At 61.0% G+C, this 40,502-nt stretch carries 40 protein-coding genes and 2 pseudogenes; 25 read left to right on the forward strand and 17 right to left on the reverse strand.

Features of this window, described 5'->3' with window-relative positions:
• The 4 genes and pseudogenes from ACYP01_RS16025 to ACYP01_RS16040 all read left to right on the forward strand — a co-directional run.
• Positions 1-239, forward strand: a pseudogene (locus ACYP01_RS16025) (histidine phosphatase family protein); the annotation flags it as partial.
• 62 nt (positions 240-301) lie between these two features.
• The gene (locus ACYP01_RS16030) at positions 302-1,423 is read left to right on the forward strand and encodes a winged helix DNA-binding domain-containing protein (RefSeq protein WP_459681085.1); all 1,122 of its coding nucleotides are present in this window, start codon (positions 302-304) and stop codon (positions 1,421-1,423) included.
• 133 nt (positions 1,424-1,556) lie between these two features.
• Complete coding sequence (locus ACYP01_RS16035; RefSeq protein WP_459681087.1) at positions 1,557-3,032, forward strand: aldehyde dehydrogenase family protein; 1,476 nt, start codon at positions 1,557-1,559, stop codon at positions 3,030-3,032.
• Positions 3,029-3,766 carry an SDR family oxidoreductase gene (locus ACYP01_RS16040; protein ID WP_285181599.1) on the forward strand — a complete coding sequence of 246 codons (738 nt, stop codon included), beginning with the start codon at positions 3,029-3,031 and terminating at the stop codon, positions 3,764-3,766. Before ACYP01_RS16035 ends, ACYP01_RS16040 begins: the two co-directional genes overlap by 4 nt.
• Positions 3,767-3,848: 82 nt before the next feature.
• Here the strand turns inward: ACYP01_RS16040 and ACYP01_RS16045 are convergent, their stop codons facing one another.
• Complete coding sequence (locus tag ACYP01_RS16045; RefSeq protein WP_058226797.1) at positions 3,849-4,490, reverse strand: TetR/AcrR family transcriptional regulator; 642 nt, start codon at positions 4,488-4,490, stop codon at positions 3,849-3,851.
• Between the two features lie 293 nt (positions 4,491-4,783).
• Here ACYP01_RS16045 and ACYP01_RS16050 point away from each other — a divergent pair, with 293 nt between their 5' ends.
• Positions 4,784-6,133, forward strand: coding sequence for a lipase family protein (locus ACYP01_RS16050; protein WP_058038488.1), 1,350 nt, complete (start codon positions 4,784-4,786; stop codon positions 6,131-6,133).
• Positions 6,134-6,150: 17 nt separating this feature from the next.
• Here ACYP01_RS16050 and ACYP01_RS16055 read toward each other — a convergent pair whose 3' ends face one another.
• The 5 genes from ACYP01_RS16055 to fepB are packed head-to-tail and all read right to left on the reverse strand — an operon-like array spanning position 6,151 to position 10,981.
• Positions 6,151-6,993, reverse strand: coding sequence for a siderophore-interacting protein (locus ACYP01_RS16055; RefSeq protein WP_459681090.1), 843 nt, complete (start codon positions 6,991-6,993; stop codon positions 6,151-6,153).
• A gap of 21 nt (positions 6,994-7,014) precedes the next feature.
• Positions 7,015-7,839, reverse strand: coding sequence for an ABC transporter ATP-binding protein (locus tag ACYP01_RS16060; RefSeq protein WP_030537418.1), 825 nt, complete (start codon positions 7,837-7,839; stop codon positions 7,015-7,017).
• A 25-nt stretch (positions 7,840-7,864) separates the two neighbouring features.
• Complete coding sequence (locus ACYP01_RS16065) at positions 7,865-8,920, reverse strand: FecCD family ABC transporter permease (RefSeq protein WP_459681093.1); 1,056 nt, start codon at positions 8,918-8,920, stop codon at positions 7,865-7,867.
• Positions 8,917-9,975: a FecCD family ABC transporter permease gene (locus tag ACYP01_RS16070; RefSeq protein WP_125052354.1), complete on the reverse strand. Its 1,059-nt coding sequence runs from the start codon at positions 9,973-9,975 to the stop codon at positions 8,917-8,919. The genes ACYP01_RS16065 and ACYP01_RS16070 overlap by 4 nt, the downstream gene beginning before the upstream one ends.
• Positions 9,968-10,981, reverse strand: coding sequence for a Fe2+-enterobactin ABC transporter substrate-binding protein (gene fepB / locus ACYP01_RS16075; RefSeq protein ID WP_459681096.1), 1,014 nt, complete (start codon positions 10,979-10,981; stop codon positions 9,968-9,970). The genes ACYP01_RS16070 and fepB overlap by 8 nt, the downstream gene beginning before the upstream one ends.
• A 105-nt stretch (positions 10,982-11,086) precedes the next feature.
• On the opposite strand from fepB, the gene ACYP01_RS16080 reads away from it, so the two are divergent.
• The gene (locus tag ACYP01_RS16080) at positions 11,087-12,703 is read left to right on the forward strand and encodes a helix-turn-helix domain-containing protein (protein WP_459681098.1); all 1,617 of its coding nucleotides are present in this window, start codon (positions 11,087-11,089) and stop codon (positions 12,701-12,703) included.
• Here the strand turns inward: ACYP01_RS16080 and ACYP01_RS16085 are convergent.
• On the reverse strand, positions 12,691-13,068 hold the full coding sequence (locus ACYP01_RS16085; protein WP_459681100.1) for a VOC family protein: 378 nt from the start codon (positions 13,066-13,068) through the stop codon (positions 12,691-12,693). The genes ACYP01_RS16080 and ACYP01_RS16085 overlap by 13 nt on opposite strands.
• A 100-nt stretch (positions 13,069-13,168) precedes the next feature.
• Here ACYP01_RS16085 and ACYP01_RS16090 point away from each other — a divergent pair, with 100 nt between their 5' ends.
• The 7 genes from ACYP01_RS16090 to ACYP01_RS16120 all read left to right on the forward strand — a co-directional run bounded on the left by ACYP01_RS16090 (position 13,169) and on the right by ACYP01_RS16120 (position 17,886).
• Positions 13,169-13,894: a TetR/AcrR family transcriptional regulator gene (locus tag ACYP01_RS16090; protein ID WP_459681102.1), complete on the forward strand. Its 726-nt coding sequence runs from the start codon at positions 13,169-13,171 to the stop codon at positions 13,892-13,894.
• Positions 13,891-14,328 (forward strand): hypothetical protein, encoded by a 438-nt coding sequence (locus tag ACYP01_RS16095; protein ID WP_459681104.1) that lies wholly within the window; start codon positions 13,891-13,893, stop codon positions 14,326-14,328. The genes ACYP01_RS16090 and ACYP01_RS16095 overlap by 4 nt, the downstream gene beginning before the upstream one ends.
• Positions 14,329-14,416: 88 nt before the next feature.
• Positions 14,417-14,779 (forward strand): hypothetical protein, encoded by a 363-nt coding sequence (locus tag ACYP01_RS16100; protein ID WP_459681106.1) that lies wholly within the window; start codon positions 14,417-14,419, stop codon positions 14,777-14,779.
• A gap of 33 nt (positions 14,780-14,812) precedes the next feature.
• Positions 14,813-14,959 (forward strand): hypothetical protein, encoded by a 147-nt coding sequence (locus tag ACYP01_RS16105; RefSeq protein ID WP_156511705.1) that lies wholly within the window; start codon positions 14,813-14,815, stop codon positions 14,957-14,959.
• A 129-nt stretch (positions 14,960-15,088) separates the two neighbouring features.
• Positions 15,089-15,799: a TetR/AcrR family transcriptional regulator gene (locus ACYP01_RS16110; protein ID WP_459681108.1), complete on the forward strand. Its 711-nt coding sequence runs from the start codon at positions 15,089-15,091 to the stop codon at positions 15,797-15,799.
• Positions 15,796-16,968: a serine hydrolase domain-containing protein gene (locus ACYP01_RS16115; protein WP_459681110.1), complete on the forward strand. Its 1,173-nt coding sequence runs from the start codon at positions 15,796-15,798 to the stop codon at positions 16,966-16,968. Before ACYP01_RS16110 ends, ACYP01_RS16115 begins: the two co-directional genes overlap by 4 nt.
• Before the next feature lie 69 nt (positions 16,969-17,037).
• Positions 17,038-17,886, forward strand: a complete 849-nt coding sequence (locus ACYP01_RS16120; RefSeq protein ID WP_459681112.1) for a DUF4344 domain-containing metallopeptidase — start codon at positions 17,038-17,040, stop codon at positions 17,884-17,886.
• 105 nt (positions 17,887-17,991) lie between these two features.
• Here the strand turns inward: ACYP01_RS16120 and ACYP01_RS16125 are convergent, their stop codons facing one another.
• Genes ACYP01_RS16125 through ACYP01_RS16135 form a run of 3 tightly spaced genes read right to left on the reverse strand, consistent with a single transcriptional unit; the run spans position 17,992 to position 21,493 of the window.
• On the reverse strand, positions 17,992-19,629 hold the full coding sequence (locus tag ACYP01_RS16125; protein ID WP_459681114.1) for an AMP-binding protein: 1,638 nt from the start codon (positions 19,627-19,629) through the stop codon (positions 17,992-17,994).
• Between the two features lie 14 nt (positions 19,630-19,643).
• Positions 19,644-20,108, reverse strand: a complete 465-nt coding sequence (locus tag ACYP01_RS16130; protein ID WP_459681116.1) for a MaoC family dehydratase — start codon at positions 20,106-20,108, stop codon at positions 19,644-19,646.
• Between the two features lie 14 nt (positions 20,109-20,122).
• Positions 20,123-21,493: an MFS transporter gene (locus tag ACYP01_RS16135; RefSeq protein WP_054831393.1), complete on the reverse strand. Its 1,371-nt coding sequence runs from the start codon at positions 21,491-21,493 to the stop codon at positions 20,123-20,125.
• 228 nt (positions 21,494-21,721) lie between these two features.
• Between ACYP01_RS16135 and ACYP01_RS16140 the strand changes: the two genes are divergently transcribed.
• Positions 21,722-22,411: a TetR/AcrR family transcriptional regulator gene (locus tag ACYP01_RS16140; protein WP_007735696.1), complete on the forward strand. Its 690-nt coding sequence runs from the start codon at positions 21,722-21,724 to the stop codon at positions 22,409-22,411.
• Positions 22,412-22,449: 38 nt separating this feature from the next.
• Positions 22,450-23,301, forward strand: coding sequence for a PHP domain-containing protein (locus tag ACYP01_RS16145; protein ID WP_459681120.1), 852 nt, complete (start codon positions 22,450-22,452; stop codon positions 23,299-23,301).
• A gap of 297 nt (positions 23,302-23,598) precedes the next feature.
• Here ACYP01_RS16145 and ACYP01_RS16150 read toward each other — a convergent pair whose 3' ends face one another.
• Both ACYP01_RS16150 and ACYP01_RS16155 read right to left on the reverse strand, forming a co-directional pair.
• Positions 23,599-23,835 carry a CinA family protein gene (locus ACYP01_RS16150; protein ID WP_459681123.1) on the reverse strand — a complete coding sequence of 79 codons (237 nt, stop codon included), beginning with the start codon at positions 23,833-23,835 and terminating at the stop codon, positions 23,599-23,601.
• Positions 23,836-24,576: 741 nt separating this feature from the next.
• Positions 24,577-25,725: a glutamate--cysteine ligase 2 gene (locus ACYP01_RS16155; RefSeq protein WP_459681126.1), complete on the reverse strand. Its 1,149-nt coding sequence runs from the start codon at positions 25,723-25,725 to the stop codon at positions 24,577-24,579.
• Positions 25,726-25,885: 160 nt separating this feature from the next.
• Here ACYP01_RS16155 and ACYP01_RS16160 point away from each other — a divergent pair, with 160 nt between their 5' ends.
• Positions 25,886-26,191 (forward strand): hypothetical protein, encoded by a 306-nt coding sequence (locus ACYP01_RS16160; RefSeq protein ID WP_007735689.1) that lies wholly within the window; start codon positions 25,886-25,888, stop codon positions 26,189-26,191.
• Between the two features lie 57 nt (positions 26,192-26,248).
• On the opposite strand, the gene ACYP01_RS16165 is transcribed toward ACYP01_RS16160, so the two are convergent.
• The 3 genes from ACYP01_RS16165 to mbp1 form a co-directional block, all read right to left on the reverse strand.
• On the reverse strand, positions 26,249-26,518 hold the full coding sequence (locus ACYP01_RS16165; RefSeq protein ID WP_003943161.1) for a DUF7218 family protein: 270 nt from the start codon (positions 26,516-26,518) through the stop codon (positions 26,249-26,251).
• An 87-nt stretch (positions 26,519-26,605) separates the two neighbouring features.
• Positions 26,606-28,774, reverse strand: coding sequence for a catalase (locus tag ACYP01_RS16170; protein WP_459681128.1), 2,169 nt, complete (start codon positions 28,772-28,774; stop codon positions 26,606-26,608).
• 143 nt (positions 28,775-28,917) lie between these two features.
• Positions 28,918-29,154: a microaggregate-binding protein 1 gene (mbp1, locus tag ACYP01_RS16175; protein ID WP_003943084.1), complete on the reverse strand. Its 237-nt coding sequence runs from the start codon at positions 29,152-29,154 to the stop codon at positions 28,918-28,920.
• Positions 29,155-29,334: 180 nt separating this feature from the next.
• On the opposite strand from mbp1, the gene ACYP01_RS16180 reads away from it, so the two are divergent.
• The 7 genes from ACYP01_RS16180 (at position 29,335) to ACYP01_RS16210 (ending at position 36,522) form a co-directional block, all read left to right on the forward strand.
• The gene (locus ACYP01_RS16180; protein WP_459681131.1) at positions 29,335-30,213 is read left to right on the forward strand and encodes a MurR/RpiR family transcriptional regulator; all 879 of its coding nucleotides are present in this window, start codon (positions 29,335-29,337) and stop codon (positions 30,211-30,213) included.
• 163 nt (positions 30,214-30,376) lie between these two features.
• Positions 30,377-31,507 (forward strand): ABC transporter ATP-binding protein, encoded by a 1,131-nt coding sequence (locus ACYP01_RS16185; protein ID WP_459681133.1) that lies wholly within the window; start codon positions 30,377-30,379, stop codon positions 31,505-31,507.
• Positions 31,508-31,556: 49 nt separating this feature from the next.
• On the forward strand, positions 31,557-32,915 hold the full coding sequence (locus tag ACYP01_RS16190; RefSeq protein ID WP_459681136.1) for an extracellular solute-binding protein: 1,359 nt from the start codon (positions 31,557-31,559) through the stop codon (positions 32,913-32,915).
• A gap of 50 nt (positions 32,916-32,965) precedes the next feature.
• Positions 32,966-33,718: a tyrosine-protein phosphatase gene (locus tag ACYP01_RS16195; RefSeq protein WP_459681138.1), complete on the forward strand. Its 753-nt coding sequence runs from the start codon at positions 32,966-32,968 to the stop codon at positions 33,716-33,718.
• 24 nt (positions 33,719-33,742) lie between these two features.
• A complete protein-coding gene (locus tag ACYP01_RS16200; protein WP_285181590.1) occupies positions 33,743-34,636 on the forward strand; it encodes a phosphodiesterase in 894 nt (297 codons plus the stop codon).
• Between the two features lie 9 nt (positions 34,637-34,645).
• The gene (locus ACYP01_RS16205; protein ID WP_459681139.1) at positions 34,646-35,596 is read left to right on the forward strand and encodes a carbohydrate ABC transporter permease; all 951 of its coding nucleotides are present in this window, start codon (positions 34,646-34,648) and stop codon (positions 35,594-35,596) included.
• An 8-nt stretch (positions 35,597-35,604) separates the two neighbouring features.
• The gene (locus tag ACYP01_RS16210) at positions 35,605-36,522 is read left to right on the forward strand and encodes a carbohydrate ABC transporter permease (protein ID WP_459681141.1); all 918 of its coding nucleotides are present in this window, start codon (positions 35,605-35,607) and stop codon (positions 36,520-36,522) included.
• 13 nt (positions 36,523-36,535) lie between these two features.
• Here the strand turns inward: ACYP01_RS16210 and ACYP01_RS16215 are convergent, their stop codons facing one another.
• Positions 36,536-37,000, reverse strand: coding sequence for a hypothetical protein (locus ACYP01_RS16215; protein ID WP_225320190.1), 465 nt, complete (start codon positions 36,998-37,000; stop codon positions 36,536-36,538).
• Between the two features lie 286 nt (positions 37,001-37,286).
• Here ACYP01_RS16215 and helR point away from each other — a divergent pair, with 286 nt between their 5' ends.
• Complete coding sequence (gene helR / locus ACYP01_RS16220; protein WP_459681335.1) at positions 37,287-39,503, forward strand: RNA polymerase recycling motor ATPase HelR; 2,217 nt, start codon at positions 37,287-37,289, stop codon at positions 39,501-39,503.
• On the opposite strand, the gene ACYP01_RS16225 is transcribed toward helR, so the two are convergent.
• A complete protein-coding gene (locus tag ACYP01_RS16225; protein WP_003942865.1) occupies positions 39,465-40,226 on the reverse strand; it encodes an IclR family transcriptional regulator in 762 nt (253 codons plus the stop codon). The two genes, helR and ACYP01_RS16225, sit on opposite strands and share 39 nt — an antisense overlap.
• Positions 40,227-40,295: 69 nt before the next feature.
• On the opposite strand from ACYP01_RS16225, the pseudogene ACYP01_RS16230 reads away from it, so the two are divergent.
• Positions 40,296-40,502, forward strand: a pseudogene (locus ACYP01_RS16230) (2-keto-4-pentenoate hydratase); the annotation flags it as partial.

Consider the following 40,502-nt stretch of genomic DNA (forward strand, 5'->3'; position numbering starts at 1 on the left):
AGTGCATGTGCGAACTGATGGACGATCTCGATCACGATCACATCGTCGTAACCCACGGCTTTGCACACACATTCGTCGTCTCCGCCTGGCTACAGATTCCCTTCGACGCCGCAGGATTTGCGACCTTCGCGACCACCCCGGGTGCAATCACACATCTCCGACACGACGACTACTGGCGCAACCGAACCCTCGTGCAACTAGCTGATACGACGCACCTGGACTGTGGCACGATGGCCTGATGCGCCATGTCTCCGACGACGAACGCCGTGCTCGCATAGGAGTACGTCATGCGCTGGAGCCAATGTTTCACGTCGATTCGCCGGAAGCTGCCACGCGGGCGATGACGGTACTGCACGCCACCGAGTCAGCGACGGTCTATCTGTCTTGCTGGGCGAGGGTTCGGTCCGTGGACGCCGCCGACGTCGACCGCGCCCTGTACGACCAACGCAGTCTCGTGAAGCAATTGGCAATGCGCCGCACACTCTTCACCTTTCCCCGCGACTTTCTGCCGGCCGCGTGGTCGAGTGCGTCCGCCCGCGTCGCGAACACCGAGCGGGCACGAATGGCCAAGGATGTCGTCAAGGCCGGACTCGCCGTCGACGGCAACGACTGGCTCGATCGCGCACGGACGGAAGTGCTGAAGTTGCTCACCGATAGGCCTGAAGGGCTTTCAGCGGTAGAGATTCGTCAGGCCGTGCCGATGACAGACGTCAAGGTCGAGGGTTCGGCAGGTGAAATCTGGTCGGCACCCAGGGTTCTCACGCATCTCGGGGCGACCGCAGACATCATGCGCGGCACCAACACCGCCCGCTTCCCCGTCTCACGCCCACTGTGGACTCTCACTCGACACTGGCTCGACGACGCCCCCTTCGATCTCGAATCTGCAGACGGCTATCGAGAAATAGTCCGCCGTTGGCTCTACACCTTCGGACCGGGCACGGAAGACGACATCGTCTGGTGGCTGGGCTCGACGAAGACGGTCGTCCGGGCCGCCCTCGCCGAACTCGACGCCGTTGCAGTCTCACTCGACGGAGGCGACACCGGCTGGTTGCTACCCGATGACGTCGCCACGGTGCCTGATCCAGGTCCTTGGGTGGCACTCCTACCGGTGCTCGACCCGACGGTCATGGGGTGGAAGAACCGTGACTTCTACCTCGGTCCGCACCGCAACCAACTCTTCGACACCCGCGGTAATGCCGGCGCCACCGCTTGGGTCGACGGTCGCGTCGTTGGGTGCTGGATCCAAGACGAAACCGGTGTGGTGCACGTTCGATTGCTCGAGACCGTGTCAGCGTCTGCGCGACGTTCTCTCGATGCCGAGGCGGCGCGCCTCACCGAGTGGCTGGGCGGCGTCAGAATCGGCACGGGGTACGTCTCACAGGCTATGAAGCAGGCGGCTGAAATTGCTGGAGCCACGCCTTGACGATGTGACCAGAACGCTGTTCTAACTGGTCTTTCTGCTAACGCCATCCATGCGCGGCAAGGCGACCATCGACAAGTGTACGAAACGTACAGTACACTTCGAACTTCACCGATTGACCGATCTAGGAGGATCCATGGAAGGTCAAGCAGTTCGTGAATACGGTGCGTACATCGATGGAGCGTTCCGAGCCATCGGCACATCCACCTTCGAGGCGCGTGACGCCGCTTCCGGCGCTCTGCTCGCCACACTGTCCCGATGCGGGGCAGAAGAAATCAATGATGCGGTCGAAGCCGCCGGACGGGCATTTCCGGCGTGGGCAGGCCTGACGACCGAAGAACGGTCCGCACAAATCTTGCAGTTTGCCGCACTGGTGGAGGAACGAACTGAAGAGCTTGCCCAACTCGAGTGCATGGACACCGGGCGACACATCAGGGAGATGCGAGAAGACTATCGGGCCGCAGTGTCGCACCTACGATACTTTGCGTCAGTTTCGTTGGCGCACCACGGTTTCGGCCGCGAATTGGCCTCGGGGTATCTGGTTGCGAAACGGGTACCATTGGGCGTGTGCGGACAGATCACTCCCTGGAACGATCCCGTTGTGATGACGGCATTCAAGATTGCTCCCGCTCTCGCCGCCGGAAACACCGTCGTAATCAAACCTGATGAAAATGCCTGTGTTTCAGTCATGGAACTGGCGAGGATCGCCGCCGAAGTGTTCCCGAAAGGCGTTCTCAATGTTGTACCCGGCCTCGGCGAAGAGGCCGGCGCAGCCCTGATTGGTCATCCGAAAGTCAGCAAACTCGCTTTCACCGGAAGCACCGAAGTCGGCCGACTCGTGGCACACGCCGCAGCATCCCGGCTGATCTCGACCACTCTCGAACTCGGCGGCAAGAGTCCCAGCATCGTGTTTCCTGATATCGAGGACATCGATGCAGTGGTCGCCGATGCCACCGCGGGTGTCCTCATGTGCAACGGCCAATCCTGCCTGGCCGGAACACGTCTCTTCATCCACGAGGATATCTATGACGCCTTCGTGGAAAAACTCGTCGCAGGATTCCGATCATTGCGAGTCGGGCCGCCACTCGAGGAGGACACCGAACTGAGTGGATTGATCCACAAGGAACATGCCGATCGTGTGATCTCGATGATCAATTCCGGAATCGAAGAAGGCGCACAAGTACTTACCGGCGGCAACCGAACGGTCGTGCCGGGATTCGAAGCCGGAAACTTCGTCGAACCGACAATTCTGGAGGTCACGAACTCGATGCGAATTGCGCAGGACGAAATCTTCGGGCCTGTTTTGTGCGTCCTCAAGTGGAACAATAACGAGCAAGTGATCACAGAAGCCAACGACACTCCATACGGACTCGCTGCTGGGATCTATACCTCAAACCTGAAGAACGCCATGGAAACCGCGGACCGTCTCGATGCGGGCTGCGTCTGGATCAATCAGTACTTCAATCTGGGAGGCGGCGTCCCCTTCGGCGGATTCAAGGAAAGCGGTCTCGGGCGAGAGTTCTGCCTCGAGACGCTCAACGAATACACCCAACTCAAATCCATCACTGTCGCCACGTCGACGCCCACGACAAACCAAGGAAACACACATTGAATATCTCGGGAAATACCATCTTCATTGCCGGCGGAACCTCCGGTATCGGACTCGCACTTGCAGTGGGCCTGCAGAACGAGGGGAACAATGTAATCATCGGTGGGCGGCGATCCGCTCTGCTGCAAGAGATCTCGGACAAGTACTCGGGCATCGGCACTGTCGTCATCGATGTGGACGACCCGAAATCCATTCGAACGGCGTATGAATCCGTAACGGAGGACTTTCCCGATCTGAACGTCCTTGTGACGATGTCGGGAATCATGTACCCGGAGGACCTGAAGAACCCGGACTTCCTCGACGTCGCCGAACGAACGATCACGACGAACCTACTCGGCACTATTCGACTGGTCGGCCAGTTCATTCCGCATCTGTTGACGAAGCCGACCGCCACCATCGCCACTGTGTCATCCGCCGTCGGCTTCGTCCCACTTCCCATCACGCCCACGTACAACGCCACGAAAGCTGCCGTTCATCTCTTCACCGAGAGCATGCGCGTTCAACTCGCCGATACTTCGATCCAGTGCATCGAACTCATCCCACCGGGCGTCCGCACCACACTGATGAACCAGGAGAACTCGGAATCGGCTCTACCCCTTGATGATTACATCGAAGAAACCATTGCTCTACTGAAAGCTGACGACAACGCCACAGAGATTGTGGTCGAAGCGGCCAAGCCACTTCGTCATGCCGAGATCAACGGTGAGTACCAGAACGTGCTGAAAATGCTCAGCTGACAGTGCCGAGTTGACACACATCGCGCAACGCTGGAGAGGGCAGTACCCTCTCCAGCGCAAAGGATTTCAGCGAATATCCCGTTTAGACACCGTTCCGGAGTCCACGAACTGCATGATCGATGATCGAGCGCACCGTGTTGTCGTCGATACTCGCGTGCCCCACCAACATCCGGTAGATCAAGGGACCGAAGAAGAGATCGATCGCTTCCTCGATCTCGATGTCGTCGCGGAAGTATCCGGACTCAACACATCGTCGAATCAGTTCGGCGAAGCCGCGACGACGTTCGTCGAGGAAGAAGGTACGGAAGTATGCAGCCGTCGTCGGGTCGTTGGCACACGCGCCGACAAGTTCGGCAAAGATCGACCCGAGTGGACCTCGGTAGAACCTTCCGATGTCCTCGAGGTAATCGTTCAAATCGTCTTGCGCACTGTTGGTCTCCGGAAACGTCAAGTGCCGGGCCATGAGCACACCGAACGCTTCAGCGGCGATCGCCTGCCGCGACGGCCAGTGCCGATACAGCGTTACTTTGCTGACGCCCGATTGCTCGGAGATCGCATCGATGGTCGCCGCCTTCATTCCCCCGGATTTCAGAAGCGCTTCCGCTGACCGAAGGGCCTTCTCGTGGGCCGCCTCGCTACGTGCACCGCTCGGAGGAGTGAGCAGTCCAGCCTGGGCGCCGGCCGAGTCTCGAAACACGCCGTCATCGGGAGCGCGCTTACCCATGTCCACTCCTTCGTCCTTCAAGACCGTGCAGCACAGAACATTTGCCGGAATCGGACGACCCGGAACAGCCCAAGGCAGCAGCTCGTCGCGACAGCTACTAGTCGTATCGTACACATGGCATCCTGAGCAGAATTATCAAGGCCGCTTCAAAGATCTCAATCACATTGCGTTCATGCATGATTCAAACAACCAGCGCAAGCCTCTCGTTTATTACTCAAAAGTAAGATAGCGTGTGGTCGTCATCACACCAGCCCGTCAAGTACCGAGAGACATACGAAACCGAAGGGTCGATCGTGGCATCAAAGATTCTCTTTCAGGGAGCGGTGGCGCTGACAGCCATTGCACTCACAGGCATCACAGCACCTACTGTCGCCGCGCAACCGTCGGCGGATTCCTTCTATCAGTACGACGGTTCGGCACCGCTGTCGTCGTATCAGCCTGGGGCCGTGCTCAAAACGAGAACCTTGCCCTATCACGTCGTCAACATTCCTACCCCGTTGCAAGCCGTACAGGTGTTGTACCGGTCGACCGACGCTCTCGGCCGGCCGTCTGCGAATGTCACATCGATTCTTCGACCACCCAATGCCCAGCCGGACAAAGTTGTCTCGTTCCAGTCTGCCTACGATTCGCTGAACCCGGAAGACGGACCGTCACGAGCAATCGCGGGGGACACCCCGATCGGCAGCCTTACCGTCAGCGGGCGCAATGTCGCCTTCGGCGGGACTCTCGCTTCCGGCGAAGCCGTCATGTTCGGTCCTCTACTGGCGCTGGGCTACACCGTCGTCATTCCCGACACCGAGGGCCCGAACGCGGACTTCGCGGCAGGACCCGAATACGGAATGATGACTCTCGACTCCCTCCGTGCCGCTCGCAACACATCCGAGACAGGTATTTCCGACTCAGCCGAGATCGGTCTGATGGGATACTCGGGCGGAGCAATCGCCACCAACTGGGCGTCCATCCTCGCGCCGGACTACGCCCCGGACATCAACGAGGACCTGATCGGCGCCGCCCAGGGTGGTCTGTTGGTCAACCCGGCAAACAACCTCCGGTACGCAAACGGAAGCATCGGTTGGGCAGGCGTTGTCGGGATGGCGGTCGTCGGACTTGCCCGTGCCTACGACATAGATTTCGACCCGTATCTCGGCGATCGCGGACGCGAACTCCTACCTCGGATCGAGGATGCCTCGATCGGGAACGTCATCCTGCAGTACCCGGGGGTGACCTGGCAGGACCTTGCCAAACCAGAGTATGCGAACCCCAACTCGGTGCCCGAGTACGTCGACGTGGCCAACAAGATCAACATGGGCAACGCGCCGATACCCACCATCCCGATGTTCATCGCTCAAGCCGCAAACGGAGCCCTCGAGGGCACCCAGCCAGGTGGACCGGGCGTCGGCCCTGGCGACGGAGTCATGGTTGCCGGGGACGTCCGCTCACTCGCCACTCGCTATTGCGACGCAGGTTTGTCCATCCAGTACGACCAGTACGACACCATCAGTCACGTTCCGGGTGGCGCGCTGTGGCTCCCCGGCGCCATCACCTGGCTCAACGACCGTTTCAACGGAAATCAGTTGCCGAACAACTGCTCGAACATCGCACCGGGCAATTCCCTGGCGCCGGAAGAACACGCGGTGGGCTGACGAATCCAACAGTCGCATCAGATACCGATTGCCAGATCGTCGATGTCTGCGAGCGTGCCGCCGTTTTCGAGGATGCTCGTGTAGTTCCGAAGTCGGTTCTGATCTATCTCGGTAGTGCTGACCCCTCGCTTCCAGTACCCGAAGACAACTACATCGTCCTTCGCCAGGCCGACTGTCTTGCGGAAATGCGCTCGAATGGCTCGCATCTCGTCCCGTTCCCCGGCACCCCACACCGCGTAGTCTCCTGGGTTTTCGAGTTCGACGGCGTACTCGGCGAGGCGATCTTCGACATGGTGCAGCTCGAGGCCGGGGATCACGGGCAGTTCCGCGAAGGCCTCGGCGTCACCGGTGGCGACCCAGCCGACGCCGGTCAGTCCCTCGGGCCACTGAAGCAGAATCGAATAGAGGGCAGGTATCGCGGTGTCGTCGGCGAACAGTGCGACGCGGCGCCCGGCGATCTCGGGAACGAGGAAGTGCGGGCGAGGACCGGTGAGTGAGAACGTGTCACCCACACGCAGGTCGGCGGCCCACCTCATCATCGGGCTGGTGTGGCCGTGCAGCACTACGTCGAAGGTCATCGAACTGCTCGGCGCGTTGCAGGTGCGCACCGTGTAGACGCGAGAGACGTCGCCGTACTGCGGACCGAGCTGGATGCGAAATGCGACGTTGGGCCGCAACCAATTCGGGTCGTCCGCCGACGAAGTCAACTGGACGGCGATGCGCAAGATGCTCTCGGTCGGTCGTTCGACGCGTTCGACGACGGCAACCACGTCGTTGAGACCGCGGTCGTGGTCTTCTCCGCGTGGCGCCTTTGCCGACGCAGACGTTTCAGTTTCTTCAGGTCGAGATGCGGTAGTCATTGATATCTCCTGATCGGTGGTTCAGTTGTGGACGGGTAGCTGCCTGACAGGTCTTCGATCACGCGGAACAACAAGTGGCCGTCCGGTTTCCGGGTCTTCGAGAACCAGCGCCTCGAGGTCGAAGACTTCGCGCAGTAACTCAGGGGTGAAGACGTCCGAGGCACTGCCTTGCATGACAATTTTTCCGGACCGCATGGCAACTACATGCGTGGCATATCTGGCCGCGAGGTTCAGGTCGTGCAGGACCGCGACCAATGTTCGACCGGACTGGTGGAGTTGGGAACAGAGGTCGAGAACCTCGATCTGGTGTGCGATGTCGAGAAAGGTGGTCGGTTCGTCGAGCAACAACACCGGGGTGCGCTGCGCAAGCGTCATGGCGATCCATACCCGCTGACGTTGTCCCCCACTCAGCTCGTCCACCAATTGGTCTGCTGCATATCGCATTCCGACTTCATTCAGGGCCTCGGAGACAACGTGCTCGTCTTCGGGTGACCACTGGCGCAGCATGCTCTGATACGGATATCGGCCGCGGGATACGAGGTCTGCGACACTGATCGCTCCAGGCGAGAGCGGGGACTGTGGCAACAGGGCGATTCGCCGGGCGACTTCTTTGGTTCGATAGGACCGAATATCGTTACCGTCGAGCACAACACGACCCGATCGAGGTGTCAGCATTCTGCCGAGCGCACGCAACAATGTCGACTTGCCACACCCGTTCGGTCCGACGACGACGGTGAACCCTCCATCGGGGATCTCGAGACTCAACTCGTCCACGATGGTTCGATCGGCGTACCGTAGTTCGATCTTCTCGGCGCGCAGCCGCGATGTTGGGGTGGCAGTAGTCATGAATCTCTTTCGTAGCGAGTTTTTTTCAGGCCTGACGAGCGAGCAGCCAGATCAGATAGGCACCACCGAGCAGACTGGTGACGAGACCGACCGGAGTGCGGAGACCGACCTCGACCGCTTGCGCGATCAAGTCGGCGCCCGCCAGCAGAACTGCGCCGAGGAGGAAGGAAGGCGCGACAAGAACACCGCTGCGCCGTGCCAACCGTCGTGCGATCTGGGGAGCGGCGAGCGCCACAAATGCGATGGGGCCGGTGGCCGCGGTCGCCGCGCCGGTGAGCGCGACCGCAAGCAGAATGCCGGCAAATCGGTATCGCTCCACGGAGATTCCGAGCGAGGACGCAGCGTCGTCGCCCATCTCCATCATGGTGACGCGCCGGGACACCACGACGAGAGCAGGAACGAGAACACCGACGGCGATCGCAACACTGACCGCGTGTGGCCAACCGCGCCCGGTCAGCGAGCCGGCCGTCCACTGCTGCACAACGGTGGCGTCGTCGATATCCGCACGCACCACCAGGAACGACATCACGGCGCTCAGCATCGCGCCCACGCCGATACCGACCAGGACAAGTCGAAGACCGCCGCTGACGCCGTCTTTGCGTGCCAGCGCGTACACCAGAAGCGCCGTCAGCATGCCGCCGAGAACAGCGGCGCCCGCGGTCTGCAGTACCCCGCCTCCGAAGAAGACGATCTGAACCACGGCTGCAGTCGCAGCGCCGGTGGTGAAACCGATGATGTCCGGCGAGCCGAGAACATTGCGCGAAAGCGTCTGGAAAACCGCGCCGGCCACACCGAGGCTTCCGCCCACGCCGATCGCCGTGATCAGCCGCGGCAGCCTGCGATTCTGGACGGACCGAACCGCCGCTGGGGCGCCTTCGCCGTGCAGGGCGCGCCATACTTCACCCAAGGACAGATCCAGGGTTCCATACATCAGCGTGGCAAACGAGAGCGCCGCCAATGCCGCACTGATTGTCACGGCTACGAACAGCACTCGCGGAACTATCCGCCACGAGTACGACCCGATTCGAACCACCCAACCGCGGAACAGCGGTGGAACCGGCTGCGCTGCAATCGCGTTCACAGCGACGCCACCCGCCGCGAGCGAACGAGCGCAACAAACAAGGGGCCACCGAGCACCGCCACGGCGATCCCCGTCTGCAGATCTCCCGGCGCGGTGGCAACGCGACCGAGAACGTCGGCCAAGAGCAGAAATGCCGGGGCGACAACGAGCACGCACGGCAGAAGAAATCGCAGATCCGGCCCGACGACACCGCGCACGATGTGCGGCGCAGCCAGGCCCACGAATCCGAGCGGTCCAGCCGCCGCAGTGGCGGCCCCTGCCAGCAGGATGACTGCGACAGCGGATCCGACCCGTGCGGGTCCGGTGCTGGCACCGAGCCCTTTGGCGACATCCTCGCCGAGCGCGATTGCGTTGAGTGGACGAATCAGCAACAACGACAACACGATACCGACGATGACGAAGGGCAGAACAGTGACGATCACGTCTCCGCCGCGGCCTTGCAACGAACCCACTGCCCAAAATCGGAACTGATTGAATGCGGCCTCGTTACTGATGAGAACCATGCTGGTGAGAGCCGTGATCGCCGTCGCAACAGCGGCACCGGCAAGCGCCATGCGCGCTGGGGTCGCGGCGCTGCGATGCGCCGACCCCAACATGTACACACCTACCGAGGCAACGGCCGCGCCGGCAAGCGCGAACCACAGATAGCCGCCGACCGAAGTCACCCCCAGATAGGCAATCGCAATGACGACTGCTGCTGATGCTCCGGCGTTCACGCCGAGTAGTCCCGGATCGGCCAGAGGGTTGCGGGTGATCGACTGCATCAGCGCGCCGGCAAGACCGAGCGCGGCCCCGACCACAAGCCCGAGGATTGTTCGAGGCAAACGTGATTCGATCACAATCAGGTGCTCGTTGTTACCGGCGTCGTAGGAAAGAACTGCGTCGAGGACAGTGGAGACGGGGATGTTGCGTGAGCCGATGACGAGTCCGCCGACGGATGCCAGCACGATTACAACGATGGAGACGAGGACCAACAACCCCGCACGCGCGGCCGTCCCGGACCGCAGTGGCGCTTCGGTCCGGGACTGCGCAGAAACGCCCACGCGGTCATCCACCGAACGTGGACACCAGCGACTCGACCGTCTGCTTTGCACTGAAGTAGTCGAGACGGAAAGCTGCCGTTCCCATCGCGTAGACCCGATCACCCTTGACCGCAGGTTGATTCGCAAGAAGCGGGTCGGCCGCGAGTTGCTTCTCCACGTCCTTGGGCCCCATCGAGACGGCAAACAGCGTCTGCGCCCCGTCTAGTGCGGCAGACATGTTTTCGGAGCTGACGATCGCGACGCCGGAGGCACCCCGCTTGTCCGGAGCGACAAACTGCTCAGCGGGCTCGGCATAGGTGAAGCCGAGCGAGGCCAGCAGATTGCCCTGCGGGCTGTCGGCTCGGAACGTCCAGACACCGTCGGCACCCATGTAGACCAGTGCCGTCACCGGCTGCTCGGGAAGTTTGATCTGCCCGGCCTGCGTCGTCACCCAGCTGTCGTATTCGTCGACGGTTTTGGCGGCCTCACTCTCGAGTCCGGTGACAGTCCCGAGCTGATCAGCGAGCTCCTCCCAGGAGCTGGCGCCGTAGTCGAGAAGAACAGTGGGTGCGATGTCGCTCAGCTGCGAGTAGGCATCGAGCGTCGAGTCGCCGCCGTTGGCGGAGCCGATGATCAGATCGGGCTCGAAGGTCTCGATCGCGTCGAGGTCCAGCTCGAGATTTCGGTAGAGCACCTCGACGCCACGATCAGCCGCCACGCCCGACCACTGGGAGAAAAACCCCTGGTCATCGGTCATTCCCGACGGCGTTGTCGCCGCACTCGCGACCACCGGCGCTCCGATCGCAAGCAGCGTGCCGGTCAACGACGGCGAGGTGGACACGATCCGAGTCGGCTTTGCAGTGATCTCGGTACTGCGGCCGCCGTGATCGACGGTGCGCGGCCATCCCTCGGTGGCCCCGGAGGTTTTCTGGGTGCCCTCGGTTCCGGTGTCACTACCTGACGAATTCGAGCAGCCGGCAAGAGCGAGGGCGACGACCGCGGCGAGTACTGCCGCCGTCGGGCGTAGAGATCTGCGCATGAGTATGTGGCTTTCTGAAGATACGAGAGTGCGCCGCTGCGAACGCAGACAGCAGAGGTAAAGTTAGCCATACTTAAGTAGCAAGGGTTGTCCAGGAGCGCCAACGTGTTACCACTATCGGAGGGGTCCGACGCGATTGACTTGGGGCCGATCCGCGCCTGCCGCACCGAGCCAAGCATCGGCCGCTCACCCCTCTTGTTCTGGGTTCTCGCAGGCAGTGGACGCGTCAGGACCGGATCGACCGTCTACGAGGTGCCGGCAGGCGAGTTGTTGTGGATCCCGGCGGGCGTGCGATATTCGATGGAGACGGACTCGGATTCCGTCGCGTTTCCCATCCTGCTTCCGCCCTCGAACGGCGTCAGCGCCGGGCCGGCTACCGTGACGCGTTTGCGCGTTCCGTCCGGATGGGAAGACAGACTGATCCACGAGTTCGTTCACAACCTGGGCTATCTGCGCGGCGACGCTGCACACCCGTCGTCCTTGTTCGAAATGATTACCCGGGCCGACGACGGGGCCACCTCGCTGCCGCAATTGCCGCAATCACGGGAAGCGTTCGAGATCGCGCACGCCCTGTTGCGAACACCTGGCACCGACGACACCGAGGCACAATTCGCGAAGCGTGCCGGGATCAGCATTCGAACGCTCCAGCGGTACTTCGTGGAAGAAACCGGCCTCACCTTCACGCGCTGGCGGCTTCGAGCTCGGATCGCCGCGTCGTTGGAGTACCTGAAGCAGGACCGCGAGATCGGTTGGATTGCAAACGAAGTCGGCTTCGAAACAGGAAGCGGATTCACCCGCGCATTCCGGGCCCAGATGGGAGAGAGCCCGAGCGACTATCGCCGCCGGGCCCTCTCCGGTCCAACCGATCGCAGGGTGGACACCGACAACGATCAAGCATTGGTCCGCATGCTCGCAGAGCCCAGGCAGCCCGGGGAAATAGCGCCGCCGATACCGGCCAATGCGACGTGGCCGCGCGTCAACGGCGCCCACGTCGCCGTGTGGGTCTACCGAGGCCAAGCCCAGGTGGATGTCGCGGACCGCAGCTGGGAACTGCGCACCGGAGAGGCCATGATTCTGCCTGCAGGCGTCCTCAACACCGTCACGGTTCCGACTGGTTCACTGCTGCTACCGCTCGGCTTCCGTTCCTCGAACGGGTCGACCGTATCTGCCGACGCCCTCGAGACCGTGCAGTTCTCCCCCGCTGACGAGTTGGCATTGCTGCACACTTTCGTCGCCGCCTACACGCCCTTGCGCCCGCGCGGCCACGACAGCGCCGCAGCATTCGACGTCATCGCCACCGGCCCTCTTGCACAACCGGTTTCGAACACCTCGCCCGCCGATTCGATTGCCACACGACTGGCAGCGACAATCGCCGCCCGGCCGGCCGACCCTCGCACTCTGCACGAGTGGGCGCAAGAGTTCGGTACCGACGCGGCCAGGCTGCGCCGGGAGTTCCGTATCGAAACCGGCACCACGTATCCGCAGTGGCGATCGCTTTCACGGATGACCCAGGCACGCACCCAACTCCAACTCGGGGTTGCACCCGGCACGGTGTCGAGGAACCTGGGTTACGCGCACCTGCCCGCATTCAGCCGAGCGTTTCGCACTGCGCACGGGATCTCACCGCAGCGCTTCCAAGCCCAGTCCGTCGAACGCGCCCTCTGGTTACGATCTGTGCCGCGCGCCGCGGAGCCGAGCGCTCGGGTTCTTCACACCCACTGAACGAGTTGCCACACGATTCCGTTGGGGTCGACGAACTGGCAGTAACGCTCACCCCACGGTTCCGTCTCCGGTTCGGTGACGACGGAGGCACCTTCAGCAGCGATGCGGGCGAACTCGGCGTCGACATCGTCGACCACGAATGCGATGAGCATGCCTTGACCGGCCGGACCTGCGACGAAGTCGGGCTTGAACGTCCCGAGCCCGGTGCGCAGGAAGACCACGTTGACCCCGGCATCCGGATGATTCAGAGAAACGAATCCGTCATCGGCCATGGCCTCGGTGAAACCGAAATGGGTTTTCGCGAAGTCTGCCGATGCGTCGGTGTCGGCGACGTTCAAGGACAGAGCAGTGCTGGTGATTTTCATCGTGGGCCTCCCATGATCGATAAACCTTATGCAGTGCATACAGTATGCACCGTATAAGGTATACCACCGTTGAGATATTCCCGATTTCTGGAGACGACTGATGGCGCGCGAACTGATCGACCTGCTCTGGCGCGATCACCTCCTCGCACCGAAGGGTGGCACCCGCGGCCCGCGAGCGAAGGTCACCACCTCACAGGCGGTCGACGTCGCGATCTCCGTCGCGAATACCGACGGCCTCGACGCCGTGACGGTCCGCCGATTGGCCGCCGAACTCGGAATCTCGGGCATGGCGGTGTACACCCACGTCGGATCCCGCGACGATCTGCTGGTGCTCATGGTCGACGCCGTACACGGACACAGCCCACTCCTGCCGTACGGGAACATGACCTGGCGCCAACGTGTGCGTCGGGTCGCCGAGGAAGAACTTGTCCTCTATACGGAGCATTGGTGGCTCCTGGACATCTCCGATCAGCGCTCCGCGTTGGGTCCGGGAACTATCGCGAAGTACGACCACGAACTTCACGCCTTCGACGGCACGGGACTGACCGACATCGACCGGGACTCCGCCCTGACATTTGTCGCCGACTTCGCACGATCCTCGGCGCAAGCGCGGCGCCCTGACCCTCGAGCAGCCGACATGGCCGAGGTGTGGTCGTCCTGGAACCAGCGTCTGGCTGCTTATCTCGGCGACGACTTCCCGCTGGCGCAGCGAGTCGGAGGGGCGGCCGGCGAGGCCAAGAACTCCCCGTACAGCCCCGAGGCGGCCTGGGAGTTCGGGCTGGACCGGGTACTGGACGCCCTGGACGGCCTCATTCACATCGAATGACATTCCTGCAATTCGTGGGAGACAATGTGTCCGTGCAGCGTTTCGGTTGGTCTCGACGGTCCGACGGCGACCCTTCGTTGTTCGAACCGCGAGAGCTGTTGCACGCCTACGAGAATCGATCGACCCGAGAGGTACGAGATTCCGGCGAGCTTCTCATCGAGATTCCGCTGAGCGACGCGAGCATCGTCGAGATCACCGTTCTTGATGCCTCTGCGGGCTGGATCGACTCCCGCGTGCGAGGACTCTGCCGTTCACTGGACAAGATCGACCGCCGGGCTCAACGCGTACTTCGAGGGGGATTCAGCATCGGCTGGATCGAACTCGAATCGGAGCGCCACGGCGTCATCGACTACTGGGAAAACGGGGTCAACAACGAATACCCCATCTCCATCGTGTGGAACGGAAACTCCTGGGAAGAAGCGGCATCCACCTAGCCTCGAAATCAGCGGCATATATCCGCGAAGACGGGGTAGACGAGTACATACCAGCGGCACATCGACTCAACTCCAGGCGTGGTGGACAATGTTTCTCAGCGACCAGTCAATTCGTCACCACACCCGCCGTTTCGGAGCAGCTCTGTCGCCTTCACACAAGTGGCCTCCGCCCACCGAAACACAGCGCATCGCACGCTGGAGTGAGCGGTCTGAGATGCTCGGCGCGCTGTCGGTACTCCTGTTCTGGGCTTTCGGCTTCGGCATCCTGCTGGGCGTCGGCGCGATCACAACAGGAATCTTCGCGCTCCGACGTCACCCGAAGAAGTCTGGCGGGCATCTGCTCTCGAATGCCCGCCAGCTGCCATGGGATGCAATAGTCGGCCTCTTCACCGGATTCATCGGCCTGGCACTGAGCGGCTGGTTCTTCGTGGTGGTCCTGCCGAACATATAGCCCGACCCGGACCTCCCCGAGGGGGAGGTCGTGATGAGCGTCCGAACATATTTCACGGCAACCATTTTCGCGTGCGTCTCCACAGCCTTTTACGAGTCTGCGTCGGCCGAGCGCCTGCATGCCAGGATCGTGCAGGACACCGACGCAAGCCACTACGTCCAGACCGACAACCAGCGTTGACGATTGACGCGATAAATCAGATTGCTGTTGCCGCTTCGGACAGCCCGGGCCGATTGTCTTCGTGGCTGGATACGAGAAAGGCCAGACAGGGCCGTGCTATCGTCGTTGTCATCAATGATGACAACGACGATGACTGGAGACGCCGTGACGACGGGGCGAACCAAGCGAGCAACGGTGCGACTGGATCGCGAGACGATCGTGGACGCTGCCGTTCGAATCGCAGCGCGCGGTGAGTCCGACGGACTCACCGGCAAGGCACTCGGTGTCGAACTCGGAGTCGACCGTTCAGCGGTGTGGCGCCACTTCGACGACAAGGATGCACTCCTGCGTGCAGTCGGCGACAAACTCTTCGAAACGGCAGTCGCGAAAGTACCCGAAGGGCTCTCCCCCTCAGACCGACTCGAATCCTTGGCCAAAGCTGTTGTCGAAGAGTTCGTCTCTCACCCGTACGTCGGCACGGCGATTTCGCTGCACTTCACGTGGGGCCCCGGCGGCCTCGCGACCATGGAAATGATGCTCAGTGCACTCGAAGAACTCGGGCTCGGGGAATCAGAAGTTGTTCTCTACCAACGAATGCTGGCCGACACAATTCTTGCATTCGCAGGCGCCCGAGCGGGGTACGCACTTCTGCCCGAAGAAACGCGCTCAGTCGAGGAAACCGCGTTGATCAAGCACTACATGGTCGTGAACCCTGATGAATATCCCTCGATCGCGGCCAATGCCGCCAGGCTCGCTCTGGTCGAGTTCGACGCCATCTTCGACGCACTACTCGCAGCGCTACGTGCCGCGGTAGAGCAGCGAGGCAACGCCAGGTCCGACGGACAGGAATCCGAACAGTGACAATTCGCAATCGACGAAGGTTCGCGGTCCGCGCCGCCACGGCAATAGCCGTCGTCGGCGCGGTTCTGGTGGTAGGAGCCGTAGGAGCTACTGCAGCGCTGCGGATTCCATCTCCGGTATCGCTTGTCAAACTTGCGACCCGTCAGCCGTCCACCCAGGGCGAGTTGTTCGCAAGCCACGAGATTGACGCCTCACCCAACCCTCGACCCCTCAGCGTCGCCACGAAACCACTCCCGACCACGGTTCCGTGGGAGGGGAAAAATATACCGATCGAAGAATTCATCACTCGAACGTCCACGAATTCGTTCCTGGTCATGCGTCACGGCGAGTTGGTACACGAGTGGTACCGCGAGGGATTCGAGGCTACTACTCGTCAATCTTCCTGGTCCGTTGCAAAATCAATCGTCTCACTCCTGGCCGGGCGCGCGATCGACCGGGGGATCTTGAGCGAGACCGATCGATTGGTCGACATCCTTCCCGAACTACGCACGGGCACAAACTATGACGACATCACCGTCCACAACCTTCTCGACATGACCTCAGGGGTCGATGTATCAGAGAACTACAATCCGTACTTTCCACTGACCGGAACCGCCCGAATGCTGCTCACTACCGATCTCGACCAATTCCTCGGAGACCACCGTGAATTGGTCTTCCAGCCCGGCTCGAAGGGCGAATATCGCAGTGTCGATACTCAACTACTCGGCGCGGTACTTGCACGCAAAGAAGGCCGACCGCTTTCCGACATCCTCCGTGACGATCTCTGGGCCCCTATCGGTGCCCAAGATGCGGCGACATGGAACCTTGATCGGGCGGGTGGGGAAGAAAAGGCGTTCTGCTGCATCAATGCCACTGCGCGCGACTTCGCCAAAATCGGCAAGTTGGTCATGGACGGCGGAATGGTCGACGGCACGAGCGTTGTACCAGCGGAATGGATTACCCGGATCAGCACGCCTGCACCGAATCTCGTCGACGAGTGGGGATACTCCGCGCAATGGTGGCATCCCAGCGGAGGAAGCGGACAGGATTTCTCAGCCATCGGCGTCTACGGTCAGTACATCTACATCGATCCGGTGACCCAAACAGTCATCGTCAAACTCAGCGACCACGGCGCAGAGCAGGACGAACAGCAGACAATCGACGTTTTTCGAGCACTAGCGCGATCCTGACCATTTTCTTCCTCAATGATGAACCACCGCAATTGATTACCGCAATTTTGCTTCAAGGAGAGGACTGCAATGATCACTCTTCGACGTCGAAAAGATCTCCCGCGTTCACGGACCTTGCACGTGACACTCCTCGGGGTTGCGTCAGCCCTGCTGATCACCGCGTGCAGTTCGGGAGAACCCTCGACAGCTGATGCAAACGCGTCAAGCCCCGCTGCGGAGACGAACGGAAGTTTTGTCGTCACGTACGAGACAGCCGGCAACGCAGAGAATGCGGCTGAGGAGACTTTCTTACGGGATCATCGAGTCCTCGACGATTTTGCGGACACCATGAACAGTTACGTTCACATCCCCCGGGACGTGAAGGTCATCGCCAAGGACTGCGGTGAGTCGAACGCATACTATGTCCCAGATCAGCACTCCATCGAGGTCTGCTACGAACTGTCCGCCCAGGAACGCTCGAGTTTTTCCAGTGCCGGAGACTCAGGGGACTCCCTTGACACAGCGGTGTATCAGAGCATGGTTGCGACGTTGTATCACGAAGTAGGGCACGCACTCATCGGCGAACTCGAACTCAAAACGACGGGCCGAGAAGAAGACGTCGCCGATCAGATGGCTGCGTACATTCTCACCAGCGACGACGAATCGAAAGACTATCTGCTGACCACGGCCGATTCATACGCGTTGGCGGGAAGCCGGATCGAGGCCCTCGACGACTCGGCCTTTGCCGACGCACACTCGCTCGATGCGCAACGATCCGTGAATTTCCTCTGCTACGTCTACGGCTCCGACGAGACGACCTTTCAGTACCTCGTCGACGATGGTGCGCTGAACAGCGACCGGGCTGAGGGCTGCGCCGGCGAATACACTCAAATGTCCGAAGCGTGGGAAGCCCTTCTCGCCCCCTACGTTCGGGGGTGAGCTGGGGGCAAAGCTCAGCTCGCATTGCCCCACCCACAACGGCCCCACCCACAACCGGGTCCCACCCACAACCGGGTCCCACCCAGGACCGAGTAAGGACGCCGGCTACACGCGATCGTTCGCGGAGGTGGCCAACGCTCGGAGTTCACGTCGGAGGATCTTGCCAGTAGTGGTGAGCGGCAAGCTGTCGATGAAGGTGATCTCCCTGGGGTATTGGTAGAAAGCAAGGCGACTTTTCACGTGGGTCTGCAACTCCTGACGGAGCTCCTCCGAGGAGTTCGACCCCTCGGACAGTACGACAAAAGCGTGAACCGCTTCGCCGCGCAACGGATCCGGAACACCGATGACACCTGCCATGGCTACCTCGTCGTGCGAGAGCAGGCACTCTTCGATCTCTCCGGGGCCGATTCGGTACCCCGCGGACGAAATGACGTCGTCGGCACGTCCCTGGTACCAGAAGTTCCCGGCGTCATCAGTCCGACCCAGATCACCGGTGTGAATCCAACCGTCGTACACCTTTTCATCGGTCTTCGACGGCTGGTTCCAATATCCGAGGAACTGTCCGGGATTGCCTGCCTTCACACAGATCTCGCCAACCTCACCAATCTCGACCGGCTCGCCTAGTGGATCGAGGAGGGTGACTTCGAAGCCGGGGAAGGCGCGACCCATCGAGCCGCTGGCGGGACTCCACTTCGACCGCGACGTGCCGATGGTCAGATTCATTTCCGTCTGCCCGTAGAACTCGTTGACAGCTACGCCGAGAGTGCTCGCAACCCAGGCCTGCAGCGCGTCACCGAGTGCCTCACCACCGGTTCCCAATGCCCGCAGCTGAATACCACGCGCAGCAGTCTTGTCGACGCCGATGCTTCGCATCTGCTTGAGGGCAGTGGGCGGAATGAAGGCGCCCGTCACCTTGTGACGGCTCAGAATCTCGACCGCACGCGAAGGCGTGAATTTGTCGGGCGTCGCAATTACGGGGCACCCCAACGCAAGTGCGGGGAACAGTACGTCGAACAAACCACCGATCCAGGCCCAGTCTGCCGGCGTCCAGAAGACGTCTCCCTGCTGCGGAGCATTGTCGAACGCCGTCCGCATACCGGGCATGTGCGCCAGGAGAATTCGGTGCCCGTGGAGCGCGCCTTTCGGATTCCCGGTCGTCCCTGAGGTGTAGATGATGATGGCATGTGAATCGGGGCCCGTGGCTACCAGTTCACTACTTTCTGTGGCATCGTCGACGAGGCTGTGGAAATCGAGGATTTGCACGGGCGTCGAATCGGAGAGCCGATCGAGCCTTCCGACCACGATTACGGCTTCGAGACCCGGTATCTCACCGATTCCGTCGGCAACTCTTTCATAGCAGTCCTTGTCGACCACAAGAACTTTCGCGCCGGAGTCACGCATCCGATGTACTAACGCATCCGATCCGAACTTGACCGAAAGTGGAACGGTGACCATTCCGGATCGGAAGGCGCCCAGATGTGTCGCCAGAACCTCGATTCCCTGTGGGACCATCACACCGACGCGATCGCCTGAGACCAGGCCGAGATCCGCGAGCACGGTCGCGAACTTTCGGCTCATCGTGGCGACTTCACCGAATGTGTACCGCGCCCAGTGCCCACCGGTGTCTACGACGAGGGCCAGATCATCGGGATTCTGTACATCGACACATGCGTGCGCAATGTTGAAGTGCTCTGGCACAGCCCATTCGAAGTGTTCTGCTTCGAGGTCCTGCCACCATGACATATGCCGCCGAAAACTCACCGAGCACCCACTTCGAGGTCGAGGGAATGGGTCTCGCCTACCAGGAATGAGAACTCGCCGGAGAAGACAAGGTCTCCGTCTTGGTTGACCAGTGAGCCTTTCGACGTCACGATCGCGGTCTCACCGTCCGAGCGAGGGCGCACCGACAGCACTTCCGACACCGCATGCACCGAGTCGCCGAGGTAAGTCGGCCGGTGGAATCTGACCTGATCGAGCCCGTAGAAGCACTGCAGGTAACGGGGGTCCAACTCCACCAGACCGAGCAAGGTGGACAACATGAGAGCACCGTGGGCGATCTGGCGACCGAAGCGCGTCTGCTGCGCGTAGTCGGGGTCGAGGTGAAGAGGATGGCAGTCCCAGGTGAGGTCGGCGAAACTTCGCACATAGTCTTCGGTGACGACCCGCGGGTCCGTCACCGCAATGTCTCCGACAGAGATCTCTTCGAAACTCTTTGTGATCATTGAAGTTTCCTCTATTAGTTGACAACCGTGGAGCGTTGATCGACCGGCGGCAGATACGCCCCGTTGTCATCGATGTACATGTCGCGACTTCCTTCGTCGAGGTCGGTGTCACGGACGAAGTAGACGCTGATCAGCGAAATAACCGACAGGGCAGCGATATACACAGCGACCGCAAACGATCCGCCGGTTGCGCGAACCAACATGGCGGCAACCATCGGCGCGATTGCACCACCCAAGAGCACCCCGATCTGAAAAGCGATGGACGCTGCGCTGTACCGCACCCGTGCGTCGAACAGTTCCGCGATGAACGTCGCCTGCGGCCCGTACGAGATGCTGAGCATGAATGCGCCGACTGCCAATGCGCCGGTGGTGATCCAGAAGTTGCCGGTATCTATCGCGGCGAATGCAACGAAGACCCACACTCCCATGCCGGTGATGCCGACCATCAGGATCCGGCGTCGGCCGAATCTTTCGGACAGTTGACCGAAGATCGGAATGAAGATGACTGCAACGAGCGCGGACACCATGACCGCTCCGAGCATGAGGTTTCCGGACAGCAGATCGAACTGATCGGCGTAGGTCAGGCTGTAGGTGTTGAGGATGTAGAAGTAAGCGCCCGTGCTGATCATCGAACCTGCGGCAAGAATGATTTGACGAGGGTAGTTCTTGAACGCGTCGACCATCGGAATCTTGACCGCAGTGTTCTGCTGCTTCACGCGAGCGAATGCGGGAGTCTCTTCCAACGCGGTGCGAATGTAAAGCCCAACGGCGACCAACGCGATACTCAGCAGGAAGGGAATTCTCCACCCCCACACCAGGAATTGGTCCCCGGTGAGCGCCTTGGTGCCGAACATGACGGCCGTCGCCAGCAGAAGGCCAGCAGGCACACCGACCTGCGGCATACTGCCGTAGAAGCCGCGGCGGTTCTTGGGTGCGTACTCCACAGCAGTCAGAACTGCACCGCCCCACTCACCCCCGACGCCGAAGCCCTGAATCAGTCTCAGCAATACGAGAAGAATCGGGGCCCACACACCGATCTGGGCGGAGGTCGGAAGGACGCCGACCAGGAACGTCGCTGCTCCCATCAAGAGAAGTGCGAGCACCAAGACCTTCTTGCGTCCGATGCGGTCGCCGAAGTGGCCCATCACAACACCGCCGAGTGGCCGCGCCAGGAAGCCGACCGCGAAGGTGGCGAAGGAAAGAATTGTCGCCAGCGCGGGGTCTGCGTCCGAAAAGAACAGCGGCGCAAAGACCAACGCGGCGGAGGCGCCGTAGATCTGAAAGTCGTACCACTCGATCGTGGTGCCGACCAGAACCGATCCGGCCACACGCCGCAGGGCAGGCCTGTCGACAGTTGCGGGAGATGGGGGATTCGCGTCGTTCATGTCATTGCTCCTTGTATGGAGTGCCCTGTTAGCTCTCGCACCGAGAGGGAGGCTCGACAAGGAGACTATGCAGTGATCCAGGGCACAGTCAAGCTTTTTTCAATCGATCGATTGATTAGTTGAGATGCAATTTGCCAGTACACAAACAGCTATCAATCGACTGATTGACAGCCGGTCGATTTCGGCGGCGATGCTAGCATGATTGGGCAACCAACCGAAATGAGGATCATGGACCTGGGGCGCGTTCAACGGGCGGCAGTCACCCTGTTCGCGACGAAAGGATTCGCCGCCACCGGCATTCGTGAGCTCGGAGCCGAAGCCGGCATCAACTCGGCAACGCTCTACCACTACGTCGGCAGCAAAGAGTCACTGTTGGCCTCGATCATTCGGTCTTGCCTCGACGAGCTGACGCAGTCGGGAGAGCGGGCAATGCGCCGAAGCGCCGATCCCGTAGTCCAGCTCGCCGGCCTGGTGTCGTCACACGTCGGCATTACCGCCGTCAACCAACTGACTGCCCGCGTCGCCGAGTACGAGATGCGCGGGTTGACCGGAGACAACCGCATCGAGTTGCAGACCCTGCGCGACGAGTACGAGCAACTTTTCGGACAGATCCTCGAACGCGGACAACGCGTGGGCGCCTTCGACATCGAAGATCTGGCATTGAGCCGACTCGCGATACTCGAGATGTGTACCGGGGTCGCGCATTGGTACCGGCCCGGTGGGCGTCTCGAGTTGGAAGATGTCCAGCGATTCTTCGTCAGCACCACGTGCAAGCTTCTGTCGGTTCCGTCCGACGAACTGCACGGTGTGGAGTTCATTCACGACGTCCGAAAGCTGGACAGCGAGCCCGAGACTCAGTCCTCCGAGATCTGGGGAACCACTGCACAGAGCGAATTCGCGCGACAGTCCGAGCTTTAACCGCCCCCCGAAACTCCCGGCTCTGGTACGAACTGAACATGCAACTACCCGCGGACAGTCATGTTCACAGCGAGTGGTCGTGGGACACCGGCGGACCGCTGTCGCACGCATCCGGACGAATGCAACAGACTTGCGCGCGTGCCGAAGCAATCGGATTGCCGGCGTTGGTGTTCACCGAGCATCTCGACTTCGATGCTCGGTGGCGCACAACCGCCGCAGATCTTATGCCCCATCAACATCACCTGCTGAGCACCGACGGCTATGTCCGCGCACCGATCCTCGACGTCGACGGCTATCTCGACAGCATCGAACGATGCCGACACCGTTTTCCTGAATTGCGGATACTCACCGGCGTCGAGTTCGGACAACCGCACCTGCACGAAGCGCAGGCGTCGCACCTCCTTGATCTCGGTGTCATCGACCGGGTATTGGGTTCCTTGCACACCCTCGAAGTCGGCGACGATCGGAGTGAACCGAACACTCTGTTTCGAAAGTGGAGTGCCGACGAAGTCATGTGGGCATACCTCGATGAGATCCCGCGTATGGTGGCTGGCTCTCGGACCTTCGAGGTGTTCACCCATATCGACTACGCGGTGCGTGCATGGCCGATCGAAAGTGCCGGACCTTTCGATCCCCGTCGATTCGAAGAGGGATTCCGAAATGCGATGCGCGCCATCGCCGACAGCGACCGGATCCTCGAGATGAACACCCGTCGGCTGTGGCCCTGGATACCCCAATGGTGGAGCGAAGAGGGAGGTAAAGCGGTGACATTCAGCAGCGATGCACATGTGCCCGAAGCTCTGGCAGCCAATTTTCCGGAAGCGACCGCGATGCTCGCGCACTACGGATTCCGTCCGGGTCAACGTCCCGAGGAGTATTGGACCCGCTGATCCGCCTGATTCCAGACCGATATTTCCGTGAGCTCGGGTTGTCGGAGACGGATCAACCCGCAATAGTCGATGTATGGATCGGTACAAAATCACGATGCCCGACGGCTCTTCGACCGAGGAACCTTTCAACTCCGACAAGGAAGCAATCACTTGCGCAGTGGATGCGAACCGAGGAGTCAGCAAGAACCTCGTAGTCGAAAAATACACGGCCGACGGTCATCTGGTTCCAACCGCGCAGGCGCCTGCGAAACACACAGGTCGTCACAAGAAGAACCGTTCGAAGAGTTGAAAACTCGACTAGTACACAACTCTCGAACTCGGAGTGTGGCGATCGGATGCGTGACGCAGAAGTAGTTGGATCGCGTGCTCGACATTTGCACCGAGGACAGCTTCGGGGTCGCCCGAGAAAACTTGCTTCTCCGTTTCGGCCGTCCCATGGTCGACGATTCCGAACCACACAGTTCCGGATCGAACGTTCTCCTGGGTATCAGGACCGGCTTCACCGGTGACGGCCAGCGCCAGCGCCGCACCCAAGTCAACGATCCGCAGTGGAGACTGTCAGACCACGCTCTTCGACCACGGTGGCCGGTCGACTGCACAGCGCGTCAAGGTCCTTGTCCGACGGAAAGTCCGGGGCGCGGATCGCCATTCATATGTTGTCCCTCTTGTCTTCACTCCTCCCAACCCCCGGTTGATGTGCCGGCCCCACTCCGCTTTCGCTGGAAGCCGATTCAGTCGCTTCCGCGGCGGGTTGCTCGTCTGCAGGGGATGCAGTTCTTCCACCAGGAGTCTCTTCCGCCGGTGGTGCCTTGAACTCAGAATCGACGACAGGTTCGCCGGCCCCTCCAGTATTCGGCCCACCAGAACTCTCGGCCTCCTTGAAGGCCGACTTCTTTGCGGTTTCCTGACGTCCCTCGTAGGGCGGCACAGCCGGTTCGGATGCGGTGGGCTCGGCGGGCGTCGTCTCGGTTCCTTCTACCCCCGAGATAGTCTCCTCGTCGTCGAACGAGCCGGAAGGGCGATCTACCGGACCGCCGCCTGGTTCATTCGAGCCCGTGCCTCGGGAGCCCGGGGCTCCACGCGCAGACTGCGGTTCTTCGGACGCCCGTTCACCAGATTCGTTTGTCATGACTAACCCTTCGCCATCATGCGACTCGCGACGCGGCCTGCAGACGGGATGATTTCCGCACGGGGAGTCGACAAGCCCTCATTTCCAGTGAACTCGGCACAAAATTGGAAGTCAACGCCTCCCCGTAGCCGGTAGGTTCCCGCCGCCTACATGTCACTGACCCCTTGCGAACTGCACCCTTCGAAAGTGCGTCGAGCGCACTCGTCGATCACATCAGCTACACGTGACCGACGCGTGAGTTGACGGCGCTGCACGATCGCCCCGTTTCCGTTGCTGAACACCTTGTCCAAGGAGGCCGTGACCTGCTCGAATTCTCCGAATGCAGTCAACGCAGGTTCGACGTGATCCACCAATTGCCGAACCGCCTGGTGTGCAGTCAGCAAGCGCACGGATTCCACGTCCAGCGACCTCCCGTCGAGTCCGTCACGCGCCGCCCGCCAGCAAGCCGCGCGGAGTAGCTCGTGATCGACGGCAGGCGCTGCTTCACCTTTCGTGATCGCGGCGGATGCGGTACCGACGAGTGCCTGCACCAGTGTGGCCAGGGTCATCGTCTCCTCCACGGTGGCGGGCACGTCGCTGATCCGAATCTCCACGGTGGGAAGGTGATCCGACATGCGCACATCCCAATAGACCATGTGTGGATCGAGAATGACCCCTGTCTCCAGCATCGCTGCAACAGCATCTTCGTAGTGCGCCACGGACTCGAAGTAGGGCGGCGGACCCGAACTGGGCCATCGGCCGAACAGAACGTAACGCCAACTCGCATAACCGGTATCGCGACCGGCGCTGATCGGAGAGTTCGCCGTCAATGCCAACAAGGTCGGTAACCAAGGGCGCAGATGGTTGATGATCTGGACCGATCGTTCTCGATCTTCCACACCGACATGAATGTGGCAACCACACATCACACCTTCGGTGATCGCTCCGAATTGACCGGCCATTCGCTGGTATCGCGACGTTTGAGTGATCTCGTCTACCGGCGGATCGTAGAACGGCGTCCCGACTGCGATGAGTTGACAACCCACACGGGCAGCGGCGTCGGCGGTGACGGCACGCGACTCACAGAGTTGATCACGAAGATCACGAATATGGTTTCCGATCGACGTGGACGTCTCCACCTGACAGCGCGTGAGTTCGAGTTGCAGCGAGATACCGAGTTCCCGCCCGACGGCAGCAACCTCGGAGTTGCGCAGAGTGGGACGTCCAGTCTGCGGATCGCAGAGCAAGAACTCCTCTTCGACACCGAGAGTCGGTGTACCTACCGAGAATATGTCGGGAGTCGGCTTCGCGTTCATAGGCCTTCCTCGCACCGGTTTTCATCCACATCCGATACTTCGAGCGTACGACCTTCTACCCCTTTCGGCACTACTCCAACCGTTTCATCCAGTCGCCGATCGGGTAGTTGCCCTGTGAACCGACGACGAGCGAAGAATCGCAAGTCTTCATGAGCTCAGGATGGAGTGTGCCGTGACAAACGCGAGCGAAAGTTCACCGGTAGATGACGAACACACAAATCGATCGCACGTAGGGGAGGCAATCAGCGACGGTCGCAACTATCCCGGATACCTGCTGATCGGACTGGGCCTGGCAACACTCGGATTGACCTTGGTGGCAGCAGGTTACGGATTTCGTGGTTGGGCAGTCATTGCCGGCGTCGTGTGTGTGGTGTCCTTCATCGTCGGAACACTGGCCATCTTAATGGAACACCGACGGGTCAAACGACTGGAAGGTCAGGAACTCTTCGATCAAGAAGGGCACTGAACCGACCGCTCGAGTCGTATTCTGCTCAAGCAGAATACGACTCGAGCAGAACACAGCTCAGTGAGTGCGGAGCTGCTCGATCAGCTCACCCTTGTTCAGCTTCGAATAGCCGTGCAGATCGAGTTCCTTGGCACGTTTCTTCAGCTCGTCGACTGTCCACTCCTCGTACGGCGAGGATTGTCCGCCGGACTTGGCGACATTCGACCGCCCTCGATTGGCGGCCGCATTGGAGATTCGGGCCGCCTTCTCCTTGGAATCGCCCTTCTCGCGTAGCTCTTCGTAGAGTTCTTGATCCTTGAGTTGAGGTTGTGAGTCCTTGCGAGCCACTGTTTCGTCCCTTCACTCGTCTTCACTCCGACGGTGTGGCCGAACTGGCAATTCGGCCACACCGCAGGTTCGAACGTACGTCGGCACTCAGGATGTAGGCAGCACCTCGAAACGCCCCCACACGCGGTGCGTCTTCAGAAGCTGAGCCAGCGAGGCGAGCGCTCCTTCCGCGTCTGCATCGACGACGACTCCCAATGCAGACTCGTCGATACCGGCCGCAGCCAGCGCACTCATGCTCTCTCCCCAACCACCAATTGCCTTGCTGTGACGATACATTTCGTTCAGCAGAGTCTCCACCCGTGGATCCAACTTGCCCTCGCCTATCCGAGAAACGTCGCCGCTCAGCAGGATTGCATCGAATTCGATCGAACGAGCTGTGAGGTACGTTCGCTGCACCGTCACCGCGTCGTCACCGTCCCCGATGGTTCCGCCGTGCGGGCCGAGGATCAGCGGCACCATGCCGGCGTCGAAGATCTTGTCTCGAACGGCGACAACCGTTTCGAGATCGGAGTTCTCATCGACCAGTAGTGCGATGATCCTTCCGTCTACCGGCCATTCCGCGCCAACCTGAGACAGTGCAGGGCTGAGCTCCGGATCGCTCAACGGCTCCGTCGGTTCGGGAACCGGAAGGCCAAGCCCCCCTGCGACAATCGACACGAGGCCCGCGTCGATGTTCGCCAAGATGCCCAGATTCCGGGTCTTGATGTTCTCCTCGTAGCACTTGCCCAATTCGAAGGTATACGCCTGCGCGACGTGCTCCTGTTCGACAGGGGAGAGACTGCGGTAGAAGAGTCGAGCTTGCGAGAAGTGATCGTCGAACGATGCCGGCGCCTGCCTCACCTTGCGCCCTGAAACTTCCTCAGGCACCTCGATATAGGCCGCGCTGTCCGCCGAGGCCAAGAACGGGCACCCACCGTCCAACGAATTGGGATGATACGGCGCGACTCCGGTATGCACACCGTCCTGATGAAAGCCGTCGCGAAGCATGTCGTTGACAGGCGCGTGAGGACGGTTGATCGGGATCTGATCGAAATTGGGGCCACCGAGTCGCGTGATCTGGGTGTCGAGGTACGAGAACAAACGTGCCTGCAGGAGACGATCGTTGGTGATGTCGACCCCCGGAACCAAGTGGCCCGGATGGAATGCAACCTGCTCGGTCTCGGCGAAGAAGTTCGTCGGATTGGCGTCGAGTGTCATCGTTCCGATGACCTGAACCGGCGCGAGTTCTTCGGGCACGATCTTGGTGGGATCCAATAGATCTATGCCTTCGAACATTTCGTCTTCGGTATCAGGGAACACCTGCACGCCCAGATCCCAGGACGGATACGCGCCCGCCTCGATGGCGTCGGCAAGATCGCGTCGATGGAAATCCGGATCCACACCGCCGGCGATCTGCGCTTCCTCCCACACGAGTGAATGCACTCCGGCGGCCGGCTTCCAGTGGAATTTCACCAGATTCGTCTCGCCCTCGGCATTCACGAGCCTGAACGTGTGAATACCGAAGCCCTCCATCATGCGATAGGAGCGCGGGATGCCGCGATCGGACATGTTCCACAATGTGTGCGCCGTGGCCTCGGTGTGCAGCGACACGAAATCCCAGAAAGTGTCGTGCGCGCTCTGCGCCTGCGGAATCTCGCGGTCCGGGTGGGGCTTCGCGGCATGGATGATGTCCGGGAATTTGATGCCGTCCTGAATGAAGAACACCGGGATGTTGTTGCCCACCAGGTCGAAGACACCTTCGTCGGTGTAGAACTTGGTGGCGAAACCGCGTGTGTCGCGTACGGTGTCCGCCGAACCTCGTGAACCCAGCACCGTCGAGAACCGCACGAACACCGGGGTTCGAGCACCGGAAGCGAACACCGATGCTTTACAGATGTTTTCGGCTGCGCCATTCGCCAGGAACGTTCCATGTGCGGCCGCCCCGCGGGCGTGGACGACGCGCTCCGGAATTCGCTCGTGGTCGAAGTGTGTGATCTTCTCACGCAGGTGGTGGTCTTGAAGAAGAGTCGGGCCGCGCTCGCCGGCGGTGAGTGAGTGGTCGGTTTCGTAGAGACGTGTACCGGTTGCGGTGGTGAGGTACTCCCCCCGCTGGCCGCGACCATTTCCCTTCACCTTCTCCTCAGCACCCGCGACGGTACGCACCTCCGGCTGCCGCTGGTCATCCTTGGGCGGCAACGGCTGTCGAGGCTTGACCGGCTCTTTCAGGTCCGGCGCTTTCGGGGCCGGCGCACCTGGGACGGACTGAGATGAAGGCATCGAACAGCTCCTCTTGATCGTCATGCTGGGCGCAAGAATCTTGTTACGCCTTATGTAAGTAGAGATTTCAAACTGAACGCGGAGCCACGACTCACCCCCGGGCTGGGATCAATCCCAGGCCGAGGGTGACGAGTGCGTCAGGGCTATTGCTCGGACTTCTGTCGCGCTTCGTCCGCGGCCGCTTCTGCGCGAGCCTTCTCGGCTTCTGCCTCTTTCTTCGCGACTTCTCGCTGGCTTTCGGCCTTGTCCTGCTGGGCGCGGCCCTCTCGGGTCAAACTGTCGTTTCCGGAAACCGCACCCACGGCTTCCTTGGCCTTACCCTTGACGTCCTCTACGACGCCTTTGATTCCCTCGCTGGGACCGCTCTTGTCATCTGGCACGTTGACCCTCCAATACGTTTCGGATTGTTGCTCAGGGATCCCACCCAGGTAGGACTCCCACACAGAAGGCCCTACCCCGTCGAAATTCGCATAAACATCCGTGCACCGACACGCCGCAACGCGTACAAGAAGCGGCCACCGAGGGGAGTGCCGTTCACTCTCGTGTGTTATTCAGTGCTCATGAGCCAGTTACAGACCGATCCCCCCGTGGGCGGAACGCTGTCCACGATTCGCGCACTTGCGCCCAACCTGGCTCCGAGCGAGCGACGCGTCGCGGACATCTGCATAGCCCGGCCCAAGGAGTTCGCCTGGTGGTCGGCGGCAGATGTGGCCGAGCACGCGTCCACGTCGACAGCAACGGTTATTCGAGCATGTCAGAATCTCGGATTCAAAGGCTTTCAGCATCTGCGGATGCTGCTGCTCAGAGATCTCGGCGCTACGGAATCACGCGTGCAGGATGCATCGCACACCAAGGACAGCATAGGGCTGATGCAAGCGGTATTCGGCGAAGTGGCGGCCGATCTCGGCGGAGCACTCACACCACTGGATCGCGATGCTTTCGACCAGGCCGTCGAAGCCATCGCCGACGCCGACCGCGTACTCGTTGTGGGAAACGGGGTATCCGGGCCGTCGGCATCCGCAGTGGCTGTGCGGTTCATCGTGAACGGACGGACCGCGGAAGCACCCACCGATGCAGTGATGCAGCAGCTGACAGCCCGCCACCTCACCTCTCGAGACGTCTGTCTGGCGATCAGTGACAGTGGACTCAACTCGTTGACCCTCCAACCCGCCCATGCCGCGAAAGAGGCCGGCGCCACCGTCATCGGCGTGACCGGATACGCACGTTCCCCACTGGTGGAACTGGCCGACATGGGCCTGGTTCTCGGTGGCGGAACCGGGCCGTGGGGCGCGCACGGCGCTTCGGCAACCGTCATCCAGCTGACCTTTCTGATCGGCCTCCAGATCGCCGTCAGTGAACGACGCGGCGGGTCGGCGGAAGCTGCCGCCCAGACCCTCGAGCATGTGATCGGAATCCTCAATCACGGTTCCACTAGCTGAAATTCGGAACCTCCATACGTTCCGGCCCGAATAGTTGCCCTGAGAATTACGGACATTTACGACAGCGTTCGATCGCCGTTCACCTTCGACTGGCTAACTTCCGATGTAACGAAAATTCCCAATTCGATGCGATTGGGTAACGTCATTTCATCGGGAGAAGCCAATGGGCAGGATTCGAATAGAGAATCTGAGTCGGAAGTTCGCAGATGTCACCGCAGTCGACAACATCGACATCGATGTTCGTGACGGCGATTTCCTGGTCCTCCTCGGGCCCAGTGGCTGCGGTAAGACGACACTGCTGAGGATGCTCGCCGGCCTGCTGGAACCGACCAGCGGCCGGATATTGCTCGACGACGAAGACATCACCACCACCCCCGCGCGTCGACGCGACGTCGCCATGGTGTTCCAGAACTATGCGCTCTACCCGCACCTCTCCGTGGCAAAGAACCTCGGATTCCCCTTGAAGGTGAAGAAGATCGACAAAGCCTCCGCAGTAGCGCGTGTCGAGGAGGTAGCACAGCAGCTCGAGATCGCACATCTGCTGGAGCGCAAGCCGAAGGAGTTGTCTGGTGGCCAGCGCCAGCGAGTGGCGGTGGGACGCGCGATCGTTCGAAATCCGAAGGCGTTCTTGATGGACGAACCTCTGTCGAATCTCGACGCGAAGCTCAGAACGGCGACCCGTCGTGAGCTCACCGACCTCCACCGACGGTTGGGCGCCACCTTCGTCTACGTCACCCACGACCAGGTCGAGGCAATGACAATGGCGACGCGTATCGCACTGCTCAACCATGGCAGGCTCGAACAACTCGGCACCCCGGAGGATGTCTACGATCGTCCGGCATCGGTGTTCGTCGCAGGATTCCTGGGCAGTCCAGCCATGAATCTTGTTGATGCGAGAGCATTCTCGACGGACGGGCAAGTGAGGGTTTCGGCAGAAGGAATCGAAGCCTCACTCTGGTCAGGGGAGACCGATTCGCGCGACGTCGTATTCGGCATTCGTCCCGAACACCTCACACCGATACATCCAGGCACGGATTCCGGAACCGGTGCGCGTATCACCGTCGACGTCACTTCGGTCGAGAACCTCGGAAGCGAGCAAGTGGCCTACTGTCTGGTCGGGTCGACCACGATCTGCGTGCGCGCTCCGCGACCGATCGCACTTCACGAGGGTCGGCCCGCGGTGCTGTCCGCCGAACTGCGCCATCTTCACCTCTTCGACCGATCCAGCGGACGGCGACTCGAATGGCTGGACATACCAGCAACATTGGACCTTGATACATCCGTTCTCAGCTGAACCTTCAACTCATCCTCTGACACTGCATTCCACCACCAGGAGATTTGTCATGCGCAAAACACGATGGAAGATCGCCACAGCATTGGCGGCATCCCTCGCCCTTGCCGGATGTGCCACGGGAGGTGCCACCACCGGCGGCTCCGATTCCGCAGTACAGGTTCCGGAACTCGACCCGAATCAGCAGGTCGACATCGTCTTCGAGTCCTACAACCTTGCCCAGGCAGGTTTGTGGACAGACACCGTCACCGGTCTCATCTCCGACTTCGAGGCCGCCCACCCGAACATTCACGTCAAAGCTCAGCCGCCGCAGAGCGGTGGTGCGGCCGGTTCCGGCACCGCGAGCAGCGTGCAAACACAGATGCTCGCCGGTTCGCCACCCGATGTCGCTCAATTAACTTTCGACACACTTGATTTCGCCGTCACCGCACTGAAAGCAAGAAATCTTGACGACCTTGTCGGCAAGGACGCAGTGCAGGCGAACTTCGGCGGCGACCATCCCTTCCACCCCAGAGCTGCAACACTCGGCGACTGGAATGGGGAAACCTACGGCGTTCCGTACGTGTTCTCCACCCCGACATTGTTTTACAACTCCACCGCACTGACCGAGGCCAGGCTCCCGGCCGATACCGATCTCTCCACCTGGAGCAAGGTTGCCGCTGCCGCAAAGGCAGTGACCTCCAAGACAGGAAAGCCGTCGCTCGGAGTGAGCTGTTCGGTCAAGGGTGGCAGCTGGTGTATGCAGGCACTCTTCAAATCGGCCGGAGGGGGTGTGTTGTCCGAAGATCGCAAGACCATCGAATTCGGTGAGCCTGCCTCAGTGTCGGCAGTCACCATGCTTCGTGGACTCTACGAGGACGGAGTCTTGGTGAACGCGGATTCGGCCACACAGTACGAAGGTTTCGCAAAGGGCGACATCGCGATCGATCTCAACACGTCTGCGCTGCAAGGCATGTTTGTCAGTTCTGCGGCCAAGGCGGGTTGGGATCTGCGCGCTACCGCAATGCCTGCCTTCGACGGGCAGGCAGCGGTTCCCACCAATTCAGGTTCGGTCCTCTCCGTCTTCTCGCAAGACCCGGCAAAGGCCCGCGCTGCTTGGGAACTGATCAAATTCATGACCAGCGATCACGCGTACACACAGATCTCCACCAAGATCGGATACCTGCCTCTCCGCTCTTCGCTGACACAGGATCCTGCTGCACTCAAGCCATGGGCCGACAGCAATCCGCTACTGGCGCCCAACCTCAAGCAGCTCGACTCGCTTCAGCCGTGGCAGTCGTACCCCGGTAACAGCTACGTCCAGGTCGACGACATTCTCGCGCAAGCCATCGAGGAATCCGTGTTCTACGGCAAGGACCCGAAAGCGACCATGCAAGCCGCGCAGCAACGGGCTCAGGACTTGATCGGTTGACACGGCCCATTCCAATTCCAGCGAACATCACTTCCGAATCGGGAACAACTATGACTACAGCTCTTCCGGTTCAGCGGGCCAATCGTCGGCTCGACCTGAACGGCACCTACAACCTTCGCGACGTGGGCGGATACGCTACCCGCGACGGCCTCAGCACCAAGTGGAACAAGCTCTTTCGTGCGGACGCTCTTCATCGACTCGATCAAGCTGACCGCGAGATTCTCCGCGCCCGTGGGCTGGCCTTCGTCATCGACCTGCGCGAGCAGGAAGAGTTGGACACAGCACCGAATGCTCTCGGAGGACTGGACCTCCAGCAATTCCACCTGCCCATCTTCGAGAGCGAAATAAACTCTCGAGAAACAAGTTTGGACCTTGCAGCAATCTACGCGAAGGTCATCGATCAATGCGGTGTCCGACTGGTTCGAGCTGTACGCGCAATCGCAGAGTCCGACGACAGCGCAGTACTCGTGCACTGCACGGCAGGCAAAGACCGTACCGGCCTCGTCGTTGCACTCGCTCTGGCAGCGGTCGGCGTTGACTACCGCGACATCGTCGCGGACTATTCGCTCTCGGAGGTCATGTTGGCCGGCGAGTGGGCATCGGCCATGGCCGTCAAGATGCGCGAATACGGCATCGGCGACGGGGAGAACCTCGCCCAGCTCGTCGGGGCAAGCCCGGCTGCGCTCATGCGGGCAAGCCTGCAATCCATCGACGATTCGTACGGATGTGCCTCCGATTACCTTCTTGCCCACGGAATGAGCTCCGAAGAACTCGACCGCCTACATCTTGCACTGGTCAACTGACACACACTTGAAGGAGAATTTTTCATGTCCCAGTACGGCGAACCCGATCACTACATCTTGCACCTCAGCGATACTCACTTCGTCACCGACGGAGATCTTCTCCACGATTCCGTGGACAGCGATGCCAATCTGGCACGCATCTTCGAGCGACTGGAACGGACTGGCCAGCGTCCTGAGGCTATCGTCTTCACCGGCGATCTGGCCGACATGGGGGAACCCGAGGCATACGTGCGACTGCGCCGGATCGTCGAACCGGCCGCCGAACAGCTAGGCGCAAAGGTGATTTGGGTCATGGGGAATCACGACGCACGCCCGGCATTCCGTAGCGGCCTGCTGGATACCGCTCCGACCCAGGAATCCGTCGACTCGGTGGTCGACGTGAACGGCCTCCGCATCGTCGTGTTGGACAGCACTGTTCCCGGAAGCCATCACGGCCTGATCACCGACGAACAGCTCGCTTGGCTCGAAGAGGTTCTGGCTGTACCCGCACCACACGGAACCCTTCTCGCGCTGCACCATCCGCCAGTCCCTTCGGTTCTGGATGTGCTCACTTTGGTGGAACTGAAGGAGCAGAACAGACTTGCCACGGTACTCGAGGGAACCGATGTTCGCGGTATCCTCGCTGGCCACCTGCACTACTCGACCACCTGTACCTTCGCCGGAATTCCCGTCTCGGTTGCCTCAGCGACCTGCTACACACAGGATCTTCTTGCGAACAAGGGCAGCATGCGCGGCCGCGACGGTGCACAGGCATTCAACATGGTCCATGTGTTCCGAGATCGGGTTCTGCACACGGTAGTTCCGGTAGAGGAGTCGGCAACTGTATACGAAGTGAGCGCGGAGTATCTTGCGGAGGCGATCTCCAAGCTGGTTCCTGCGAGCAATTCGTCCAGTCCCTCTGCTGCACTGGCGAATTGAGTTTCGAACATGTTTGTCGAAGTTCCAAGCACCGGCGGGTCGGAGCGTGCCGTAGCGGCGCGCCCGGCCCGTTCCGGGTGGGCGCCCCGCGCCTTGGTGCATTACCTGTACCTGCTGCCGGCTGTGGTGTTATTGATCGCGTGGATCTACAAGCCACTCGGCGAGACTGTCAATCTGTCCTTCTACAAGTGGAACATGGTTCCCACCACTCCCAAAGTGGCTGTAGGACTGGATAATTACACGCGTGTTCTGTCGTTGCCCGAGTTGCATCAGGCACTACGAAACACCGTGGTCTACACACTCGCCTTCATGGTGTTCTCGCTGTTGCTGCCGATCGTCATCGCGTTGGTGTCCAAGCGGATATCCGGACGGTCCAAGACGATCTATCAAGCTCTGATCTTTGTCCCGTTCCTGGTGACACCGATCGCGGGCAGTGCCGTCTGGCGTTGGCTCTTCAATCCCGACGGCGGCGCAATCCCACGGGTGGCCGCAACGTGGGGAATAGAGATGGGCAACATCTTTCGTGATCCGAAATTCGCACTGCTAGGCGTCGTCGTGATCGTCGGATGGCAAATGCTCGGGTTCGGTGTCCTGGTCATCTCGGCTGGGCTTGCCGGCATCAACCCGGACTACGCTTCGGCAGCGTCACTCGACGGCGCATCCGAGGCGACGATCACCCGAAAGATAACGCTGCCACTGCTCTCCCCGACACTGGTCTTCCTCGCCCTCATGACGATTCTGCTGGGTGCGCAGTGGGCCTACCCCGTGATCGACATTCTCACCCAGGGTGGACCGAGCGGTGCGTCCACGAACATCTACTACCTGTTGTACCAGTTCGGTTTCCAGAACTTCGACGCCGGACTGTCAGCAGCCGCAGGCACTCTCTTCTTCGTCGGCTTCGGAATCATCGCCGTCATCTTCGTCCGCCTGTCGGACCGACTGAGCTTCTACGACAATTAGGAACTGACATGGCATTTGTTCTGGTCGACGCGCCCAGCCAGACGCATGGTCCCGGTGCAACTCCGGCGGTGGAACACCCCGACAAACGGAGCAAGAACAATGACGGACCGGTCCGGTCCCGCTCTCGAACACGGCGAGTGCTCGGGCATGTTGTCCTCGCGGCCGTGACCGTGTTCAGCATTTTCCCGATCTACTGGCTGTTCACCACGGCCTTTCGTCGCCCCGACGATTCTCTGTCGGCGAGTCCCCTCCCCTCGCCTTTCAGCCTCGAGAACTTCCGCTACGTGTGGAACACGATCCCGATGGCGTCGATGATGGTGAACACCTTCACCATGGCTTTGGCCATGTCGGTCAGCCAGTTGTTCGTCGCAATCCTTGCCGCGTACGGGTTCGCGCGGTGGAACTTCTTCGGCAAACAAGCGTTGTTTCTGCTCTTCGTCGGGTCGTGGCTGGTTCCGTTTCAGGTCACGATGATCCCCAACTACCTTCTCATTTCCCAGATGGGCTTGCTCAACACCGTCGCAGGCATCGTGATCCCGAACTTGTGCTCGGCTTTCGGAGTTCTGCTGATGCGTCAGCATATGGAGGCATTTCCACGGGAGTTACTGGACGCCAGTCAGATCGACGGACAGAACTCGTGGGCAACGCTGTGGAAGGTTGTGTTGCCCAACATGAAGCCCGCTCTCGCAGCACTCGGCATCATGCTGTTCATCTCGGCCTGGAACGAGTACCTTTGGCCCGCGCTGATCATGCGTCAGTCGAATTCCGTGCTGCAGATCGGTATCCGTAGCTTCCTCGGCGCCGAGGGGAACAACTGGGGTGCCATCATGGCGGCGTCCGGACTCGCGTGTCTGCCGATCTTCCTGATCTATCTCTTCCTTCAGCGCTACGTGCGCGACGCGTTTGTTCAGTCCGGCCTCAAGTAGCGATCACCCGTTCTCAGAAACTGTTTACCGGGCACAGGAATTGGCGGGACTCGTTCCAGAAGGGGAAGAGGTCGGTGGTGGTGGCCGTGGGGTGGTCGATCTCGGCGAGAGTGTAGAAATCGAGAATCGTCCGCCCGGCGGTTGCGCTGACCTCGCATGCCTGCAAGCTCAGTTTCGCCTCCGCCACGAAGCCGATACTGCGGGCGAAAGGTCCGAGAGTCCCGGCATTGACAAAACCCTCGAGGTTTTGTCCCCACTGGTTGTAGTCCGACTGCAAAGCAAAGCTGCATGTTTCACCGAACAACTCGGTGCAGGTTGTCGGCTTCCCACCGATCGTGTGAACCGTATCGGCGAGCTCGTGTGAAGTACCTTCGCGCGGTGATCCGGAAAGGAGAAGCAAGACGGCGACGGCCAAGGCAACCACCAGAAGGATGCTCGCGGCCGTTGCCAGTATCGCCTTCACAATCCCTCGATCCACGTAAGTTCATGAGGGGAACCGTTTTTGGAACACCGGTCACTGGATTTGTACCCGTGGCACTCGGGGTCCAAACATCGACCAGGCGCGGAGCCGTGCACCAGTCTGGGGGTTGCGAGAGGATCTGTGGGAAAAAGCCGGGGGAGGATCGACACTCCCTTCCACTATCAATGTATATCGCACCGGGGGCCTTGCGGCAAGGCCCGGGTAGTGCCGCAGAATGGCTCTTCCGATCCCGCACGACCCACTACGGGATCGGAACAGTCAGCGGAAGTGAGGGCACGTGCCAATCCAGGGATACGAAGAAGAACTGCGTTCCGAGCGGAACTATGTGGAGGGGCTCTACGCTCGCCTCGATGCGGAGCGCGCCCGAGTCAAGGGCAGGTACAGCACCGCTCTGCGCGGAAACGGCGAAGCACTCATGGAACGCGACGCCGAGGTGCGCGCGCTTGCCAAAGAGGTGAAGAGGCTGGACGTAGCCGACAACGGCCTGTGCTTCGGCCGGTTGGACTCGCTGTCGGGTGAGACTTCGTACATCGGCCGAATCGGCCTTCTCGATGCGGACAACGACTACGAACCGGTGCTGCTCGATTGGCGGGCGCCGGCATCTCGCCCGTTCTACGTTGCCACCGCTGCAAACCCGGAGAACATGCGTCGACGCCGTCAGTTCCACACACGCAGTCGACACGTGGTCGATTTCACCGACGAGGTACTCGGGCGCCCTGACGGCGCGGAACACGACACCCACAGCGATTCCGCCTTGCTCGCAGCAGTCAATGCACCCCGCGGTGAGGGAATGCGGGACATCGTGGCGACCATCCAGGCCGAACAGGACGACATCGTCCGACTCGAACACCCCGGGGTGCTGGTGATCGAAGGTGGCCCCGGTACCGGGAAAACCGTCGTCGCCTTGCACCGCGTCGCCTACCTGCTCTACACGCAGCGTGAGCGAATGGAACGTCACGGCGTTCTCGTGGTCGGGCCGAACCCGGCGTTCCTGAACCACATCGGCCGCGTACTGCCCTCACTGGGCGAGTCCGACGTGGTGTTCATGACCACCGGTGATCTCGTTCCGGGTTTACGCGTCACCGCCGAGGACGCTCCTGAGGCCGCTGGGCTCAAAGGTTCGCTGAAGATCCTGGACGTTCTCGGCGCAGCGATTGCCGATCATCAGCGATTGCCCGAGAACCCGTTGTTGATCGAATTGGCGGACGTCACAGTGCGAATCGACGCCGAAACTGCGGAGTGGGCCCGAGAAGAAGCTCGTTCGAGCGGACTCCCCCACAACGACGCTCGGACTGTGTTCACCGAAATCGTCACCTGGGCACTGACCGAGCGGGCGATAGCGCGGATCGGTAAGGGATGGTTGACCCGTAGTGACCGTGAAGCGTGGGAACAAGTGCGCGCAGATCTGACCGCAGAGTTGGCGGAGAATGACGCGTTTGCCGCCGCGCTCGACGCACTCTGGCCGATCCTCACACCGAAAGAGGTACTGACACAGCTGTTTACTTCGCCGGAACGCCTACGCAAGGCAGGCGCAGACGAGACACTGTTGCGCCGAGAGGGCGATGCCTGGACGGTGTCCGACGTTCCGCTTCTCGACGAATTGGTGGACATGCTCGGCCGGGACAAGCCCGTCGACCAGAGTGCCGAACGTGAACGCCGCGACGAGGCTGCGTATGCAGCGGGCGTGCTGGACATGATGATCAGTCGTGAAGACTTGATGGACGACGAGGATCATCTCCTCGCCCAGGACATGCTGTACGGCGAGGACCTGGCGGATCGTTTCGTCGAACGCGATACCCGGGAGCTCGCCGAACGCGCTGCTGCTGACCGAGACTGGACGTACAGGCATATCGTGGTCGACGAGGCACAAGAGCTGTCCGAGATGGACTGGCGAGTCCTGATGCGCCGTTGCCCGGACCGGTCTTTCACGGTGGTAGGTGATCTCGCGCAACGACGTTCACCCGCAGGTGCTCGCTCGTGGGCGACGATGATGGAGCCGTACGTTCCCGGCCGCTGGATCTACCGATCCCTGTCGGTGAACTATCGCACCCCCGCCGAGATCATGAGCGTCGCCGCCGCCTTGCTCGCCGAGTTCGCGCCAGACGTCCAGCCACCCGAGTCCGTCCGCGCCTGCGGGGTCCAACCGTGGTCCAAGCGAATCTCCGCCGACGAACTAGCCTCCGCCATCGACGAATTCAATCAGGACGAGGCCGGACGCGAGGGTACGAGCGTCGTCATCGGACCTGCGAGTGTGCCCGGCGCTGTGCCGGTTTCGGAAACGAAGGGCCTCGAGTTCGATGCCGTGCTCGTCGTGGAACCGGAGCGAATCATCGCCGACGGTCCACGTGGCGCCTCGGAGCTCTATGTCGCCCTCACCCGCGCAACCCAACGTCTCGGCGTCTTACACGAGGGGCCATTGCCGCACGCATTGACCGGGCTCGTCCGGGTCGGGACGGCCAGATCACCGCAGTCGTTCGCGGCGAGCGATGGTGCTGTGTAGGCCTTCGGCAGCGGCGCGAACGTAGGACACCTGGCTCTCGGGGACGAAGCGACTGGTGGGACCGGTGACACTGATGGCGGCGACGGGTTTGTCGTTGGTTCCGAATACCGGCGCTGCAACGCACGCGAGACCCGGCGCTGATTCCTCGCGCTCGAACGCAATACCGGTCTCGACCACTCGGTTCAGTTGGGTATTGAGAATGCCGGGCGCAACAATTGTGTGCGGGGTTCGGCGCGTCATCGGTTCCGACAGCACCTCGCGGCGAAACTCGTTGTCGGAGAATGCCAGGAGCGCCTTGCCGATCGCGGTGCAATAAAGCGGTATCCGGCCGCCGGTCCGGGACGGCGAGTTGGCTTGCCGGTGTCCGCCGATCTTCGCGACGTACACGACGTCGTGGCCGTCACGGACCCCCAGGTGGACTGTCTCGTGGGTCCGCTCGTACAGGTCCTGGAGGAACGGCATCGCCATCTCCAGGAGGCTACGTTCGAGAGAGGCGAGCATGCCGAGTTCGAAGAGGCCGCCGCTGAGCCGGTAGCCACCGTCGATACGGTCGAGCAGCCGGTTCGCGACCAGTTCGTTGGCCAGGCGGTGCACCGTCGCCTTGTGCAGGCCCGTCCGCTGGACCAGGGTGGCCAGAGGCAACACGTGGTCGTCGGCCCGGAAGGCGCGCAGGATCGTCACCGCCTTGCCGAGCACGGTGTCGAGGTTTGCGCTGCCAGTCACCTCCCCAGCGTATCGCTGAGTGAGACAGTTCCCTGGCGCAATCTCGGTGCCGCGGCGAAAGTAGTGGCCATGAGCCAGCCCACGAATACCAGTACAGCTAGCGAGACCGACATCGCAGCTGCTGCGGACCGCCTCGCAGCCGCCATCGCGAGCGGCACTCCCTGCGCGCCAGTACGCGATCTGATCGGCGCCGACGACCTCGTCGCCGCCTACGCTGTCCAGCGCCGCGTCGACGAAATCCGTCGGCAGGCGGGGGCCGTGGTCGTAGGCCGCAAG

Source organism: Rhodococcus sp. no. 34, from assembly GCF_054589475.1.

Coding starts and splice junctions, on each gene's coding strand:
- ACYP01_RS16030 (WP_459681085.1), top strand. CDS start 302: ATGTTTCACGTCGATTCGCCGGAAGCTGCCACGCGGGCGATGACGGTA.
- ACYP01_RS16035 (WP_459681087.1), top strand. CDS start 1,557: ATGGAAGGTCAAGCAGTTCGTGAATACGGTGCGTACATCGATGGAGCG.
- ACYP01_RS16045 (WP_058226797.1), bottom strand. CDS start 4,490: ATGGGTAAGCGCGCTCCCGATGACGGCGTGTTTCGAGACTCGGCCGGC.
- ACYP01_RS16055 (WP_459681090.1), bottom strand. CDS start 6,993: ATGACTACCGCATCTCGACCTGAAGAAACTGAAACGTCTGCGTCGGCA.
- ACYP01_RS16060 (WP_030537418.1), bottom strand. CDS start 7,839: ATGACTACTGCCACCCCAACATCGCGGCTGCGCGCCGAGAAGATCGAA.
- fepB (WP_459681096.1), bottom strand. CDS start 10,981: ATGCGCAGATCTCTACGCCCGACGGCGGCAGTACTCGCCGCGGTCGTC.
- ACYP01_RS16085 (WP_459681100.1), bottom strand. CDS start 13,068: ATGAAAATCACCAGCACTGCTCTGTCCTTGAACGTCGCCGACACCGAC.
- ACYP01_RS16090 (WP_459681102.1), top strand. CDS start 13,169: ATGGCGCGCGAACTGATCGACCTGCTCTGGCGCGATCACCTCCTCGCA.
- ACYP01_RS16095 (WP_459681104.1), top strand. CDS start 13,891: ATGACATTCCTGCAATTCGTGGGAGACAATGTGTCCGTGCAGCGTTTC.
- ACYP01_RS16100 (WP_459681106.1), top strand. CDS start 14,417: ATGTTTCTCAGCGACCAGTCAATTCGTCACCACACCCGCCGTTTCGGA.
- ACYP01_RS16105 (WP_156511705.1), top strand. CDS start 14,813: ATGAGCGTCCGAACATATTTCACGGCAACCATTTTCGCGTGCGTCTCC.
- ACYP01_RS16110 (WP_459681108.1), top strand. CDS start 15,089: ATGACTGGAGACGCCGTGACGACGGGGCGAACCAAGCGAGCAACGGTG.
- ACYP01_RS16120 (WP_459681112.1), top strand. CDS start 17,038: ATGATCACTCTTCGACGTCGAAAAGATCTCCCGCGTTCACGGACCTTG.
- ACYP01_RS16125 (WP_459681114.1), bottom strand. CDS start 19,629: ATGTCATGGTGGCAGGACCTCGAAGCAGAACACTTCGAATGGGCTGTG.
- ACYP01_RS16130 (WP_459681116.1), bottom strand. CDS start 20,108: ATGATCACAAAGAGTTTCGAAGAGATCTCTGTCGGAGACATTGCGGTG.
- ACYP01_RS16135 (WP_054831393.1), bottom strand. CDS start 21,493: ATGAACGACGCGAATCCCCCATCTCCCGCAACTGTCGACAGGCCTGCC.
- ACYP01_RS16140 (WP_007735696.1), top strand. CDS start 21,722: ATGGACCTGGGGCGCGTTCAACGGGCGGCAGTCACCCTGTTCGCGACG.
- ACYP01_RS16145 (WP_459681120.1), top strand. CDS start 22,450: ATGCAACTACCCGCGGACAGTCATGTTCACAGCGAGTGGTCGTGGGAC.
- ACYP01_RS16155 (WP_459681126.1), bottom strand. CDS start 25,725: ATGAACGCGAAGCCGACTCCCGACATATTCTCGGTAGGTACACCGACT.
- ACYP01_RS16160 (WP_007735689.1), top strand. CDS start 25,886: ATGGAGTGTGCCGTGACAAACGCGAGCGAAAGTTCACCGGTAGATGAC.
- ACYP01_RS16170 (WP_459681128.1), bottom strand. CDS start 28,774: ATGCCTTCATCTCAGTCCGTCCCAGGTGCGCCGGCCCCGAAAGCGCCG.
- ACYP01_RS16180 (WP_459681131.1), top strand. CDS start 29,335: ATGAGCCAGTTACAGACCGATCCCCCCGTGGGCGGAACGCTGTCCACG.
- ACYP01_RS16185 (WP_459681133.1), top strand. CDS start 30,377: ATGGGCAGGATTCGAATAGAGAATCTGAGTCGGAAGTTCGCAGATGTC.
- ACYP01_RS16190 (WP_459681136.1), top strand. CDS start 31,557: ATGCGCAAAACACGATGGAAGATCGCCACAGCATTGGCGGCATCCCTC.
- ACYP01_RS16195 (WP_459681138.1), top strand. CDS start 32,966: ATGACTACAGCTCTTCCGGTTCAGCGGGCCAATCGTCGGCTCGACCTG.
- ACYP01_RS16200 (WP_285181590.1), top strand. CDS start 33,743: ATGTCCCAGTACGGCGAACCCGATCACTACATCTTGCACCTCAGCGAT.
- ACYP01_RS16205 (WP_459681139.1), top strand. CDS start 34,646: ATGTTTGTCGAAGTTCCAAGCACCGGCGGGTCGGAGCGTGCCGTAGCG.
- ACYP01_RS16210 (WP_459681141.1), top strand. CDS start 35,605: ATGGCATTTGTTCTGGTCGACGCGCCCAGCCAGACGCATGGTCCCGGT.